Source organism: Ruegeria lacuscaerulensis, assembly GCF_013031245.1.
GTDB lineage: Bacteria > Pseudomonadota > Alphaproteobacteria > Rhodobacterales > Rhodobacteraceae > Ruegeria > Ruegeria lacuscaerulensis_C.
Map to the genome: position 1 here is coordinate 1 of NZ_WPZL01000019.1, position 53,854 is coordinate 53,854.

At 57.8% G+C, this 53,854-nt stretch carries 60 protein-coding genes (1 of these 60 cut by a window edge); 33 read left to right on the top strand and 27 right to left on the bottom strand.

Going from position 1 to position 53,854, the window contains the following annotated elements; genetic code table 11:
• Positions 1–151: 151 nt before the first annotated feature.
• A complete protein-coding gene (locus GOX66_RS17980; RefSeq protein WP_170764184.1) occupies positions 152–991 on the top strand; it encodes an EamA family transporter in 840 nt (279 codons plus the stop codon).
• Positions 992–1,070: 79 nt separating this feature from the next.
• On the top strand, positions 1,071–1,841 hold the full coding sequence (locus GOX66_RS17985; protein WP_170764186.1) for an alpha/beta hydrolase: 771 nt from the start codon (positions 1,071–1,073) through the stop codon (positions 1,839–1,841).
• Positions 1,842–1,859: 18 nt separating this feature from the next.
• Here GOX66_RS17985 and GOX66_RS17990 read toward each other — a convergent pair whose 3' ends face one another.
• The gene (locus GOX66_RS17990; RefSeq protein ID WP_170764188.1) at positions 1,860–2,141 is read right to left on the bottom strand and encodes a hypothetical protein; all 282 of its coding nucleotides are present in this window, start codon (positions 2,139–2,141) and stop codon (positions 1,860–1,862) included.
• A gap of 523 nt (positions 2,142–2,664) precedes the next feature.
• Here GOX66_RS17990 and GOX66_RS26325 point away from each other — a divergent pair.
• On the top strand, positions 2,665–2,940 hold the full coding sequence (locus GOX66_RS26325; protein WP_419555567.1) for a helix-turn-helix transcriptional regulator: 276 nt from the start codon (positions 2,665–2,667) through the stop codon (positions 2,938–2,940).
• A 272-nt stretch (positions 2,941–3,212) separates the two neighbouring features.
• Here GOX66_RS26325 and parE read toward each other — a convergent pair whose 3' ends face one another.
• Together parE and GOX66_RS18005 are read right to left on the bottom strand one after the other, a co-directional pair.
• Positions 3,213–5,171, bottom strand: a complete 1,959-nt coding sequence (parE, locus tag GOX66_RS18000; RefSeq protein ID WP_170764192.1) for a DNA topoisomerase IV subunit B — start codon at positions 5,169–5,171, stop codon at positions 3,213–3,215.
• Between the two features lie 160 nt (positions 5,172–5,331).
• Positions 5,332–6,171 (bottom strand): class I SAM-dependent methyltransferase, encoded by an 840-nt coding sequence (locus GOX66_RS18005; RefSeq protein ID WP_170764194.1) that lies wholly within the window; start codon positions 6,169–6,171, stop codon positions 5,332–5,334.
• Between the two features lie 126 nt (positions 6,172–6,297).
• On the opposite strand from GOX66_RS18005, the gene GOX66_RS18010 reads away from it, so the two are divergent.
• The 3 genes from GOX66_RS18010 (at position 6,298) to GOX66_RS18020 (ending at position 9,682) form a co-directional block, all read left to right on the top strand.
• Positions 6,298–6,906 carry a carboxymuconolactone decarboxylase family protein gene (locus GOX66_RS18010; protein ID WP_170764197.1) on the top strand — a complete coding sequence of 203 codons (609 nt, stop codon included), beginning with the start codon at positions 6,298–6,300 and terminating at the stop codon, positions 6,904–6,906.
• Positions 6,907–7,280: 374 nt separating this feature from the next.
• Entirely contained in the window at positions 7,281–8,204 is a 924-nt protein-coding gene (ppk2, locus tag GOX66_RS18015; protein WP_237212664.1) for a polyphosphate kinase 2, read from the top strand.
• A 113-nt stretch (positions 8,205–8,317) separates the two neighbouring features.
• Positions 8,318–9,682, top strand: a complete 1,365-nt coding sequence (locus GOX66_RS18020) for an MATE family efflux transporter (protein ID WP_237212665.1) — start codon at positions 8,318–8,320, stop codon at positions 9,680–9,682.
• A 9-nt stretch (positions 9,683–9,691) separates the two neighbouring features.
• Here the strand turns inward: GOX66_RS18020 and GOX66_RS18025 are convergent, their stop codons facing one another.
• Positions 9,692–10,093, bottom strand: coding sequence for a hypothetical protein (locus GOX66_RS18025; RefSeq protein WP_170764199.1), 402 nt, complete (start codon positions 10,091–10,093; stop codon positions 9,692–9,694).
• Between the two features lie 13 nt (positions 10,094–10,106).
• Positions 10,107–11,309 carry a pyridoxal phosphate-dependent aminotransferase gene (locus GOX66_RS18030; RefSeq protein ID WP_170764201.1) on the bottom strand — a complete coding sequence of 401 codons (1,203 nt, stop codon included), beginning with the start codon at positions 11,307–11,309 and terminating at the stop codon, positions 10,107–10,109.
• Positions 11,310–11,400: 91 nt separating this feature from the next.
• Between GOX66_RS18030 and GOX66_RS18035 the strand changes: the two genes are divergently transcribed.
• The 3 genes from GOX66_RS18035 (at position 11,401) to GOX66_RS18045 (ending at position 12,623) form a co-directional block, all read left to right on the top strand.
• The gene (locus GOX66_RS18035) at positions 11,401–11,793 is read left to right on the top strand and encodes a helix-turn-helix domain-containing protein (RefSeq protein WP_170764203.1); all 393 of its coding nucleotides are present in this window, start codon (positions 11,401–11,403) and stop codon (positions 11,791–11,793) included.
• Positions 11,790–12,047, top strand: a complete 258-nt coding sequence (locus tag GOX66_RS18040) for a succinate dehydrogenase assembly factor 2 (protein ID WP_336509501.1) — start codon at positions 11,790–11,792, stop codon at positions 12,045–12,047. Before GOX66_RS18035 ends, GOX66_RS18040 begins: the two co-directional genes overlap by 4 nt.
• Before the next feature lie 78 nt (positions 12,048–12,125).
• Entirely contained in the window at positions 12,126–12,623 is a 498-nt protein-coding gene (locus tag GOX66_RS18045; protein WP_419555565.1) for a MarR family winged helix-turn-helix transcriptional regulator, read from the top strand.
• Here the strand turns inward: GOX66_RS18045 and GOX66_RS18050 are convergent.
• The 3 genes from GOX66_RS18050 to GOX66_RS18060 are packed head-to-tail and all read right to left on the bottom strand — an operon-like array spanning position 12,570 to position 14,472.
• The gene (locus GOX66_RS18050; protein ID WP_170764205.1) at positions 12,570–13,346 is read right to left on the bottom strand and encodes a DUF1194 domain-containing protein; all 777 of its coding nucleotides are present in this window, start codon (positions 13,344–13,346) and stop codon (positions 12,570–12,572) included. The genes GOX66_RS18045 and GOX66_RS18050 overlap by 54 nt on opposite strands.
• Positions 13,343–14,014 (bottom strand): DUF1194 domain-containing protein, encoded by a 672-nt coding sequence (locus tag GOX66_RS18055; RefSeq protein WP_170764207.1) that lies wholly within the window; start codon positions 14,012–14,014, stop codon positions 13,343–13,345. The genes GOX66_RS18050 and GOX66_RS18055 overlap by 4 nt, the downstream gene beginning before the upstream one ends.
• Before the next feature lie 29 nt (positions 14,015–14,043).
• Positions 14,044–14,472 (bottom strand): VOC family protein, encoded by a 429-nt coding sequence (locus GOX66_RS18060; RefSeq protein WP_170764209.1) that lies wholly within the window; start codon positions 14,470–14,472, stop codon positions 14,044–14,046.
• Positions 14,473–14,647: 175 nt separating this feature from the next.
• Between GOX66_RS18060 and thyX the strand changes: the two genes are divergently transcribed.
• Entirely contained in the window at positions 14,648–15,559 is a 912-nt protein-coding gene (gene thyX, locus GOX66_RS18065; RefSeq protein WP_170764211.1) for an FAD-dependent thymidylate synthase, read from the top strand.
• A gap of 156 nt (positions 15,560–15,715) precedes the next feature.
• Here the strand turns inward: thyX and GOX66_RS18070 are convergent, their stop codons facing one another.
• Positions 15,716–15,922, bottom strand: coding sequence for a cold-shock protein (locus GOX66_RS18070; protein ID WP_010439113.1), 207 nt, complete (start codon positions 15,920–15,922; stop codon positions 15,716–15,718).
• A gap of 216 nt (positions 15,923–16,138) precedes the next feature.
• On the opposite strand from GOX66_RS18070, the gene GOX66_RS18075 reads away from it, so the two are divergent.
• Positions 16,139–16,456 (top strand): ArsC/Spx/MgsR family protein, encoded by a 318-nt coding sequence (locus GOX66_RS18075; protein WP_170764213.1) that lies wholly within the window; start codon positions 16,139–16,141, stop codon positions 16,454–16,456.
• Positions 16,457–16,497: 41 nt separating this feature from the next.
• A complete protein-coding gene (locus GOX66_RS18080; RefSeq protein WP_170764215.1) occupies positions 16,498–16,866 on the top strand; it encodes a hypothetical protein in 369 nt (122 codons plus the stop codon).
• A gap of 1 nt (position 16,867) precedes the next feature.
• On the opposite strand, the gene GOX66_RS18085 is transcribed toward GOX66_RS18080, so the two are convergent.
• The 5 genes from GOX66_RS18085 to thrS form a co-directional block, all read right to left on the bottom strand.
• Positions 16,868–17,395: a DoxX family protein gene (locus GOX66_RS18085; RefSeq protein ID WP_170764216.1), complete on the bottom strand. Its 528-nt coding sequence runs from the start codon at positions 17,393–17,395 to the stop codon at positions 16,868–16,870.
• On the bottom strand, positions 17,392–18,153 hold the full coding sequence (locus GOX66_RS18090; protein ID WP_170764218.1) for an HvfC/BufC N-terminal domain-containing protein: 762 nt from the start codon (positions 18,151–18,153) through the stop codon (positions 17,392–17,394). Before GOX66_RS18090 ends, GOX66_RS18085 begins: the two co-directional genes overlap by 4 nt.
• Positions 18,150–19,007: an MNIO family bufferin maturase gene (gene bufB, locus GOX66_RS18095; protein WP_170764220.1), complete on the bottom strand. Its 858-nt coding sequence runs from the start codon at positions 19,005–19,007 to the stop codon at positions 18,150–18,152. Before bufB ends, GOX66_RS18090 begins: the two co-directional genes overlap by 4 nt.
• 71 nt (positions 19,008–19,078) lie before the next feature.
• Positions 19,079–19,381 carry a BufA1 family periplasmic bufferin-type metallophore gene (locus GOX66_RS18100; protein ID WP_170764222.1) on the bottom strand — a complete coding sequence of 101 codons (303 nt, stop codon included), beginning with the start codon at positions 19,379–19,381 and terminating at the stop codon, positions 19,079–19,081.
• Between the two features lie 221 nt (positions 19,382–19,602).
• The gene (gene thrS, locus GOX66_RS18105) at positions 19,603–21,561 is read right to left on the bottom strand and encodes a threonine--tRNA ligase (protein ID WP_170764224.1); all 1,959 of its coding nucleotides are present in this window, start codon (positions 21,559–21,561) and stop codon (positions 19,603–19,605) included.
• A gap of 194 nt (positions 21,562–21,755) precedes the next feature.
• Between thrS and GOX66_RS18110 the strand changes: the two genes are divergently transcribed.
• The 5 genes from GOX66_RS18110 (at position 21,756) to GOX66_RS18130 (ending at position 25,358) form a co-directional block, all read left to right on the top strand.
• Complete coding sequence (locus GOX66_RS18110; RefSeq protein WP_170764226.1) at positions 21,756–22,505, top strand: alpha/beta hydrolase; 750 nt, start codon at positions 21,756–21,758, stop codon at positions 22,503–22,505.
• Complete coding sequence (locus tag GOX66_RS18115) at positions 22,505–23,497, top strand: alpha/beta hydrolase (protein ID WP_170764227.1); 993 nt, start codon at positions 22,505–22,507, stop codon at positions 23,495–23,497. The genes GOX66_RS18110 and GOX66_RS18115 overlap by 1 nt, the downstream gene beginning before the upstream one ends.
• Positions 23,497–23,925: a VOC family protein gene (locus tag GOX66_RS18120; protein ID WP_170764332.1), complete on the top strand. Its 429-nt coding sequence runs from the start codon at positions 23,497–23,499 to the stop codon at positions 23,923–23,925. Before GOX66_RS18115 ends, GOX66_RS18120 begins: the two co-directional genes overlap by 1 nt.
• A 17-nt stretch (positions 23,926–23,942) precedes the next feature.
• Positions 23,943–24,557: a hypothetical protein gene (locus GOX66_RS18125; RefSeq protein ID WP_170764334.1), complete on the top strand. Its 615-nt coding sequence runs from the start codon at positions 23,943–23,945 to the stop codon at positions 24,555–24,557.
• 84 nt (positions 24,558–24,641) lie between these two features.
• The gene (locus GOX66_RS18130) at positions 24,642–25,358 is read left to right on the top strand and encodes an alpha/beta fold hydrolase (RefSeq protein ID WP_170764229.1); all 717 of its coding nucleotides are present in this window, start codon (positions 24,642–24,644) and stop codon (positions 25,356–25,358) included.
• Here the strand turns inward: GOX66_RS18130 and GOX66_RS18135 are convergent.
• Together GOX66_RS18135 and phaZ are read right to left on the bottom strand one after the other, a co-directional pair.
• Positions 25,349–25,921 (bottom strand): DUF6151 family protein, encoded by a 573-nt coding sequence (locus GOX66_RS18135; protein ID WP_237212666.1) that lies wholly within the window; start codon positions 25,919–25,921, stop codon positions 25,349–25,351. The genes GOX66_RS18130 and GOX66_RS18135 overlap by 10 nt on opposite strands.
• 17 nt (positions 25,922–25,938) lie before the next feature.
• Positions 25,939–27,210: a polyhydroxyalkanoate depolymerase gene (gene phaZ, locus GOX66_RS18140; RefSeq protein ID WP_170764234.1), complete on the bottom strand. Its 1,272-nt coding sequence runs from the start codon at positions 27,208–27,210 to the stop codon at positions 25,939–25,941.
• A gap of 112 nt (positions 27,211–27,322) precedes the next feature.
• On the opposite strand from phaZ, the gene GOX66_RS18145 reads away from it, so the two are divergent.
• From GOX66_RS18145 to GOX66_RS18160, 4 genes are all read left to right on the top strand, one after another.
• Positions 27,323–29,125 (top strand): PHA/PHB synthase family protein, encoded by a 1,803-nt coding sequence (locus tag GOX66_RS18145; RefSeq protein WP_170764236.1) that lies wholly within the window; start codon positions 27,323–27,325, stop codon positions 29,123–29,125.
• Positions 29,126–29,255: 130 nt separating this feature from the next.
• Positions 29,256–29,702: a phasin family protein gene (locus GOX66_RS18150; protein WP_170764238.1), complete on the top strand. Its 447-nt coding sequence runs from the start codon at positions 29,256–29,258 to the stop codon at positions 29,700–29,702.
• Positions 29,703–29,837: 135 nt separating this feature from the next.
• On the top strand, positions 29,838–30,389 hold the full coding sequence (gene phaR / locus GOX66_RS18155; RefSeq protein ID WP_170764240.1) for a polyhydroxyalkanoate synthesis repressor PhaR: 552 nt from the start codon (positions 29,838–29,840) through the stop codon (positions 30,387–30,389).
• An 8-nt stretch (positions 30,390–30,397) separates the two neighbouring features.
• Positions 30,398–31,162 (top strand): trypsin-like serine peptidase, encoded by a 765-nt coding sequence (locus tag GOX66_RS18160; protein WP_237212667.1) that lies wholly within the window; start codon positions 30,398–30,400, stop codon positions 31,160–31,162.
• A gap of 3 nt (positions 31,163–31,165) precedes the next feature.
• On the opposite strand, the gene GOX66_RS18165 is transcribed toward GOX66_RS18160, so the two are convergent.
• From GOX66_RS18165 to GOX66_RS18195, 7 genes are all read right to left on the bottom strand, one after another.
• A complete protein-coding gene (locus GOX66_RS18165) occupies positions 31,166–32,380 on the bottom strand; it encodes a DegT/DnrJ/EryC1/StrS family aminotransferase (RefSeq protein ID WP_170764242.1) in 1,215 nt (404 codons plus the stop codon).
• A 113-nt stretch (positions 32,381–32,493) separates the two neighbouring features.
• Positions 32,494–33,798 carry an NAD(P)/FAD-dependent oxidoreductase gene (locus GOX66_RS18170; protein ID WP_170764244.1) on the bottom strand — a complete coding sequence of 435 codons (1,305 nt, stop codon included), beginning with the start codon at positions 33,796–33,798 and terminating at the stop codon, positions 32,494–32,496.
• A gap of 8 nt (positions 33,799–33,806) precedes the next feature.
• Positions 33,807–35,165, bottom strand: a complete 1,359-nt coding sequence (locus GOX66_RS18175; protein WP_170764246.1) for a glutamine synthetase family protein — start codon at positions 35,163–35,165, stop codon at positions 33,807–33,809.
• Positions 35,165–35,845 carry a type 1 glutamine amidotransferase gene (locus GOX66_RS18180; protein WP_170764248.1) on the bottom strand — a complete coding sequence of 227 codons (681 nt, stop codon included), beginning with the start codon at positions 35,843–35,845 and terminating at the stop codon, positions 35,165–35,167. The genes GOX66_RS18175 and GOX66_RS18180 overlap by 1 nt, the downstream gene beginning before the upstream one ends.
• A gap of 60 nt (positions 35,846–35,905) precedes the next feature.
• A complete protein-coding gene (locus GOX66_RS18185) occupies positions 35,906–37,225 on the bottom strand; it encodes a glutamine synthetase family protein (RefSeq protein ID WP_170764250.1) in 1,320 nt (439 codons plus the stop codon).
• On the bottom strand, positions 37,182–37,793 hold the full coding sequence (locus tag GOX66_RS18190; RefSeq protein WP_170764252.1) for a molybdopterin cofactor-binding domain-containing protein: 612 nt from the start codon (positions 37,791–37,793) through the stop codon (positions 37,182–37,184). The genes GOX66_RS18185 and GOX66_RS18190 overlap by 44 nt, the downstream gene beginning before the upstream one ends.
• 56 nt (positions 37,794–37,849) lie before the next feature.
• The gene (locus GOX66_RS18195) at positions 37,850–38,146 is read right to left on the bottom strand and encodes a pyocin activator PrtN family protein (protein WP_419555568.1); all 297 of its coding nucleotides are present in this window, start codon (positions 38,144–38,146) and stop codon (positions 37,850–37,852) included.
• A gap of 88 nt (positions 38,147–38,234) precedes the next feature.
• Between GOX66_RS18195 and dusA the strand changes: the two genes are divergently transcribed.
• Genes dusA through GOX66_RS18215 form a run of 4 tightly spaced genes read left to right on the top strand, consistent with a single transcriptional unit; the run spans position 38,235 to position 41,646 of the window.
• On the top strand, positions 38,235–39,239 hold the full coding sequence (gene dusA, locus GOX66_RS18200) for a tRNA dihydrouridine(20/20a) synthase DusA (RefSeq protein WP_170764254.1): 1,005 nt from the start codon (positions 38,235–38,237) through the stop codon (positions 39,237–39,239).
• Between the two features lie 39 nt (positions 39,240–39,278).
• Positions 39,279–40,103, top strand: coding sequence for a sulfite exporter TauE/SafE family protein (locus GOX66_RS18205; protein WP_170764256.1), 825 nt, complete (start codon positions 39,279–39,281; stop codon positions 40,101–40,103).
• Complete coding sequence (locus GOX66_RS18210; protein ID WP_170764258.1) at positions 40,100–40,882, top strand: hypothetical protein; 783 nt, start codon at positions 40,100–40,102, stop codon at positions 40,880–40,882. The genes GOX66_RS18205 and GOX66_RS18210 overlap by 4 nt, the downstream gene beginning before the upstream one ends.
• Before the next feature lie 35 nt (positions 40,883–40,917).
• Positions 40,918–41,646 carry a SpoIIAA family protein gene (locus GOX66_RS18215; protein ID WP_170764260.1) on the top strand — a complete coding sequence of 243 codons (729 nt, stop codon included), beginning with the start codon at positions 40,918–40,920 and terminating at the stop codon, positions 41,644–41,646.
• Positions 41,647–41,926: 280 nt separating this feature from the next.
• Here the strand turns inward: GOX66_RS18215 and GOX66_RS18220 are convergent, their stop codons facing one another.
• Genes GOX66_RS18220 through ccmI form a run of 3 tightly spaced genes read right to left on the bottom strand, consistent with a single transcriptional unit; the run spans position 41,927 to position 43,865 of the window.
• Entirely contained in the window at positions 41,927–42,160 is a 234-nt protein-coding gene (locus GOX66_RS18220) for a DUF1289 domain-containing protein (protein WP_170764262.1), read from the bottom strand.
• Positions 42,161–42,177: 17 nt separating this feature from the next.
• Positions 42,178–42,642, bottom strand: a complete 465-nt coding sequence (gene ruvX / locus GOX66_RS18225) for a Holliday junction resolvase RuvX (protein WP_170764264.1) — start codon at positions 42,640–42,642, stop codon at positions 42,178–42,180.
• Positions 42,639–43,865 carry a c-type cytochrome biogenesis protein CcmI gene (ccmI, locus tag GOX66_RS18230; protein ID WP_170764266.1) on the bottom strand — a complete coding sequence of 409 codons (1,227 nt, stop codon included), beginning with the start codon at positions 43,863–43,865 and terminating at the stop codon, positions 42,639–42,641. Before ccmI ends, ruvX begins: the two co-directional genes overlap by 4 nt.
• Before the next feature lie 196 nt (positions 43,866–44,061).
• Between ccmI and GOX66_RS18235 the strand changes: the two genes are divergently transcribed.
• The 5 genes from GOX66_RS18235 (at position 44,062) to GOX66_RS18255 (ending at position 50,295) form a co-directional block, all read left to right on the top strand.
• Positions 44,062–45,306 carry a sarcosine oxidase subunit beta family protein gene (locus GOX66_RS18235; protein WP_170764268.1) on the top strand — a complete coding sequence of 415 codons (1,245 nt, stop codon included), beginning with the start codon at positions 44,062–44,064 and terminating at the stop codon, positions 45,304–45,306.
• A gap of 76 nt (positions 45,307–45,382) precedes the next feature.
• Complete coding sequence (locus GOX66_RS18240; RefSeq protein WP_170764270.1) at positions 45,383–45,712, top strand: sarcosine oxidase subunit delta; 330 nt, start codon at positions 45,383–45,385, stop codon at positions 45,710–45,712.
• Positions 45,713–45,781: 69 nt separating this feature from the next.
• Complete coding sequence (locus GOX66_RS18245; protein WP_170764272.1) at positions 45,782–48,796, top strand: sarcosine oxidase subunit alpha family protein; 3,015 nt, start codon at positions 45,782–45,784, stop codon at positions 48,794–48,796.
• Entirely contained in the window at positions 48,789–49,355 is a 567-nt protein-coding gene (locus GOX66_RS18250; RefSeq protein ID WP_170764274.1) for a sarcosine oxidase subunit gamma, read from the top strand. Before GOX66_RS18245 ends, GOX66_RS18250 begins: the two co-directional genes overlap by 8 nt.
• A 742-nt stretch (positions 49,356–50,097) precedes the next feature.
• Positions 50,098–50,295, top strand: a complete 198-nt coding sequence (locus GOX66_RS18255; RefSeq protein ID WP_170764276.1) for a hypothetical protein — start codon at positions 50,098–50,100, stop codon at positions 50,293–50,295.
• An 805-nt stretch (positions 50,296–51,100) separates the two neighbouring features.
• Here the strand turns inward: GOX66_RS18255 and GOX66_RS18260 are convergent.
• Complete coding sequence (locus GOX66_RS18260) at positions 51,101–51,919, bottom strand: FkbM family methyltransferase (RefSeq protein ID WP_237212670.1); 819 nt, start codon at positions 51,917–51,919, stop codon at positions 51,101–51,103.
• 44 nt (positions 51,920–51,963) lie between these two features.
• Between GOX66_RS18260 and GOX66_RS18265 the strand changes: the two genes are divergently transcribed.
• The 3 genes from GOX66_RS18265 to GOX66_RS18275 all read left to right on the top strand — a co-directional run.
• Complete coding sequence (locus GOX66_RS18265; protein WP_170764278.1) at positions 51,964–52,563, top strand: superoxide dismutase; 600 nt, start codon at positions 51,964–51,966, stop codon at positions 52,561–52,563.
• A 4-nt stretch (positions 52,564–52,567) separates the two neighbouring features.
• A complete protein-coding gene (locus GOX66_RS18270; protein WP_170764280.1) occupies positions 52,568–53,446 on the top strand; it encodes a metallophosphoesterase in 879 nt (292 codons plus the stop codon).
• Positions 53,447–53,655: 209 nt separating this feature from the next.
• Positions 53,656–53,854 carry the beginning of a host attachment family protein gene (locus tag GOX66_RS18275; RefSeq protein WP_170764282.1) on the top strand. It continues 260 nt past the right edge of the window, so only the first 199 of its 459 coding nucleotides appear in the window; it begins with the start codon at positions 53,656–53,658; the stop codon falls past the right edge of the window.

Sequence of the window (53,854 nt, forward strand, 5' to 3'; positions counted from 1 at the left end):
ATCGACCCCTCCTGCGGCGGCAACCCCATCGAACTCAACCAAAACAACCTGACAACCCTGTTCAAATCCGCATTGTAATCAGCGGATTGCTGTGTAAACAGAGACACTGGCCCGCCACTCGGGCCGGTTTTTTTGCGCGAGAGGTTCAGCCGTGACTCTTTTTGTCATCGTCATCATTCTGGCGGCGGCTGTGCTGCACGCGGTGTGGAACGCAATCGTCAAAACGGCGGCGGACCGGACGACCACATTGGGTCTGGTGGCACTAGGCCACGTCATTCCTGCGGCTGTCATGGTGATGGTGCTGCCGCTGCCAAATACCGAAAGCTTCGTTTACATCCTGCTCTCGACCGTTGTGCATTTCGGGTACTACTTCATGCTGGGCAAAGCCTATCAGCATGGCGATCTGAGTGTCGTCTATCCGATTGCCCGTGGCATCGTGCCCGCGCTGGTGTCGCTTTGGGCGATGCTTCTGGTGGGAGAGGTGTTGCCCTTTCAGGCGTGGATCGGGATCGCGCTGATTGCACTTGGGATACAGTTAAGTAGCTGGAGCGCGTTGCGTTCAGGTGTGGGGCGCAGTGCTTTAGGGTTTGCCGTTGGTACTGGCTTTTGCATCTCGGTTTATTCAGTGGTCGACGGGATCGGGGTTCGGTTGTCGGGCAATACGCTCAGTTACTGGGCGTGGGGGGCGTTTCTGCATCTGTTCATTGCCGGCTTCGTTGGTGTTCGAAAGCGCAAAACCTTGACCGAATTGCCCGCCAAAGTATGGATGATTGGTATTCTGGGCGGGTTGGTATCGATGACCGCGTATGGGCTGGTTCTCTATGCCAAGAATTTTGCCCCGCTGGGCGCGGTTTCGGCGCTGCGGGAAACCTCGGTCATCTTCGCGGCGCTGATCGGGTTCATCTTCCTGAAAGAGGGTAACTGGATGCGGCGGCTGGGGGCCGCAGTTCTGATGGCGGTAGGTGTTGCCCTGATCGGGATGGCTGTTTAACGAAGCGCCTTGGAACATAGTCTTGCTGTTTGCGCTCTCAACCTCACATATTGAATTTGAGTGAGGAGGGAGCGTTTTCATGACGAAAGAGATTGTTCTGATTCACGGGGCCTTTGCGGGGCCGTGGTGTATGCAGGATTACGCTGGGTTTTTCCGCGACCGGGGCTGGATCGTGCACACCCCCGCGCTACGTTACCACGGTGGAGACCCAAAGGCCAAGCCCGATCCGGGCCTGACCGATACCAGCGTGGCGGACTATGCCGAAGACATCGCCGGGTTCGTGCAAGGACTGGACAGCAAACCGGTCATTCTGGGGCATGCCATAGCGGGTGTCGTGGCGCAGCAGGTGGCCTCACGCGGGTTGGCCAGTGCCATCGTTCTGATCAACCCGAACGCGCCGTGGGGCACGCTGCCTGAAACTGACGATGAACGCACCATCCCGCGCGCGCTGATGGAGGGCGGGGCGTTCTGGAAACAGCCGATGCGGGTCGAGTTCGATTTGATGGCTCCCTTCGCGCTCAACAAAATGCCCGAGGCGCAGCAGCATGAGGTGTTCGACCAGCTTGGTGCCGAAAGCGGGCGGGTGATGTTCGAGATGTTCTTCTGGATGTTCGACGATCACCAAGCGATGAAGGTGGATATCGACAAGGTCGACTGCCCGGTACTGGTCGTCTCAGGCACCGAGGATCGGGCGGTGAACCCCAACACCTGCCGGGCGCTGGCCAAGCTGTACGGAGACCGCGCGACCTTCATGCCCGTCGAAGACCACGCGCATTTCCTGTTCATGGAGCCCGGCTGGGAAAAACCCGCCGGACAGATCGCGGACTGGCTGGACAGACAGGTGGGCTAGGGTGCCCACCCTGACCGTTCAGTTGTTGGTCGAGAAGGTGCTCTGCGGTTTCCATTTGAGGGTGCCGTCGCTTTCGCGATGACAGCGCAGCAGGCGCTCTTGGATCGTACTGACCGTCTCGGTGACAGTGTTGTCGCCGGTCAACAAGACAAAGGCATCCTGCGAGTAAGCCATGCCCTTGTAATAGCAGAACCGACTTTCCGCGCCGTCCGGAATGGGTGATGCGAGGCTGAGCGTCTGCTGCGCCGCGCCTTGCGTGGCCAGCAGCGCGAAAGCTACTCCGAGTGTCAGTGTTTTCATGTCGTCCTCCCGTTCGAAATCTGTTGTTGGTCTCATTGGGTCTTGGACGCTCGGAACCTCAAATGTCGTTCTTGAATGACGGTTTGAGGGTAAGTGTGAACGAGATCAACGGGTTAGGCAAGGGGCGTGTTTGTGTGCCGCTGGTGGGGACGTTCTGCGCTGTCCACCCAATGCTTGATGCAAGGCATCGAGCACACGCCCGACAGACTTCCATGCGCGCGCTTGAGTATCGCGATCTGACAGACCAGAAGTTTGCGCCCGTGCAATACCGCGTTGCTTCTGAGCACCAATTTTTTTGGGGTGGGGTTGATTATTATATAATAGCTTATTATATAACAACCGGGCGCCCAAGAATGCGCTCTTTTAGAAACCAGTAGGAAAAACGAATGGAGAAAAACATGAATGAGATGAACTGCCCAATAGGAGTTCCAGCGAGGAGGCTATGATGTCCTCTCTGTTAATTGGAACATTTCAAGTCGACGTAATGAACGCAGTACAGGAGCTAGGAGATAAAGCTTACGGAATGCGTATCAGAGATCAAATATCAGAAAGACTGAAGCGAGATAATATCCACATGCCGCAGATTTATGCTGCGCTGTCTCGTCTAGTCAAACTGGGTTTGCTGACATCCGACTTGGACAAAAAACAATCTGTAGGCCAAAGAGGCCGAACCCGTCGCGTATATAAATTGAGCGCGGATGGCCTGCAGGTTTTAAGTGACGGTGTTCGGGACTCTCGCGGCGCGAGAAGTAAGGAGCTTTTCATTTATGAAAGGCAAGACGAGGCCCCGCCGGCCTAACAGGTGGACGATGCGGTTGGTCTCAGCCGTAACGTTTCTAAAAGACGACCGGATCGAGCGACTGTTGGACTTTCGACAGGAGTATCGTGAAAAGTTGAAGTATAGTCGAAAGATCGCGGACAGTTACGCACGGGCATACGCTCTAAGGACGCTGTTTTACGCATCATGGGAGGCAGTGATCGGATTGGCTATCGCAGGGAAGCAAATTATCTTCGGGTGACGAGCTTCATTTGCGCAAAACGGGGCAAGTTTAACAGCTTGCCCCGCTTTTCTCAAACATCCAACTCCTCCACAAACCGCGCATTCTCCTGAATGTACTGAAACCGCAGTTCGGGTTTTTTGCCCATCAGGCGCTCGACCAAATCGCCGGTCTCGCCGGGTTCGTCCTCGTCTATGGTGACGCGGATCAGTTTGCGGGAAGTCGGGTCCATCGTCGTCTCTTTCAGGTCCTTGGCGTCCATTTCGCCCAGACCCTTGAAGCGCGAGACGTCGATCTTGCCCTTGCCGCCCAGACCCTTCTCAAGCCATTCATCGCGTTCCGCCTCGTCCAGACAATAGACGCGCTTGGCGCCTTGGGTCAGGCGGTAGAGGGGCGGGCAGGCCAGGTACAGGTGGCCCGCGTCGATCATCGGGCGCATCTGGGTGAAGAAGAACGTCATTAGCAAGGACGCGATATGCGCCCCGTCCACGTCCGCGTCAGTCATGATGATGATCTTGTCATAACGCAGATCGTCGACGTTGAACTTGGTGCCAAGCCCCACGCCCAGCGCCTGCGTCAGGTCGTTGATCTCGGCATTGGTGCCCAGTTTCGAACTGGCCGCGCCCAGCACGTTCAGAATCTTACCACGCAGGGGCAGTAGGGCCTGCGTTTTACGGTCACGCCCCATTTTGGCCGAACCCCCCGCCGAGTCGCCCTCGACGATGAATAATTCCGTGCCATCGCGTGTTGAACTAGAGCAGTCCACCAACTTGCCGGGAAGACGAAGTTTCTTAGTGGCGGACTTGCGTTGTGTTTCCTTCTCGGCCCGTCGGCGCAGGCGTTCCTCAGCCCGCAGGATGAGGAAGTCCAGAATCGCGCCGGCGGATTTCGTGTCCGCGGCCAGCCAGTTGTCGAAATGGTCGCGGACCGAATTCTCGACCAGCCGCTGTGCCTCGACTGTGGCAAGGCGGTCCTTGGTCTGGCCGACGAATTCCGGTTCACTGATGAAACACGACACCAGCGCGCAGCCACCGGTGATCAGATCGTCGCGGGTGATCTGACCGGCCTTTTTGTTGTTGATCAGCTCCCCGTAGGCCTTGATACCTTTGAGGACCGCCGCCCAGAATCCAGCCACATGTGTGCCGCCTTCGGGGGTAGGGACGGTGTTACAGTAGGACTGGATGAACCCGTCACGCGAGGGTGTCCAGTTGATCGCCCATTCAACCTTGCCGGGGGTTCCGAATTTTTCCCTGAAGTCCACGGTTCCGGCAAAGGGCTGCTCGGCATAGGTCGAGGAGCCATTCATCGTTTCTTTCAGGTAATCCGACAGGCCGCCGGGGAAGTGAAAGCTGGCCTCGGTCGGGGTCTCGCCGTCGTCGATGGCGGATTTCCAGCGAATCTCGACGCCCGAGAACAGGTAAGCTTTGGATCGGATGGACTTGAACAGTCGCGCCGGTTTGAACCGGTGGTGGCCGAAGATTTCCTCATCCGCATGGAAGGTCACAGTGGTGCCGCGCCGGTTCGGCGCCGCGCCGACCTTTTCGACCGGACCCAGAGGGATGCCGCGCGAGAAGCGCTGCTCAAACAGAGTTTTATCGCGAGCCACCTGCACGACCATCGAATCCGACAGCGCATTGACCACAGACGCACCCACACCGTGCAGACCACCGGAAGTCTGGTACGCCTTGCCTGAGAACTTGCCGCCTGCGTGCAAGGTGCAGAGGATGACCTCCAGCGCCGATTTGTCGGGGAATTTTGGATGCGGATCGATCGGGATGCCGCGCCCGTTGTCGCGCACTGTCAGGGCGAAATCGGCGTGCAGTTCCACCTCGATCCGGTTGGCGTGGCCAGCGACGGCCTCGTCCATCGAGTTGTCGAGGATTTCGGCGACCATATGGTGCAAAGCGCGCTCATCCGTGCCGCCGATATACATGCCGGGGCGTTTTCGGACTGGTTCCAGACCTTCAAGCACCTCGATGGATGAGGCGTCGTAGGTGGTAGTGGCGCTAGGCGTCAACAGATCGTCGGGCATGGGTGCTGCTCTTGTTTTTGGGTTGGGTCCCATTATGGCAGGTGATGTGGTCCGGGGAAAGAGGGGCCCGAGGTGTTGTGGGCGATTGATGGGTTTGCAGGTCAGAATGAAGAGGCTCCGCCAAGCTTTCCAATGGGCGGAGCCGTCGTTTCAAATGAGGTTATTGTGGTTTTTCAGCCGTTAAGCGAACGCCACCGATCCGCCGCTGCTGAACATCGCTTACAAATTTCGCGTACATCTTCAGAAACTCGTCACCTTTGGAGGGATTACCGGCGCGTTCGGCCTCGGCGTCCAGGATTTCATACATTTTCAACCGCCGCGCCAGGATATCTCCCCAGGCCTCGGTTACGTCGTCTGTAATGACAACGTCAAACCCGGCTTTTCCGAGCTGGGTTTCGTATTCGGGGATGCTCAGCATGGACTGACACGCAAAGCGCTGCCGATACTGTTCCTGTTCGTCGTCGGGCAGAGGGGTGTGCATCACCCAGTCGGTGAAGGAAAAGCGGGTGCCGGGGCGGAGAACGCGCAGAACCTCATGCAGAGCCTTTGGTTTATCCGGGATATGCAAAAAGGACTCCTGGCTGACCGCCGCGTCAAACTGTGCGTCTTCGAACGGGAGGTTCATCGCACTGGCCAAAATCGGGCGCACCTGATCCTGCATTCCCACAAGGATATCCAGTTTCTTTGCCCCTTCAACGCGATTGGGGCTGATATCGATGCCGGTCACCTGAACGCCCCGTTCCGTTGCAAACCATCGCGCAGGTCCGCACAGGCCGGCACATACATCGATCACGCTATCGCCGGGCTTCATCCGGGTGTTGTCAGCCAGCCGGGCGTTTGCGTCCAAGCCGTCATAATGATCCTGGTCAAAAGGGTAGAGCTCTTGTGGTTCGACATCATCCAGAGATCCGCGGCTGTTTTTCAGTTTTGTCAGAATATGCGGTGCAGAAATCGGGTGGTTGGCGTACCACTCCGCGACGGTTTTTTCCGTCATTTCCATTGGATACCTCATTCTTTGTGTTTGAGAAGCTTACCCGGTCAGATTGGACCAATCCAGTTTCATCTCGAAGATCAGCGGGATCGATACTAGGGTTCGTACGACTCGCAATAAAACCACGGGGACAACATGAGCTGGATAAAAACTGTTCCGTTCGAGCAAGCCACCGGCAAACTGCGGAAGCTATATGAACGGGTCACGGGCCCCGGCAATAACGTGGACAACATCATGATGGCGCATTCGCTTCGGCCGCATTCGATGGAAGGCCACATGGTGCTGTACAAGAACGTCCTGCATCATTCGGCCAACACCGTTCCAAAGTGGTTTCTTGAAGTGCTTGGCGTTTGGGTCAGTTCGCTTAACCATTGCAACTATTGCGTTGAGCATCATTTCAGCGGATTGCAGCGCTTGTTGGGCGACCCGGATCGGGGCACTGCGATTCGCGCAGCGATCGAGGCTCGGGCGCCTGAAACCGCGCCGCTGGATGCAGCTCAGATCGCAGCGATGCTCTATGCGCGCAAACTGACCGAAGCCCCGGCGGATTTGGTTTCCGAAGATATCGGAGCCCTTCGTGAGGAGGGATGGGATGATGGCGAGATACTCGAGATCAATCAGGTCTGTGCGTATTTTTCCTATGCAAACAGAACGGTTCTTGGATTGGGATGTTCTACCGAAGGCGACGTTCTGGGCCTGTCCCCAAACAATTCGGACGATCCGGCGGATTGGGGCCACAAGTAGGCGTTAATCCCACCATCCAATTCAGAATGCCCTCTGCATAGGCCTTGGGTCGTGGGCGATATAACAGGTGATTGGCGCAGGGAAGTTCAGCGGGCGTCGGGGCGGGTGCGAACGCCCCTAATTCTGCCGTCGACCCCGGCGACAGTGCGTTGTCTTCGGGAGAAACAGCAATTCAGGCAGCCCCAATCCGCACGGAATGAAGAGCTGCCCGTTCAGGCCGATGAATGCTGTGTCCATGGTCCGGCCCGAGTACCAGATCGCTCACCTGCAGCCTTTTTTGCTGTTTCTTGTGGTCTCAAATTGACCCCAATCAAAGCGCAAAATCGGGTCTTCTGCTAGCCATTGCCCTGGACAGTGAAACAAGGAGCATGTGAATGGAAGCTGCGGCGCAAATCGAACAAAATCAAATACCTGTTAAAGTCGTCCCGACACCAATATCCGAACCATTACAGCCGAGCCCCGAGAAAATCCGTCAGGCCTTTGAGAGCGGTAAATACCCTTATGGTCGCAAGATGGCCCGCCGGGACTATGAAACGCAGAAGGCCAAGTTGCAGGCAGAGCTGCTAAAGGTCCAATTGTGGGCACAAGAGACCGGCCAGCGGTTCGTTCTGTTATTCGAAGGACGCGACGCGGCTGGCAAGGGCGGCACGATCAAGCGGTTCATGGAGCATCTCAACCCCCGGCAAGCGCGCGTCGTGGCGCTGAACAAACCGACTTGGGAAGAAAAAGGCCAGTGGTATTACCAGCGCTATGTTCAGGAGTTGCCGACCGTCGGTGAAATGGTTTTCTACGACCGCTCTTGGTACAATCGCGCGGGCGTTGAACGTGTCATGGGCTTTTGTTCGCCCAATGAATACCTTGAGTTCATGCGGCAGACACCTGATCTGGAGCGGATGTTGGTACGCTCTGGCATCCAGCTTTACAAATATTGGTTCTCTGTCACGCAATCTGAGCAGCAGCGCCGGTTTAAAAGCCGCGCAACCGATCCGCTGAAACAGTGGAAGCTGTCACCCATCGACAAGGCAAGCTTGGATAAATGGGACGACTACACTGAAGCGAAAGAGGCGATGTTCTTCTATACGGATACAGCAGACGCGCCTTGGACCATCGTCAAGTCCAACGACAAGAAGCGTGCGCGTCTGAATTGCATGCGCCATTTCCTGTCGACGCTGGACTATCCGGACAAGGATCTCGACATTGTCGGGGAACCTGATCCTCTGATCGTCGGGCAGGCGCATCACGTAATCCACAGGTCCGAGCATATTCTGGGCAACACACTGCATCCCGAGGCACGTTGATCTTCGCTGTTCTGGACCGGGGGCGGGTTTCCGGCTCCGGCAATTCAGTCTCAATCTGAAATTTCATCGATCTGCACTTGTCCCGGCCTTTGGCCGGGCATAAGGCTGATGCGATGAATAAAGTGATGACATATCGCGCCCATTTCCGGGCCATTGCTGTGCTAGGCCTGCCGCTGATCGGCGGTCATCTGGCGCAGTTTGCCATTGGTCTGACAGACACGATCATGCTGGGCTGGTACGGGGTGGAGGCGCTGGCCGCAGTGACACTGGCCAGCAGCTTTTACTTTGTGCTGTTCCTGTTCGGGGGCGGCTTTGGTCTGGCAGTCATGCCGATGGTTGCGACAGCCGCCGCCGAAGAAGACGAAACCAGCATCCGCCGCTCGACCCGTATGGGGCTGTGGCTGTCGCTGCTATATGCGATGCTAGTGATACCTTTGCTTTGGTGGTCTCTCCCGATCCTGATCGCGACAAAGCAGGACCCGCAAGTCGCCGAAACTGCGTCGGAATACCTTCGGATTGCAGGGTGGGGATTGTTCCCGGCGCTGGTGGTCATGGTGCTGAAATCCTATCTTGCGGCGTTGGAGCGAACGCAGATCGTTCTGTGGATCACTGTCGCCGCAGCGGTGGTCAATGGGCTGACCAACTATGCGCTGATCTTTGGCAATTGGGGCGCACCGGAACTGGGCGTGATGGGGGCGGCCATCGCGTCGGTGGTAACGCAGATGGTATCGCTGGTCGCTGTCGTGATCTATGCCGTGCGCGTTTTGCCAGAGCACAACCTGTTCCAACGGTTCTGGCGCCCGGATTGGGAGATGTTGTTCAGCGTCCTGCGATTGGGGATTCCCATAGGATTGACCTTGCTCGCCGAGGTTTCATTATTTGCCATGTCGGCTTTCATGATGGGGTGGATCGGACAGGTTTCGCTTGCCGCCCATGGTATTGCGCTGAACCTGGCCTCGGCCACCTTCATGGTTCATCTGGGGCTTTCAAACGCGGCCACAATCCGCGCCGGGAACGCCCTGGGCCGAAAAGACCGACCGCATCTTGAAAAAGGTGCAATCGCGGTGACGGGGATGTCTCTGATCGTATCTGTCATGACGGTCACCCTATTCCTGACCTGCGCCGAGCCGCTGATTTCCACATTTGTAGAGCCCGATGACCCTCAACGTCCTGAGATTCTGGCAATCGGTACCGGCCTGCTGGCCATGGCGGCCCTGTTCCAGCTGGTGGACGGTGCGCAGGTGATCGCGTTGGGCCTGCTACGTGGGTTGCAGGATGCCAAAGTTCCGATGGTGATGGCCGGGCTCAGCTATTGGGTCGTGGGGATTCCAGCCTCATATTTCTTTGGCTTCGTACAGAACATGGGCGGGATCGGTATCTGGCTGGGCCTTGTACTAGGCCTTGCCTGCGCGGCGGTCTTGTTGATGTCGCGGTTCTGGTTGCGCTCGGTCCGCGCCATAGGAGTGCCGGCTGAATAACGCAGCCTGTCAACCCTTGCTCAGCCGGTCCGCCTTTTTGCGCACCAGAACGGTGCGCAGATCATGCATCGCCATTAACAGGCGGTCGGTGACGTCCTCAAGCTGTTCCTCCGTCGCCTTGGACTGTGCCCATTGCGTGGTCAGGTTCAGGTTATCCACGGCGCGGTGAATGTCGTCGATGTCGCGTTGCGCCAACAGAGCTTTGCGCTCTTTCATCCAACGCGCGATTTCGGCCTGGTCCGCCTCGGACAAAGTGCGCTGCCCTTGCGGCTTCACCTCTCCGTTGCGGATGTTTATCACGGCAATCTGATCCATCTCGATCCGGCGCTGACGGTTTTCGGTGTCGATCCTGAAAACCGCGGCACCGTTCTCGCGGACACGGAAATAGTATTCTGGCAGCTCTGCGGTCATGGGAGGCCTCCGGTCAGGTCAACGACGCGCAAAAGCGCTGGATGCGGGTGCAGGCCTCGGTCAACGCCTCGTCTGAGGTTGCGTAGCTGACCCGGAAATTCGGCGACAGGCCAAAGGCTGCACCGAATACAACGGCCACGTCGGCCTCTTCCAGCAGAGCGGTGGCAAAAGCCTCATCCGTATCGATCACAGTTCCCGCGGGCGTGGTCTTTCCGATCAGCCCCGCGATGGACGGATAAACATAGAACGCACCCTCAGGCGTCGGGCAGGTGATACCGTCGATTTCATTCAGCATCCGGACAACCAGATCGCGGCGGCGTTTGAAGGTCTCGTTGTTCGGGGCCAGAAACGCCTGCGTGCCATTCAGTGCCTCGACCGCTGCCCATTGGCTGATCGAGCAGGGGTTCGAGGTTGATTGTGACTGGATCTTGCGCATCGCGGCAATAACCTCGACCGGACCGGCCGCGTATCCAATGCGCCAACCGGTCATGGCATAGGCCTTGGAGACACCATTGCAGGTGAGCGTCCGGTCATAGAGGCCGGACTCAACCTCAGCCGGTGTGCAGAACTCAAAACCGTCATAGGCCAGGTGTTCATACATATCGTCTGACATGATCCAGACATGAGGGTGGCGCATCAATACGTCTGTCAGCGCCTTCAGTTCAGCGCGGCTGTAACCGGCACCTGTTGGGTTGGACGGAGAGTTGAAGATGAACCACTTCGTCTTCGGGGTGATCGCGGCCTCAAGCTGCTCAGCGGACAGTTTGAAGTTGTTTTCCAGGCTGGTCTCGACAACGACGGGAGTGCCACCGGCCAACAGCACCATATCGGGATAGCTGACCCAGTAAGGCGCGGGGATGATGACCTCATCGCCTGCGTTCATCGTTGCCATCAGTGCGTTGTAAAGTGTTTGTTTGCCGCCGGTCCCGACCGAGATCTGCGCGGGTGCATAGTCCAGCCCGTGATCACGCTTCATTTTCGCGCAGGCGGCCTGTTTCAGTTCGGGGATGCCATCGGGCGCAGTGTACTTGGTCTTGCCAGCGGCAATAGCTGCGACAGCTGCATCCTTGATATTCTGCGGCGTGTCGAAGTCGGGCTCACCTGCGCTAAGGCCAATTACGTTCCGTCCGGCGGCTTTCAACTCGGCTGCTTTGGCCGTCATTGCGATCGTTGGCGAAGGTTTTACGCGTGACAGTGTCGCAGACAGGAAACTCATAGGCGGCCTCGGTTTGAATGTTCAACCTGTCTGTCATAGGGTGCGCCCGAATGACGATCAAGCGATATGAATTATGGAATTGGAGAGCCCGATGACTGACGAATACGACTGGTATGGACCGGACGCGGCAACATTCGGGGATCGGCTGGCAGGTGCGCGCGAAGCGGCGGGTATGACACAATCACAGATGGCACGGCGGCTTGGGGTCAAAAAGGCAACTATAGCGGCGTGGGAGAACGACCTGTCCGAGCCGCGTGCGAACCGCCTGTCGATGATGGCGGGCATGGTCAACGTGTCGATCATGTGGCTGCTGACCGGCGAAGGCGAGGGTATGGATGCCCCCCAGGAAATCGAAGAGGGCGCGCCCGAGTTGGCAGATGTCGTGGCCGAGTTGCGCTCGATCCGCGGTGAAATGCGGGCCAGCGCCGAACGCGCGGCGCGACTGGAAAAAAGGCTGCGTCTGATGCTGGAGGAGGCGCAGTGACCGAAGCCCGGGACATCAGGATCAAGCGACTGAAAATGCGGTCTATGCGGCGGGGGATCAAGGAAATGGACCTGATCCTTTCCGCCTATGCCGAGAGGAACCTGGCAGCCATGAATCCTGTCAGGCTGGATACTTACGAAGCACTGCTGCACGAGAATGACCAGGACCTCTACCAGTGGGTGACAGGGCAGGTTCCGGCACCCGAGAGTTTTGCGACCCTCATCTCTGATATCGCGCAGACCTTTCAAAAATAAAAGAAAGACCCGCTTAACTGATTTTTCGGGATTTCGATTCATGCTGCCTGAAACAGCGCGACTGAATCGGAGGATCGGATGAGTATGGAAATGCAGGTCTCCGCGCCGGAAACCAGGGGTTTCATGACCAGCTATCTTGAGGCGCTTGCTTTGGTGGAGCGGCTGCACCGCCTGCTGCTGGATGTCATCAAGGATGAGTTTGAACGCGTAGGCGTGCTGGAAATCAACGCCGTGCAGGCCTTGTTACTCTTTAATATCGGTGATCATGAGGTAACCGCTGGTGAGTTGAAAAGCCGTGGGTATTACCAGGGCAGCAATGTCAGCTACAACCTCAAGAAACTGGTCGAAATGGGCTATATGCATCACCAACGATGCGAGATTGACCGGCGCTCGGTCCGGGTGCGGCTGACGCCGCGCGGACGGGAAGTCCGCGATACTGTGGCCGAGCTGTTTTCGCGCCATGCAAAAGGGCTGCAGACTCGCGGCGTGTTGGGGCTGGAAGGTATCGAAGACATCACTACGTCACTGCGCCGGGTCGAACGGTACTGGACCGACCAGATCCGCTATATCTATTGACCTTGTACGCACAAATTCGCCGTTGTCGGACAACGCCAGCCCCTCCAGTTCACGGATCAGTTTCCGGGTCATGGCCTCTTCATAGGCTTCAAAGCCCAGAGCGACCTCGACAAAGGCATTGGGGCCTAGGATGACCCATGCGTTGAAATAGGCAGACAGTTCGCCGACCTGCACGTACTGCCTGTCGCCAAGATTGGAGCCGTCCGTTCCAATGACCAGCCCGTTGATGGTGATGCCCGATGACTGCAAGGTGCTTTTGACCTGACGCGGGTGCGGTCCCAGATTGTGCTTTCCGTCCCCAGAAAGATCCAGCGTACGTTTCCAGCACCTGGGTTGTTGCGACAGCAACTCCTCTCCAAACAACATCGCAGATCCGACTGCGGTACCCCGCGGGGCGCTGCTGCGCTCTGTCTGGTTCAGCAGCGAGCTTATGTCTTCGAGATCGCGCGCAGATCGTAATTCGGCCCAGTTCAGCAACAGGCGCTGATGGCCGGTCTCGCTCCATTCGTAGACAGCCAGACGGACTGGTGTTGTTGTGTCTGCCAGGATCAGCTCTGCCACCTCGGGCCGTCGCAATGCCGCCGCCAAACCATCAAGCTGCAATCGGTATTCTCTGCTGTCGACAGAACCAGACACATCCAGTCCCAAAGCCAGAGCCTGCCTGCATTCAGATGCGGCCGAACTGGCGACCAGGCATAAGATGGCTGCGAAAGCGCGTATCACTTCTGCCCGGCGTCCCCTAGCGCACCGATTTGCAGGCCCTTCAATTCGCGCTCCAGCTTGCGGCGCATGGCGCGTTCGAAATCCTCGAACCCCTGTGCTATTTCCAGAAAGGCACCGGGGCCGTGCAGGACGATGTTTTTGAAGAATGGGATCAGATACAATTCGCCTTCGAAATCGGCAGCGTTGATGACCAAACCGTTGACCACCGTGTTTTCAAAGGGAAAGTGCCGGTAGGCTGAATCCGGGCCATACCCATCGTTGTTTGACCCATCCCCCGAAAGGTCGATGGTCTGGAACAAACAACGTGGTGCCTGCTGCATCAATGTCGCTCCGAATGCCAGCGCGTAGCCCATCGCTGTGGCCGAACCACTGTCGGACCGGACGGATTGCTGTACTGTCGAGGCCGCCAGCAGCAGATCAGCCTCGGTATTGATCATCGTCCAGTTCAGAATAACGCGCTGAGTTGTGCGACCGCTCCATTCATACACGGCCAGAGCAACCGGCATGGGGGACGAGAAGAACGCCTCGGTCACCTCCGGCGACACCAGGGCCGCCGCCAGCCCCTGTCGCTGCAGGGCGTCTTCGGTCGCGTCTACTGAGGTCGAGATGTCCATAGCCAAAGCCAAGGCCAGGCGGCAGGTTTCCGCCCGAAGGGGGCTGGCCAGCATGGCTAGCCCCAACGCTATCAGCCAGCGGATCACCAGTGGCCGGTGCTTGCCATGCTGGCCCAGGGTTCGGCGGGCTCCAGCGCGTCCCCGTTCTGCAGCAACTCAACCGAGATATTGTCGGGCGAGCGAACAAACGCCATGCGTCCATCGCGGGGCGGGCGGTTGATCACCACGCCATTGTCCTGCAGGTGCCGGCACGTTTCGTAGATATCGTCGACGCCATAAGCGAGATGCCCAAAATGCCGGCTGTCGCCGGGCAATTCGTCGTCACCATCCCAGTTATAGGTCAGCTCGATTGGCCGATCCTCCTGTCCCGGGGGCGCCATGAAGATCAGGGAAAATCTGCCAGCCTCGCTGTCGTACCGGCGCGTTTCCTTCAGGCCCAACAACTTATAAAACGCCATCGACCTCTCCAGATCCTTCACGCGGACCATTGTGTGAAGATATGTCAGCCCCATTGCGGCTTCCTTTCTAATCAGGTGATGCGCTGCAGCTTAGCGCGCGGACAATGCGTGTCGAGGGGCAGGGCGGACACAATTTGGAATTTGCGATGCTGGGTGCACATGTCGCGGTTCCGGTCATGGAATTGGCGAGATATAGTGGTAGGCGACTCATTGCTGGAAAGGAACTTTCATGCCGCTGTCCTCTGACCAACTGGCCGAGATCGAAGAGCAAAGGGCGCAATCGCATCCAACACGCCGCGTTGTGGCTGCGGGAATGGAAGATCATCTGTACACGGCACATCAGGTGCTGGACCACGGCTTTGTGCGCGTGATCGACTATATGGGCGACGACGCGGCGATCTGTCAGGCGGCGCGGGTGTCGTACGGCAAAGGCACTAAGTCGGTGCAGAACGATGAGGGCCTGATCCGTTATCTGATGCGCCACTGGCATTCGACTCCGTTCGAGATGTGCGAGATCAAGTTGCACGTCAAACTTCCGGTTTTTGTGGCCCGACAGTGGATCAGGCACCGCACGGCGAACGTGAACGAGTATTCGGCGCGCTATTCCATTCTGGACCGCGAATTCTACATTCCTGCGCCTGACAACGTTGCCGCCCAGTCCGAGGTGAACAATCAGGGCAGAGGCGATGCCCTCCAAGGTGAAGAGGCTGCCCGCGTATTGGATATCCTCAAGGCGGACAGCGCCCGCTGCTACGACAATTATGAGTCGATGATCAGCCAGGACAACCAGCAGGGGCTGGCGCGTGAACTGGCGCGGATGAACCTGCCTGCGAATATCTATACGCAGTGGTACTGGAAGGTAGATCTGCACAACCTGTTCCACTTCCTCCGTCTGCGCGCCGACCCGCACGCCCAGTACGAAATCCGGGTTTATGCGGATACCATGTGCAAGATTGTCGCCGATTGGGTGCCCTTCGCCTATAGGGCGTTCGAAGATTACCGCCTTGGCGCGGTAAATCTGTCGGCTCAAATGGTCGACAGCTTGCGCAGAATGTTGGCGGGCGAGGCGGTCACGCAGGAAAACTCGGGCATGACTGCACGGGAGTGGCGCGAGTTCGAGGCCGTCATTCGCAATGGCTGATCACGCACGCCGTGCTTCATTGCGATGGGAAAAAACCAGTAGGCTCGCGCCAAAATTAATCCGGCGCGAGGGTAAGGTTTCCAACCTTTGAAAAATGGTCAACGGCCGGAAATTGGCCGTTGGCCTGTTTTGGTAACCCGCAGAATGCGGGGCGTTTTACAGTGGCTTCAAATCAGACGCCATTTGGCGGCCGTCACGTCCGTCTTCCAACTCATACGAGACTTTCTGATTGTCAGCGAGCCCGGTCAGACCGGACCGTTCAACGGCCGAGATGTGAACAAAAACGTCCTTGCCGCCCTCGTCAGGGGCAATAAACCCATAGCCTTTAGTGGTATTAAACCATTTCACGGTGCCAGTTGGCATTTCCCGTGTCTCCTTCTACTTGCGCGTTGTCCCACATAATTTGTGGGGGCAGTCGTTGACGACACCGCAAAACATCACTGCATCGCCCACACGATACGGCCCGAATTGCGTGTTTCGTCTTTTTCAACATTGCACGGTAAAGTAAAAAATCAAGAATTACCGGAAGAAGCGGGCAATTTTGCCGAAATTTGAAACAGATTCAGGAGCCACCCCAAAATGCGCCTTTATGGCTTGAAAACCTGTGATTCTTGCCGCAAGGCCTTGAAATCACTGCCAGATGCTGAGTTCGTCGATGTCCGATCCCAGGGCGTGCCAGAATCCGTGATGACAATGGCGTTGGAAACGTTCGGCGAGGCTTTGCTCAATACTCGCTCGACAACCTGGCGTGGATTGGGCGAAGAACAGCGCGCGCGACCCGCTCTGGAATTGCTCAAGGATCATCCGACTTTGATGAAACGGCCTCTGATCGATCAAGACGGCACGCTGTTTCTGGGCTGGAGCCCGAAAATGCAGGCGGGTCTTGGCGTTACCTGAACGGGTACTTATCTGGAATGGCGCAAGTAAGAGGTTTGTGAATGCGTAACGCAGCTATGATTCTGGGTGTTATCGCCGGTCTGATCGGAATGATTGTTGGCTTTTTTGGCTACGGCTATATCGAATTGATCGACCGCTACGGTGAGATTGAAGGTCTGGCAGAGCAGGTGGACAACGCGCAGATCATCCAGATTGCGTCCATCATTGCGCCCTTGCTGGCCATAGCCGGTGGAGCAATGGCCCATGCGCGCGCGTTGGTTGGTGGGGTACTGTTGCTGATTTCAGCGGCGGGGATGTACTACGCTTTCGGGTTCAACGTGTTCACCATGTTCCCGGTGGCCTTTGCCGGCGTAGCGGGTATCCTTGGGCTGGTCGCAGGTAAACCGGACGAGCCCAAGGCGCATTTTTAGATCATTTGATGCGCAAAACACGGTCCAGTGAAATCGGACCTGCGCCGTTGATTACGATCACCGCAAGCAGGAAGGACCAGAGTGTCCGGTCGTCCAGCAAGCTGACGGCGTTAGTAAAGTAGCTACCCAACTCAGTACCGTGCCCGTTAACGTCCACGATCGTCTGGACCCACACAAACGCGAACATGCCCAATGCGGCGAACCTGGACAGAAGGCCTATCACGATCAATGTTGGCAGAAGAAATTCAGCCCATGTCCCGGCGACGGCAATCGCCCAATGAAAGATCCCCAGTTGAGAACTGTCGTAGCTGACCGCTTCCATCGCTTTTGGGAAAATCTGCACGTAGGCCCCGTCTGACGGGAAAAGAAACCCGAAAAAACCGCTGCCGAGCTTGGTCGTTGCCGAATTCCAGTAATAGACCAGCAGAGTTGCAGCAAAAACCAGCCGGGCCAGAGTTGGTGTCAACCAGCCAGAGGCCAGTTCCAGCCTTCCCAGGGTATTGTTGTGCAATGAGATCAGGGCAGTCATGTTGCCAGCCTTTCGATAGTCACAGATGTAATTGCGCCGCCTTGCAAAAGAAGCGCCAGAGTGGCCCCAAGGTCGAATTCGGGGAATTGCGCGGCCGTTTCTTCAAACGCGCCGCCTATGGTTTGTCCGGTTTGAATGGCCGCAATCCAATCCGCGCCACCTACTGGCAGTAAGTGCGGTACAGGATCATAGTCCGGCCGGGTGATCAGGGTATCCTCGGGTCCGGGTTGGGGTTTGGCCGCATCTTCTTCGGTGTTAAATCGCCAAATGGAAAACACCGGCCAGCCCGAGCGTAGAATGTGCATTGACGGGGCAAACCCCAGTTTCGCCTGCATGATATCTTCGGGAGGCAGGGCCAGTGCATCGGCAGGGGCCGCTTCACTGTCCGCAGCGTGGTAAGAGCGGCGCAGTGCCAATTCCAGCCGCGCAACATCCGCGAGGTAGCCCAGATGCGAAAGCTGCTCCATTCCTCCCAGAAAGTCTGGGAACTTCTCGCCGTAAAACATCATCAGGGGCGAGGACGGCGGGTGTTTGCGCAGGAAGATCCCCGACAAGCCATCCATGTTCTTTTGCCCCAGCAGTTTGGTGATAACCGGAAAAGCCTGATGCATAGCTTCGGTCAAGGACACCGCCACATTGTTCCGGTACACGCTGAACCGGCGTCCGGCGGGTTGCGCCGCGGAATCCAGCAGGCCGTCCGGAATGGCTGCTGACGGGTCCAGCAATGCGGTGTGAAAGGTTGTTTGCGAGACGCTCATGCCGGAACGCGGTCCAAGGCCGCCTGTGCACGCTCAGCCTCGGCCCGCAATACGGGCCAGTCTGGCACGTCTGTGTCCCACTCGATCAGAACAGGTTTCGGACCCGAACGTTCCAGAACGTAGTCGAGTAGCGCCCAAACCGGATCGACCACTTCACGCCCATGGCTGTCGATCAGCAAGGCGTGGCCGTGGTCGTCTTCATCCTCATCATGCCCGCCAAGATGAATTTCGCCCACTTTGTCCAGAGGATAGGCATCAATGTAGCCCTGAGGCGAGAAATCCAAATTGGTGGCTGAAACGAATACATTGTTCACGTCCAGAAGCAGGCCACAGCCCGTACGGCGCGCAATTTCCCGCAGGAAATCGGGTTCGGACCAGGTGCTTTCCTCGAACGCCAGATAGCTGGAGGGGTTCTCGAGCAGCATTTGCCGCCCAACGGATTCCTGCACCAGATCGATATGATCGCAGATGCGCGAAAGGGTCGCGTCGGTATAGGGCAGGGGCAGCAGGTCGTTCAGGAAATGGCTGTCATGGGTCGACCAGGCCAGATGCTCGGAAAAGCTGGCGGGATTCAACCAGCCGACCAGATGTTTCAGGCGGGCCAGATGATCCGTATCCAAGGGGCCTTCGCCACCGATGGACAGACCTACACCATGAACCGAGATCGGAAACTGTTCGGACAGGTGGCGCAGTTGGGCAAGCGGTCGACCGCCATCGCCCATATAGTTTTCGGCGTGTATTTCGAGCCACGCAACGGGATGCGCGTGCTCCAGTATCTGCGCGAAATGCTGGGGCTTATAGCCAACGCCCGGCGCCGCAGGCAGTCTGTCCGATCTGGTTGTGTTATCCAACATGTGATTGCTTCCCATACACGACAAAGAGGCGAGCGTTATTGCCCGCCCCTTCGACATTCGAAAGCTCAGGCTTACGCCGGCAGGTCACGTTCCAACGGCTCCAGCGAACCGTGGCGCGGTGTACCGTCGGCGGATTTGGGAAGTTCAATATCGGCACAGGTGCCGGCATCAACCAGAGTCCAGGCATTGCCCTGATAATCAACGGTCGAGGTGCCCGCGCAAGTTGTGCCGGGACCTGCGGCGCAATCGTTCTGACCTGCCAGCGATACGCCATAGCACTTTTCTTTGGCTTGTGCGCTTGCGGTGGTGGCCATGCCCGACACTGCTGCTGCAACGGCGCTTGCGATAACCAGGGACTTTGCGGTGTTCGACATCTCGGTAATCCTTTTGATGACTGCGTATGTCTGCTTGTGACAATGACAAAGGTAACGACTAGTGAGCCACAGTTGAATTCACGAGCCCGTGTCTCACAAGGGCGTCAAAGAGCGTAATGCCCTCTTGAAGATTAACAAGCTGTTTTTGAAATGAAAAATGCTAATTGTTTCAATCCGGCCCCATATCGGGGGCCGGATTTTTGGCGATTTAGCGCCAATTGTTACAGCATGTCAGGCGGGGTAGCAGCCTTGCCCAGCTCATTTGTTACAGCCACAAGCGATTGAACCTGCGTCTGTTTTTCACCCAGCCGCCGAACGCTGACGGCGCGCTCGTCAACTTCGCGGTGACCGACGGCCAGAATGACCGGCACTTTGCCGACCGAGTGCTCACGGACCTTGTAGTTGATCTTCTCGTTGCGGATGTCAGCCTCGGCGCGGACGCCTGCAGCCTTCAGTGTTTCAACAACTTCCATGACGTAATCATCCGCCTCGGAGGTGATCGAAGCGACAACGACCTGACGCGGAGCCAGCCAGAAGGGCAGCTTGCCTGCGTGTTCTTCGATCAGAATGCCGATGAAGCGTTCGAACGATCCCAGACAGGCGCGGTGCAGCATAACGGGGCGGTGCTTTGCACCATCTGCGCCAATATAGGTCGCGTCCAACCGCTCGGGCAGAACAAAGTCCACCTGGAATGTGCCGCATTGCCAGTCACGTCCGATGGCGTCGGTCAGTACGAATTCCAACTTTGGCCCGTAGAACGCGCCTTCACCCGGATTCAGTTCGGGCTCGACACCCGCCGCGCGAGTTGCCGTCAGCAGGGCCTCTTCGGCCTTGTCCCAAACCTCATCCGATCCTGCGCGTTGTTCGGGGCGATCCGAGAACTTGACCTTGAAGCTTTCGAATCCGAGATCTTTGTAGACTTCGGTCAGGAACCCAATGAACCGCGCGCATTCGTCACCGATCTGATCCTCGGTCGAGAAGATATGCGCGTCGTCCTGCGCGAAACCGCGCACGCGCATAATGCCATGCAAAGCGCCCGAAGGTTCATAACGCGCGCACGAACCGAATTCGGCCATGCGCAGCGGCAGGTCGCGATAGGACTTCAAACCCTGCTTGAAAATTTCCACGTGGCACGGGCAGTTCATCGGCTTGAGCGCGTTGACCGATTTTTCGCGCGCGTGTTCCTCGTCCACTTCGACAATGAACATGTGCTCCTGGTATTTGTCCCAGTGACCGGACTTTTCCCACAGCTTTCGGTCCACGACCTGCGGTGTGTTCACTTCGACATAACCGCCACGATGCTGAGCGCGCCGCATATAGTCCTGAAGCTGGGTGTAGATGGTCCAACCGTTTGGATGCCAGAAGATCTGGCCCGGAGCCTCTTCCTGCATGTGGAACAGGTCCATTTCCTTGCCCAGCTTGCGGTGGTCGCGCTTGGCGGCCTCTTCCAGCATATGCAGGTGCGCCTTCAGCTTTTCCTTGCCGGTAAAAGCCACGCCGTAGATACGCTGCAGCATCGCGCGGCTGCTGTCGCCGCGCCAATAGGCGCCCGCGATGGACATCAGCTTGAAAGCGTCACCGGGCACCTGACCGGTGTGTTGCAGGTGTGGGCCGCGACATAAGTCCTGCCAGTCGCCGTGCCAGTACATGCGCAGCGGTTCGTCGCCGGGAATGGCTTCGATCAGTTCGACCTTATAAGGTTCGTCATTGGCGGTATAGAAATCAATCGCGCGCTGACGGTCCCAGACCTCGGTGGTCACGGGGTCGCGTTTGTTGATGATTTCCTTCATCTTTTTCTCGATCAGGCCGAGATCTTCGGGCGTGAACGGTTCGGCCCGGTCGAAGTCATAGTACCAGCCGTTTTCAATGACGGGGCCGATGGTGACCTTGGTATCGGGCCAGATTTCCTGCACCGCGCGCGCCATGATATGCGCCAGATCGTGGCGGATCAGTTCATTGGCCTGAACCTCATCCTTCATGGTGTGGATGGCGATGTCCGCATCCGCCTCAATGGGCCATTGCAGGTCCCAGTGCTGACCGTTCACCGTGGCCGAGATGGCCTTTTTTGCCAGCGAAGTAGAGATATCGGCAGCCACCTGCGCGGGCGTGACGCCTGCGTCAAATGATCGTGCATTGCCATCGGGAAAGGTGAGTGAGACGGATTTTGCATCCAGGGCCATATCGGCTCTCCTCGTCGGTTTGGCGCCCACTGAACGCCCGGTTGCGGGTTATGTGTGTCCGGCTCATGTGGCAGGTGCAGCATTACCTGTCAAGTGTCGAACGGTGCGGGGCTGACACTGCAGGACGGTGGAATTCAGGAATTGCGACCATCGGGCTGCCGTGCATGATGTCACGCAAAGAGAAAGAGGGTTTCATGGCAGCGACGGATTTTCTGGAAACACCGCAGGGGCGGCGGCTGGCGTATCACAAAAGCGAAGGCACCGGCCCGACGATCGTTTTTCTGGGCGGGCTGAAGTCGGATATGGAAGGTACCAAAGCCGTGCATCTTGAAGCCTGGGCGCAAGCCCGAGGGCAGGCGTTTCTACGGTTCGATTATTCCGGGCATGGCGAAAGCTCGGGCACGTTCGAAGAGGGCTGTATCGGTGATTGGCATCAGGACACCGTGGCTGCGGTTTCCGACCTGACCAAAGGGCCGCTGATCGTTGTCGGTTCGTCCATGGGCGGGTGGCAGGCGCTGCTGCTGGCCAAGGCGTTGCCAGATCGGATCGCGGGCATGGTTACCATCGCAGCAGCGCCGGATTTCACAGAGGATGGGTATTGGGTGTCATTCAGTGACGAACAGAAAGCTGCGCTGGATTCCGTGGGCCACGTGGAATTGCCCTCGGATTACATGGAGCCGTACATCATCACCAAGCGAATGATCGAAGATGGGCGGCAGCAGCTGGTTCTGCGGGATACGCTCGCGCTGCCATTTCCGGTTCGGTTCCTGCAAGGCACGGCGGATACTGCGGTCTCTACTGAAACGGCCGTTCGCTTGCTGGAACACGCCTCCGGGCCGAATATGCGCCTGTTGCTGGTCAAAGACGCGGATCATCGTTTTTCGGACGGCCCGTGCCTTGGCCTGATCGAAAATGCGGTCCTTGAAGTGATGGGCCAAAGCTGATGCAACGCTTTGGCTGGGTTCTCGGGCGCCTGCTGCTGGTGCTGGTTGTCGTTGGTGGCCTGATCTACTGGTTTGGACCACGTGAAGAGGTAAACCTGCATCCTCGTTTCGATCCCCGTAAATTCGGCGAAGGGGTTCAGGTCTATTTTGAAAGCACTGAATCCGCTTTTGACGACATTGTACCGGGCGTTGAAAAGCGGGTGATCTGGCAGGACGGGTTCAAGGAACAGCGGACACCGTTTTCGGTCCTCTACGTGCACGGCTTTTCCGCCTCGTCCGAGGAAATCCGCCCGGTTCCCGATATGGTGGCCGACGCGCTGGGTGCCAATCTGGTCTATACACGGTTGCAGGGTCATGGCCGGGATGGAAACGCGATGGCCGAAGGAACGGCCTCGGGCTGGATGCAGGACATGGCCGAAGGGCTGGCGGCGGCGCGCGCCGTCGGCGACAAAGTTGTGGTCATCTCGACGTCGACCGGCGGGACACTGGCCGCTGCAGCCACGCTGGACGAAGATCTGAGCCAGAATATTGCGGGAATTGTGTTCATTTCTCCCAATTTCGGCGTGAACAGTCCAGGTGCGTGGATCCCCGGCCTCCCATGGGCCCGCGATTGGTTGCCGCTGGTAATGGGGAGGGAGCGGGATGTTTCCAGCCCAGATCCGGAAAAGAACAAGTACTGGTCGGCGGTCTATCCGTGGGAGGCCGTCGTGCCGATGACCGTACTGGTCGAGACTGTCTATGCGCTGGATTTCTCGGGCGCGCAGGTTCCGGCGCTGTTCTGGTTCTCGGATGACGATCAGGTGGTGCGGCCCGACCTCACTCACAAGGTTGCTGAAGTTTGGGGAGGCCCCGCGACAGCCGAACTGGTTACGATGGGGCCTGGGGACGACCCGGCCTCCCACGTGATCGCGGGCCGATTGATGTCGCCCGGGCAGACGGACGCCACGGTTGCGGGTATTCTGGCATGGTTGCAAGAGCAGGGGATCGAATGATGGAACAACGCGTCAGCTTGATTACGGTTGGGGTAGATGACCCCGAGGCCGCGGCTGGGTTCCATGAGGCCATGGGCTGGAAACGGGTAGACAGCCCGGACGGCGTGATCGCCTTTGATCTGATCGGTCAGACCTTGGGCCTTTATGCGTTGTCGGCACTTGCCGAAGAGATTGGTGTCGATGTTGGCTCATTGGGGCGCGGGGCGCTGACTCTCAGCCATAATTGCCGGTCCAAGGATGAGGTTACGCACGTTTTGAGCAAGGCCAACGAAGCCGGGGCAGAGATTTTGAAACCGGCCTCTGACGTGTTCTGGGGCGGGCATCATGGCTATTTCCGCGCCCCTGAAGGCACGATCTGGGAAGTCGCCTTCAACCCGTTCTCGGCGCTTGGACCGGATGGCTCGTTTCGCTGGAACGGGCACGGCTGATGCGCAAGCCGGGCAGCATGTGGAGCCTTGAAACGCTTGGCCGCGTGCGCCTGTCCCGGCATTTCTTCATGCGCGATTTCCTGTATTCGGAAATCGGGAATTTTCATGAGAAACGGAATATCCCCGACAATCCCGACCTTGCAATCGAAACGGGGCGGGCATTTTGCCAGACCCTGCTGGACCCGCTGGAAGAAACCTTCGGGCGCGTGGCGGTTCGGTCAGGGTATCGTTCGCCCTCCCTCAACAGGTTCGGGAATGAAAGCCGCCTGAACTGCGCCCGCAACGATAACCCTCTGGAATGCCATATCTGGGATCGGGGAGACGGAGAGGAACGGATCGCCGGAGCGTCGGTTGTCATTCCATGGTTTGCCGACCGGTATGAAGAGGGGCGGGACTGGCGTGATCTGGCGTGGTGGATGCACGACCATCTGGACTATTCAGAAATCTGGTTCTTCCCCAAGCTCTGTGCCTTAAACGTTGTCTGGAGGCCCAGACCCCACCGCCGGATCGACAGCTATATTGAACCGCGCGGCTGTTTGTTGCGACCAGGGGCCGAACCCGAGGAAGATCGGAAAACCCGCCGCAAACGGTACGCGGATTTTCCGGCCTTTCGGGGCATCAATTATCCCTGAACTTTAGCTTGCCCGTACCCGAAAAACCTCTCATCCTGCAGGAATAGAAAACGGCCTGAAAGGCCGGTTGTGAGGAGGTCCCGTGTGATCGAGCCGCTGGTTCTGCTGCCCGGACTGATGTGTGATGCCCGGGTTTTTGAGCCCCAGATCGTCAGCCTGTCGCGGGGTCGTGCGGTAATGGTTGCCCCGATCACGCTTGGGGAACGTATCGAAGAAATTGCGTCAAACCTGTTGGACCAATTGCCCCATCGGTTTGCACTGGGTGGGTTGAGCATGGGCGGTGTAGTGGCGCTTGAGGTCATTCGCCGTGCACCAGACCGGGTGTCGCGCCTGTGTCTGATGTCAACGGACGCACAGGCCGATACACCGCAGCTTGCCGCGGCCCGAGAAGAGCTGCTGGTCGGTGCGAAAGCGGGGCGTCTTGAGGACGTCATGCGCAGGATAATCGGGTCTGACTTGTTGGCGCCGGGGCCAAAACGCATTCCGATTTTGAACGACGTCATCGCCATGGCATTGGAACTGGGACCGGAAGTGTTTGAGCGCCAAATACGCGCGTTGCAGCGGCGACCTGATCAGCAAGGGGAATTGCGCCGCATCAAAGTACCGACCCTCATCCTGTGCGGGGCGCATGACACGCTGACGCCGGTCAGGAAGCATTCCTTCATGGCTGATCTGATCCCGGAAGCCGAGCTGCGGGTTGTGGATGAGGCCGGGCATCTGCCAACCCTTGAGACACCGCAGATCGTGACAGACGCGCTGGAGAATTGGCTGAATATTCCCGCACGAGCGGCTTACACGTAAAGCGCCGCCCGTTCCGATTTGCTGAGGATTGTCGCCGTTGCCACGGGCTTTTGGGTTTCGGGGTCGAAGAAGGGAGTGTTTTTCCAACTGCCGGACACCCACGACTTTACGAGGCGCGTCGCCAATCCGGCTGCCGCATATCGAAGTTTCTCGTGGGATTGTTTTCCGCCCGGCTGCGGAACAAAGCCCTGCGTGGTGATCGGACCAAGCCCGGAGGGGTCCGATATCCGCTTTACGATAAATCCCGCGAATGGAAACTTTGGTGTGCGCGACGTTGTCGCAAGGGGCGCCTTGCAACAATCGGCATACCATCGCAACATCCCTTTGGGGCTGAGTTGCATAAGTGCGAGATGCTCTGCGCCATCATCGATTTGGATCTCTTCCGGGGACATTTGCAGAATATCGACAGGACCGGGAAGCGGATCGGGTTGCCCAAAATAAAGCTGGGCCGCGCGACAATCGTGACAAAAACAAACGACATGGGTGCCGGATTGTATCCCGGCAGCCGTAATGTGTCCGTGTAAAGCACCGCAGCTACAGGAGAAAGGCGTTTCCTTTGCCATCCTCCTGCCCATGCGCGTCAGGCCACTTTGTTGCTGTTGGCAGCGCGATGTTGCGGTTTACGCGCGTTTGCGTTCATGAAGTCGATCACCAGCGGACGGATGTTGTCGCGCCAGCTGCGACCCGCGAAAATACCATAGTGACCCGCGCCCGGTTCAACATGGCTGGCCTTCTTGCTGTCTGGCAGTCCAGTGCACAGGTCCAGCGCCGCGATACATTGGCCAGGCGCCGAGATATCGTCATTGGAACCTTCGACTGATTTGACCGCGACATTGGTTATTTTGCCGATATCCACTTTGTGGCCGGCGACTACGAATTCGTTCCGGGCGATCTCGCGATTTTTGAACACACGCTCGACCGTCGACAGGTAGAACTCAGCAGTCATATCCATAACCGCCAGGTATTCGTCATAGAAGCGGTTATGCGCATCGTGATCCGAGGCCTCACCCCGCATCACGCGCTGAATCTGGTCGGAAAACGCCTTGGAGTGGCGGTCCGCGTTCATCGACATGAATGACGACAGTTGCAGCAGGCCGGGGTAAACCATCCGCCCGACGCCTTTGTATTTAAAACCAACGCGCTGAATCATGGTTTCTTCCAGCTGCCCCATCGTCACGCGACGGCCGAAATCGGTCACGTCGGTGGGGGTGGCGTCCGGATCAACCGGCCCGCCGATCAGGGTGAGCGTGCTGGGCTGCGCTTTGGGTTCGAGCTCGGCCAGATAGGCGGTGGCGGCCAGCGTCAGCGGCGCAGGCTGGCAAACGGCTACAACATGCGTATCCGGTCCCAGTTCCTTCATAAAATCGACAAGGTAGAGGGTATAATCCTCAACATCGAATTTTCCTTCGGAAACAGGGATATCGCGCGCATTATGCCAGTCGGTTATATAAACTTCGCAGTTGACCAGCAGGCTTTTCACCGTCGAGCGCAGAAGCGTTGCATAGTGCCCCGACATCGGCGCGACCAGCAGCACTTTGCGCGACTGTTCCTCGCGGCCGTTCACCCGGAAATGGACCAGATCGCCAAAGGGGCGTTCTACAACCGTTGTGACGTCAACCAGATGATCTTTCCCGTCCTCGCAGGTAAAGGTGCGGATGCCCCAATCCGGTTTGACAATCATCCGCTGGAACGTGCGTTCCGTCACCTCGCCCCAGGCTGCCATCATGCTGAACGCAGGGTTTGGAACCATAGAAAAAACCGGGTAGGATGCGATCGAACTGGCTGTTGCGCCCATCCATTGGTTCGTGTTGCGCATCGTTTCCATGAGGTCGTAGGTGAGCATATAGCGCATGAAGTGGGGCCTCCTGAGTGTCAGCCTGAGAGTTCGGACCATTCGTCGCTTTGCCCCCCGACACCCACGACGTTATTCTGCATAGCAGAAAGGTTAGGGGGGAATTGTTAAAATGACAACAAGTGAAGATCAGGCTCCGGAGATGACTCAGGAAAGCATTGAAAAAATAAAAGAAAATATGGAGAAGGTCGAAAAGCTCTCGAAGCGCCTTGTTGAAATAATGGCGACGAAAAAGTCGCATACCCCGGCTTTGGACGGTCCGAATCAAGAGCTTTTTGCAAAAGCAGCAACTGCCTACTGGGCAGAAGCTTGGCAGAATCCCGCCAAACTTCTGGAACAGCAGATAGAATACTGGGGCAAGTCGGTACTGAACTTTGCCGAGGCGCAAAAGGCGCTGACCAAAAGTGAAGTCGAGGATGAGCCTTCCCGTCCCGTCGACCGGCGATTTTCCAATCCCCTGTGGGAAAACAACCCCTATTTCCGGCTCGTGCGGCAACAGTATCAGACCAACGCCGAAGCCATCGCTCAGGCGGTCGCCTCGGTCGAAGACCTGGATCAGAAGGACAAGCAGCGCCTTAGGTACTTTTCGCAACAGATCATCGACATGATGGCGCCGACGAATTTTCTGGCCACCAACCCGGACGCGCTGGAAAAAGCGGTCGAGACCGAGGGTCAGTCGCTGATTCAGGGGTTGGAGAACCTGGTTTCCGATCTTGAGGCGAATGACGGCGAACTGGTGGTCAAGCTAGCCGATGACAAAGCCTTTGACGTCGGCGGCAACATCGCGACCTCACCGGGCGATGTGGTTTACCGCAACCGGATGATGGAGATCATCCAGTACAAGGCCGCAACCGAGACAGTCTATGAAACCCCGATCGTGCTGTTCCCCCCGTGGATTAACAAGTTCTACATCCTCGACCTCAAAGCGCAGAACAGCCTGATCAAATGGGTGACTGAGCAGGGCTATACTCTGTTTGTCATCAGTTGGGTCAACCCGGATGAGACTTATGCCGATGTCAGTATGGACGATTATATTCAGGAGGGCTTCCTGACTGCGGTCGAAGAGGTCAAGAAGATCTGCAAGGTTAAGCAGGTCAACGCCGTCGGGTATTGCATCGCGGGAACCACGCTCGGCTTGACCTTGGCGCTGCTGAAACAACGCGGCGACAAATCAATCAAATCCGCCACCTTCTTCACGACGCTGACCGACTTTGCGGAACAGGGGGAGTTTACTCCATTCCTGCAAAACGACTTCATCGATGGGATCGAAGAAGAAGTGACCAAAGAAGGTTTGCTTCGGTCGTGGATCATCTCACGCACTATGTCCTTCTTGCGGTCGCGTGACCTGATCTATGGACCTGCAGTGCGCAGTTACATGATGGGTGAAACGCCCCCCGCATTCGATCTGCTGTATTGGAATGGCGATGGGACCAACCTGCCAGGCAAGATGTCTATTCAGTATCTGCGCGGTCTTTGCCAACGTAACGAATTCGCCACGGACGGGTATGAAATCCTGGGGCGTACTCTGAAAATTGAAGACGTGGATGTGCCTCTGATGGCCATCACCTGCGAGACGGATCACATCGCTGCGTGGAAAGACTGTTATCGCGGGGTCCAGAAGATGGGGTCGCGGTCCAAGACGTTTGTTGTCTCTGAATCCGGCCATATTGCAGGGATCATAAATCCGCCCAGCAAGAAGAAATACGGTCACTATACCAACCCTGATCTGAAAGGGGACGCCGACACCTGGCTGAAAGATGCGGACTTTCACGAAGGGTCATGGTGGCCCCTGTGGGATGCATGGCTAAAGAAACGTTCGGGCAAGCAAGTACCCGCCCGGGATGTGGGCGATTCGGATCACCCGTCGCTGGCACCGGCCCCAGGAACCTATGTGATCGCAAGGCCAAACGGCTGATTTCATTCTGAAAACTAAAAATTTCTGCATCGCAGCAAAAAATACTTGAATTGCTGCGATGCAGCATTCATATTGCCCTCAAGCTGATGAAAGCCGGGGTGGGCCCGGTTCGGCAAAAAGGATTAGGACAATGGCAAAGACTCAAGACTTTACCGCGACCCTGAAAGAACTGATGGGTGCGTTCCCCGTAGACACCACCGCTCTGGAAGGTGCCTTCAAATCGACCGCAACTCTGAACGAAAAGCTGACGGGCGTCGCTCTGGAAGCAGCAGAGAAGTCGGCTGAAGTTTCGAACAAATGGACCAAAGACACTCTGGCCAAACTGAACGAGATTTCGAAAGCAAAAGCCGAGCCTGCTGACTACGCAAAAGCCGCCACCGAGTTCGCAAGCGCTTCGGCTGAAGTTGCTGCCGAAAACATGGCTGCTTTCGCCGAAATCGCGAAAAAACTGCAGACCGAGACCGTTGAGCTGCTGATGGCTGCTGGCAAAGAAGCTGCTGAAGACGCTTCGACTGCAGTCAAGAAAGCCACCAACGACGTGACTGCTGCTGCCAAGAAAGCAACAGCTGCCAAGTAAGTGAAGGCCGCGAAGAGCACCATTTCCTCCCTAATGGTGCAATCGCGTAGGGCGGGTCTTTTGACCTGCCCTTTCTTTTTGTTCTGCACTCGCATAATCTCTGCTGCAACGCATCATCCTTGGGGAGGGCAAACGGTGTCAGAACAAGAAAAACCGCTGTTGATCAAACGCTATGCAAGCCGCCGGCTGTATAACACCGAGACCAGCGACTATGTCACGCTTGAAGATATCGCGGCCTTTATCCGCGACGGGCGCGAAGTGCAGATTATCGACCTGAAAACCGGTGACGATCTGACCCGGCAATATCTGCTGCAAATCATCGCCGAACATGAAAGCCGCGGCGAAAATGTACTGCCGGTGAACGTGCTGAACGATCTGGTGCGAAGCTATATGATTCCTGGCGGCGGTATGATGCCCCAATTCCTGCAAAGCTCGTTCGAGATGCTGCGCGAAAGCCAGAGCAAGATGATGGAAAACATGAACGCGATGAACCCGATGTCTCAGATGCCGGGATTCGAGGCGATGCAGGCCCAGCAAAAAGCGTTCCTGAAAGCTATGACAGGCGGGTTGTCCGGTGGATGGTCAGGCTCCGATGAGGATGAGGAAAAGCCTGAATCCAAAGAGGATCTGGACGACATCAAAAAGCAACTGGCCGAGTTGCAGCAGAAGCTCTCCAAATTGAACTAAAGCCATCAATGATGCGTTGGCTCGCCCTGAGTGTCATGTTGCTTTGGACGCAGCCTGCGCTGTCTCAGGGTGTGTTTTCCGAAACCTGGTCACCGATTTGCACGCTGGGAACCCAAACGAACGCCGGATGCGATGACATTCGCGGGCGCGAGATTCTGGATGCGGCAAATCCCCCATGGCGCGCTATCGGGCGGATCAATTTCGCCAGCAGAGACCAGCGATCCCATTGTACCGGCGTTTTGGTGTCCGAGCGGCTGGTTCTGACCGCCGCACACTGTTTGTACAACGCGGCGCGTCAACGATGGATTCCCGCGTCCAGCATCATCTTTGCCGCAGGGTACCAACGGGGGGCTGCTGCCGCGGTCTCGGCCGTCAATGGGTATCGGTTGCCTCCCGAACAGGGCGCGGACGGAGGTTTTGACAATCGGGTCGATCTGGATTGGGCCGTGCTGGAGCTGCGCGAACCCCTCGGTCGGGAACTTGGATTTTTGCCCTTGGCCGAATCCAGTTCGACGTCACACTTTGTTACCGGGTATCCCGGTCTTCGCCCCCATGTTCTGAGCCGAACCGATACCTGTGAACCGCGCCATCTTGAAGGGGGAGTCCTGATTGCGATCTGCCCGGTCATGATGGGGGATTCCGGCGCGCCCTTGTTGGTTCAAACCCCAACCGGCCCTCGGGTTGCCGCGATCCTCTCGCGCGTGGCTGCAACCCCCGAGGGGATCGCAGCACTGTTTTTATCCGCTGATAGGTTGGACATTGGTCAGGACTAAACCTTAGGTGCCATAAACTGGAATCGGGCCGGTCACTTCACCGACTGATGCCAGCAAGATGTCGGCAATCACATCCAGTTCTTCTTTTGTCAGCCGAACGGGCAGACGCACGTCGCAGGCTTTCATCAGCATGTCTCGCGTTTGCGGCAGCTCAAACTTTTCGGGCAGAAATTGCCAGTTCCAGAAGGCGCGCGCGTTGTCCTCGCTCAGACCGAAGACCTGAACCTTGACGCCACGCGCTTCGGAGGCGGCGGCGAAAGAGCGGATTTCGGACTCATCCAATCCGACGAGATTGAACTGGATCGAATCCGGCGCACGGTGTTCGGGCGTCAGCGGGGCTGGGACGCTGATGAATGGAGAGGTGTTCAGCCGTTCAGCAACATAGTCGTGGTTCGACAGGCCGTCGCGGACCCTGCGGGCCAGTTCCGGAATTTGCGGGCGGATCACGGCAGCGCTGAGGTTGCTCATCCGCAGATTGTAGAGCGGCAACTGGTTCTGCCAGCGGGCAAAGGCCTGTTCCAGCTCGGGAGAGTTGTCGCCGTGCGGGCCTTTGTGCTTTTTCCAGTTATGCTCATAAGCGCCGGACATGATCACCGTGCGGGCCACCAGGTCGGCGTCGTCGGTGACCAGGATGCCACCTTCACCCGCGTTGATCATCTTATAGGACTGAAACGAGAAGCAGCCTACCTTGCCGATTGTACCGATATTGCGCCCATGCCAGGTGGTACCCAGTGAATGGGCCGCGTCCTCGATCACTGGAATGTCGCGCGCGTCGCACAGCGCCATGATCGCGTCCATGTCCGAGGTATGGCCGCGCATGTGGCTGATGATCACCGCCTGCACGCTGTCCAGCTTGGCGGTGAAATCGGCCATGTCGATGCGATAATTCTCACCAACTTCGCACAGAACCGGGATGCAATCCGCATGCACGACCGACGAGGGCACGGCGGCAAAAGTAAATCCGGGGATCAGAACCCGCGCATCCCGAGGCAGGCCTAGCGCCTTGAGCGACAGGAACAGTGCGGCCGAGCAGGACGATACGGCCAGCGCATATTTACTGCCCAGCAACGCCGCAAATTCGGACTCAAGCAGAGAAACAGGTGCATCCTGCGGCGCCGTATAGCGGAACAGGTCGCCGGACCGCATCAGGGCGTCAATGGCCTCGCGTGCCGCCGCGGGGATGGGTTCGGCGTCATGAACGTTTGGTGGAAGCGTCATATTTGATTTTCCCAAATTCTATCTTTGGGAAAGATAAAGCTAAACATGGGACGTTCCAACCCCTCATTCGCCGTATGGGCGAAATTTCACCAATCGGTCGCAGTTCTTAGGGGTTAGAGCCCGAGGCGATCCCTCAGCGCAAACCACGTCATTGCCAGCACCAGAAGGGGGCTGCGCAAAGTGGGGCCGCCGGGAAAGGGCAGGGCGGGCACGCGTGCCATGGTGTCAAACCCCTCGGCTTGTCCCTGAATTGCCAACGCCATCAGTTGCCCGGCGTGGGTGGCAGTGCCGACCCCGTGACCCGAATAGCCCGAGGCCGACAGGATATTGGGCGCAACACGCGCCAGAAAGGGCATCCGGCGCATGGTGATGGCCAGAGTACCGCCCCAGGCGTAGTCGATCTGTACGTCCCGAAGATGGGGGAAGATTTCGGTCATGGGCTTACGGACTTTCGCAGCGATGTCACTGGGAAAGCGATAGCCATAGCTTTCACCTCCACCAAACAGCAGGCGGCCATCGGCGCTCAGCCGGAAATAATTCACCACAAATTTTGTGTCGGCGACGGCCACGTCTTGGGTCAGGACTTGTGTGGCCTCGGCCCCCAACGGCTCTGTCGCGGCGATGAAGTTGTTGATCGGCATGACCCTGGCCGCCACCTTGCGGTTAAGGTCACCGAGATAACCGTTACAGGCCAGAATGACGTGATCGGCGCTGATACGTCCCCGCGCAGTCCGAACCACAGCGGGACTTGCTTCTTCGACGCCCAAAACCTCGGTACCTTCAAAGATGCGCACGCCTGCTTTGACCGCCGCCTGTGCCAGTCCCAATGCGTAGTTCAACGGGTGCAGATGCGCGGCACTCATGTCCAGATAGCCGCCCTTGTAGGTGGGCGACGGGCAGAGCGCGTGCCCGGCGTCTGCGTCCAACAGTTCGATCTGGTCATACCCATATCGGTCCGACAAGTGACCTGCGTGCTCGTGCAGTTCCTTTTGCTCGCCAACAGAAAGACCCAACGTTGCTATGCCGGGTTTCAGGTCACAGTCGATCTGGTGCTTTGCGATCAGGGATTTGACCAGATCCTTTGCGTCCTCGGCCAGATCCCAAAGCTTGGCGGCGTCTTCGTCGCCGACAAGCCGTTCTAGATCTTCCTGGTCCATGCGCTGAGCGCTGCCCAGTTGCCCTCCATTGCGCCCCGAGGCGCCGAACCCCACGCGATGCGCCTCTAGCAGCACGACGTCGAACCCGGCCTCGGCCAGATGCAGCGCAGCGGACAGGCCGGTATAGCCCCCGCCGACAATACAGACATCGGCCTTTGCGTCCCCAGTCAGCGCGGGAAAGCGGTCTATCGGGTTGGCCGTCGCGGCGTACCAGCTGGCCGGATGCTCGGCCTTGCGGTCGTTGGAATACAGCAGATTCATGGCAGGCCTCAGACGTTCATCAACAGATGCTCACGCTCCCACGGAGAGATGACCTGCAGGAACTCTTCGTATTCGGCGCGTTTGACTATGCCAAAGACGCGGGCGAATTCGGGACCCAGAACCTCGTGCAGGGCGGTGGCCTCGTCAAACAGGTCCAGCGCGTTGCCCATGACCTGCGGAATATCGCCCTCGCCTTCATATGCGTCACCGTAGAACTGGCGGCGGGGGCGTTCCTGCTGAGTCAGGCCCAGATAGCCGCAGGCCAGTGACAACGCGATGCCCAGATACGGATTGCAGTCCATCCCGGCGATACGGTTCTCTACGCGGCGCGCTTCAGGACCGGACAGCGGTACGCGAATGCCGGTGGTGCGGTTGTCCCGCGCCCATTCCAGATTGATCGGCGCGGCGTGGTCTTTCACGTAGCGGCGATAAGAGTTCACGTAAGGCGCCATCACGGCCAACCCGGCGGGCAGGTGGTTCTGCAGGCCCGCAATGAAGTTGTAGAACGCGTCCGTCTCGCCGCCCTGAGGACCGGAAAAGATGTTCTGGCCCGTTTCCAAGTCGATGATCGAGTGGTGTATATGCATTGCCGAACCCGGCTCGTCCTCGATCGGCTTGGCCATGAAAGTGGCAAAGCAATTGTGCCGAAGCGCGGCCTCTCGGATCAGGCGCTTGAAGTAGAACACCTCATCCGCCAGCTTGACCGGGTCACCATGGCGCAGGTTGATTTCCAACTGACCCGCGCCGCCTTCCTGCGTTATGCCGTCGATCTCGAACCCCTGATGTTCGGCGAAATCATAGATGTCGTCGATCACGGGGCCGAACTCATCCACTGCTGTCATCGAATAAGCCTGACGCGCCGCTGCTGGGCGGCCCGAACGGCCCATCATAGGTTTGATCCCGTGTGCCGGGTCGACGTTCGGAGCAACCAGGAAAAACTCCATCTCGGGCGCAACTATCGGGTCCCAGCCCTTGTCGTGGTACATCTGCACCACGCGTTTCAGCACGTTGCGCGGGCTGAACGGGATCGGTTCTCCGTCCCGGTCATAGGCGTCATGAATCACCTGCAGCGTCCAGTCGCCAGTCCAGGGCGCGGCAGAAGCGGTCGAGAAATCGGGCTTCAGGATCATGTCCCGCTCGATGAACCCGTCTTCGCCTGCGGCCTCGCCCCAATCGCCAGTGATGGTTTGATAAAAGATGCTGTCGGGCAGGTGAAAATAGGATTGCCGCGCGAACTTGGTTGCAGGCACAGCCTTGCCTCGGGCGATACCGGGCAGGTCCGAGATGACACATTCGACCTCATCCAGTCGATGTCCGTCGATATAGGTTCGTGCTGCCTGAGGCAGCTGATCTTTCCAGTCGGCCATCAGGCCCTCACTTTCTTCAGAAATTCTGCCATGTGCCGCCCGATTTTCGGATTGTCATCGGGGCTGGGCAAGCGATTGGCGGCTGCCTTCAACAGCGTGTCGGGGACCAAGCCCTTGCCGCGCGTTTCCATCAGGCCCTGAATGAAGGCATCGCCGTATTCCGGATGCGCCTGAACCGTCCAGATATTGTCGCCATAGGTCACCATGGCATTGCGGCAAAACGCGTTGGTTCCCGTCACGCACGCACCTTCAGGCAGTTCAACCACCTGATCCTGATGCCAGGCATTCAGCGTCACGGTCTGACCGGCAAAGTCGTAGTCGGTACGGCCGACGGACCAACCGTCTTTGAATTTTTCCACCTTGCCGCCAAGGGCTTGCGCAATAATCTGGTGACCAAAGCACACGCCGATCAAGGGTCTGCCGCTTTTCTGAATGGCACGGATCAGGTCTTCGAGCGGGGGTATCCACGGATGATCCTCATATGCTCCATGGCGCGAGCCGGTGATGATCCAGCCGTCAGCTTGTTTGTCGTCTACCGGGAACTGATTGTCCACGACAGCGAAGGTTTCGTATTCAAAGCCGTTGCCATCCAGAAGCGTGCGAAACATCGCGTCGTATTCCCCGAATTGGTCATGCAATTCGTCAGGAGGGTGGCCGGTCAGGAGGATGCCGATTTTCATGGGTCACCAAATTTGATCAAATTTATAGTAGCGGACTGCAACTAGGCGGGCAAGGGAGACTCAAACAGCTTCGAGATAGCTGAGCCAATGGTCATCGGGTGGCCGTTCTGCAAAGCGCCGGATTTCCTGCCGCTTTGTCATGGCGAAATAGCGGATCAGATCGGCGGGGAAGATGCGCGCTACGAGCGGATCGGTTTCGAACGCTGAAATGGCCGCGGCCCAGCCACCCGCCAACTGCGGCAGCCCGTCGATCTCATATGCGTTGCCCGAGATCGGGGCGGGTGGTTCGACCTCGTCTTCGATCCCGTTCAGTGCAGCACCCAATACGGCGGCCAGCATCAGATAGGGATTGATATCCCCGCCCGCGACACGATGTTCGATCCGCCGTGCGGCAGGCGCGCCTCCGGGGATGCGCACGGCTGCTGTGCGGTTCTCATAAGCCCAGCTTGCTCCTGTCGGGGCGTGCGCGCCCGGAACGAGGCGGGTGTAAGAATTACCATGTGGTGCAAATACCAACGTACAGCCTGGCATGGCTGCAAGGCATCCGGCCACAGCCCAACGCAGCAGATCGGTGCCTTCGGGGCCGCCATTGTCGAACACATTCCGGCCCTGTTGATCCACAACCGAGAAATGCACGTGCATCCCGTTGCCCGCGTCTTCCGCGTAAGGCTTGGCCATGAAACTGGCCGTAAATCCGTGTTTTCGTGCAAGTCCGCGCACCAACGCCTTGAAAAGCCATGTATCGTCTGCACAGCGCAAGGCGCCCTGATGGTTCAGGTTGATCTCGAACTGACCGACACCGCTTTCGGAAATAGCGGTTTGGGCAGGAATGCCCATCGCCGTGCAACCGTCATAAAGGTCTGTGAAAAAGGCGTCGAAGGCGTCCATCTCGGCCATGGACAAGACCGCCTCGTCACTCAGCCTCCGTCCCGTGACCGGGTTGATCGGAGGCTTCGGTTGCGAACCCGATGCGTCGAGCAGGGTGAACTCCAGCTCAGTGGCTGCGATGACAGACCAGCCGCGCTGAGCGTACCGTTCCAGCACGGTCGCGAGGGCATGCCGAGGGTCACCGGCAAACGGAGCGCCTTCATCGTCATGCAGGCACATCGGGACCAGCGCCGTATCCGTTTGCAACCACGGCACAGGCACTGGCCCGCGATCTGTCGGCAAGAGCATTCCATCGGCGTCACCGGTCTCGAAAACCAGCGGGCTGCCATCTATATCCGCGCCCCAAAGATCCACGTTCAGCGCAGAGAACGGCATCCGCACCGTGCCTTTGCTCAGCTTGTCGGCATAAGAGGGAGGCACACGTTTGCCGCGCATCTGGCCATTGAGGTCACAGGCGGCGACACGAAAACTGTGCAGGGCGCTCAGGTCCATTGGGGTCTCCTTCACTCTCGTTTTCAGAGATGTAATCGAGACAGCGCCTCTTGTCACGAAATTTGATCAAATTATACGTGGTGGGATAAAAAACAAGATGCCTGCGCCGGAAAAGCCGGCGCAGGCTGGGTCGTAATACGAAGCTGACTCCGTTTTCCGCCATAGATAGCTCGGCCACAAGGAATCCGGATAGCGCATTGATCGCATTCGTCAGAGCGGGGAAGGACGGCGGCGCGCCCGGCTCACCGACACCGGTGGGCGCTTCGGCGGACTGCACGAAATGAACGTCAATCTCGGTGAAGTCACCATTCCGAAGCGGCTCATAAACCGGGAAATTGAACTGATCCACGGCACCGCTAGCCAATGTGATCTGGTCGCGCATCTCGTGTCCAACGCCGTATCCAATGCCGCCTTCCATCTGGGCGCGTACAATATCGGGGTTCACGGCGATGCCGCAATCCACGGCACGGGTGACCTTTTCAATCTTGGTGCCGTTTTCCGGATCGCCTGAACCTTCGACGACTTCAGCCGCATATGAACCAAATGACTTGCGAATCGCGATACCCATTGATCGACCTGCCGCGCTGAGCTGCTCCCCAATGTTTGGACAGTTTTTTGCGTAGATTAAGCTACACTCTGCTCCTGTTGATCGGTTTGGGTTTCGTTAGGAACATTCCACTGCGCCTTACCGCGCTTGTCGTCAAGGAATTTTGCCAAGTATTCCAAATGTACCCCCTTATGACTTTTTTGTCTCAACTCAGTGCGCACTACCGGTAACGCAAATTGTTGGCTGTTAACTTTTCTTGGAAACTTGGCGAGCGACAAGTGTAGAAAAAAGTCATCGCGAACCCGGTCAAGTGGACAAAGTGCAGTCCGTCGTAACGTGCGAGCAGTAGAAATCTCGTGTCCATGGGGTACTATTCCGGCTTATTCCTGCCTATTGCTGTCGGTCCAATTTTGCACTAACTCGACAAGTCTGATGCCGTGGCGGTTTAAAAGGTGTTAAGTTATGGAAAATAAAAGAAAAAATATTTGGAAAAATGCGACTTTAAGTTGTGCGCCTATGATGGACTGGACCGACAGGCATTGCCGGTATCTGCACCGTTTGCTGAGCGGGCAGGCGTTGCTCTATACCGAAATGGTCACGGCACCAGCCCTTGTTCGCGGTGGGGCATTGCACCTGTTGGACTACAGCCCTGCGGAACACCCGGTCGCGCTGCAACTTGGCGGGTCTGACCCCCAGGAATTGGCGCAGGCGGCGCGTCTTGGTGCTGATGCCGGGTATGACGAGATCAATCTGAACTGTGGTTGCCCGTCGGACCGCGTACAATCCGGTACGTTCGGTGCGGTGCTGATGAAAGATCCGGTCCGGGTTGCTGAATGTGTCGCTGCCATGCGCAAAGCGGTTGATGTCGAAGTGACCGTGAAATGCCGCATCGGCGTTGACGAGCAAAACCCGGAAGAGGTTTTACCGAAATTCCTCAACGATATTCAGGCCGCGGGGTGTCGGCGGGTGACGATCCATGCGCGCAAAGCCTGGCTGCAGGGGCTGAGCCCCAAGGAAAACCGGGACATTCCGCCGTTGGACTATGATCTGGTCCATCGGATGAAATTCGCCTTTCCGGACATGCACATTTCGATAAACGGCGGTGTTAATTCGCTTGAGCAGGCCCGCACGCATCTGGATGCTGGGTTGGATGGCGTCATGATCGGACGCGCGGCCTATCACCAACCGACCGACATACTGGCCGAAGCCGACTCTCTGATTTTCGGGACAGGACAGGTGGCGGATCCGGTTGAGGTGGTTCAAAAAATGGTGCCTTATGTGGAACGACACCTTGCCGACGGTGGTCGTCTGCATCAGATCACCCGTCATATGCTGGGTCTCTTTGCCGGTCGTCCCGGTGCGCGAGCGTGGCGACGGGCATTGTCCGAAGGAGCGGTGCATGACGGCGCGGGACCTGAGGTGATGCTGCAGGCTTTGGAATGTGTGGCACCTATGGCCGAGGTTTGAACGGGATGTGAATCGGCCGCTGGCCGGTATGGGGGAACGATGCCCGAGACGATGTTGCTGGCCCAGATGCTGGGCCTTTTGCTTGTGATCGGGGCGCTGGCCGGAGTGCTGGCCGGATTGCTGGGGGTAGGTGGAGGTATCGTGCTGGTGCCCGCCTTTTTCTATGCTTTTCAAACGCTTGGGTACGGTGGTCCGCAGCTGATGCAATTGTGTCTGGCGACGTCTCTGGCGACGATCATTGTAACCTCGATGCGCTCTGTGCTTGCCCACAACAAGAAAGGCGCGGTGGACTGGGATATCCTGCGCGGCTGGGGACCTGGGATTGCCATCGGTGCGGTTTTAGGTGTTCTGGCCGCTTCGGCGCTGCGAACCGAAGCACTGCAGGCTTTGTTTGGACTGCTGGGGATGGTCATAGGGGCGTATCTCGGGTTGGGGAAATCCGAATGGCGACTGGGCGATGCCATGCCCAAAGGGGTGCGCCGCGCCGCGCTGTCGCCATCGGTCGGCTTTCTCTCGGTTTTGATGGGTATTGGTGGAGGCAGCTTCGGTGTGCCGTTGATGAGCCTGTTCAACACACCCATTCACCGGGCGGTAGCAACCGCTGCCGGGTTCGGCGTGATTATTGCGGTACCCTCGGTTCTGGGATTTCTGTTTCTGGAAATCCCTGCGGAGCACCGCCCGCCGCTGACAATCGGCGCCGTCAATCTTGTTGCCTTTGCAATCGTTGTTGCCATGACGATGATCACAGCTCCATGGGGTGTTAAACTGGCGCATGCGATGGACCCCAAACCGCTGAAACGCGTTTTTGCGGTGTTCCTGACATTGGTCGCTTTGAATATGCTGCGAAAGGCGCTGGGCCTTTGACCGACTTCTGGGAGAAAGGCTGGATCTGGTTCCCTTACGATCCGGCGATTGCTGACTGGGTTGCGCATGCGCTGCCTGTGGCCCAGGCCTCGGTCAACGATCCGGCGCACGCGCAGTGGCTGGATTGCGAAGGCACCTGGTTCATAGGTGTTGACGCATTGGATAACGACGCTGAGGGCAGGGTGGGGTGTTCAGGCGCTTTGTCGGGAAAAGCCATGGCGTTCATTTCCGAACATTTCGGGCGTTTGCCGCTGCACAAGGGGCAAGTATCAATCATCTATCCCGGCTACCCTCGTCCGAGGCGGGGCGAGAGTGAGAGCGCAGGGCGGTATCGCCTGAACCGGGACGCGGCGCATGTGGATGGATTGCGGCCCATGGGTCCGGATCGCCGTCGCCGGGTGGATGAACCGCATGCCTGGATCTTGGGGGTTCCCTTGACCGAAGCCAGCGAAGATGCCGCGCCGATGGTGTTGTGGGAAGGCAGTCATAAGATCATGCGCGCTGCGTTTGAACGCGCGCTGGATGGACATCCCCGTGACAGGCTGCATGAGGTGGACATCACGGATATCTATCAGGCCGCCCGCCGCGAAGTGTTCGAGACCTGCCCGCGCATCGAATTGCCTGCAAAGCCGGGTGAGGCCTACCTGCTGCATCGCCACTGCCTGCATGGAGTCGCGCCTTGGGGGGCGGAGGCCTCGGCCGGGCCGGATGGACGAATGATCGCCTATTTCCGTCCGGAATGCGCCGGGGGTGTGGCCGAATGGATCGAATCCCTCTAACCTCCTGTCATTATTCAGGTTTGGAGGTTTGTTCGATGATTACGGTCCACACAAATTCTGACGGTGCGTTGATCGAAGTCGAGTTGTCCGGCGAAGTGACCAGTGCTGATTACAGTCAAACTCTGGTCCCCGCAATCGAGGCAGCGCTGGAGGAACATGACTCGGTGCGCCTGCTGGCCGTCGTACAGCCGGAATTCAAAGGCTACGATCTGGGCGCGGCCTGGGCAGACACGAAACTGGGCCTCAGCCATTGGCGTGGGTTTGATCGTATCGCGGTGGCCGCCGATCAGAGGTGGGTTCAGACCAGCATCCGACTGGCCGCCCCGATACTGCCATGCCCCGTTCAGGTGTTCGAACTGTCAGAGCTGGAATCGGCTCGGCGCTGGATGCGCGAGTCCCTGGGTGCCATCCACGTGACTGATCTGGGTGGTCCTTGCGTTCAGATCAGTCTGATGGGGAAACTGGACCCCGAGGAATACAAGCAGGCCGAACTTGATCTGGACACTTTGCTACAGGGCAAAACCGGGTTCCGCCTGTTGATCGACCTGAGGGAATTTGACGGCTGGCAAGGCCTGACTGCGTTGGCTGCGCATTTCCGCCTGGCCCGGGGGCATATTGGAATGCTGGACCGAGCGGCCATCGTAGGGGACAAAGCCTGGCAACACATGGCACAGCGGGTCGCAAGCCATGTTCTGGGTGCACGTACACAGTTTTTCCCGCCGGAAGAAATTGAGAATGCCAAAAGCTGGCTTGCGGCGGGGTAAATCGCGTTCGGCATGCCGCGTTAACGGGGTGAGCGCAACTTACGTTTACGCCAAGTCAGGTGAGTGCGGGGTTTGTTTTTCTTGATCGGCTGGTCAAAAAAGAAGTAAACATGTCCCGTTCGCCCGGCCAACCACTTCGGATGAACACAAAAACTGAAGCGCGCCGCTGTGGGTTGCCACTCACTCATCGAATGTCTTCGAACTCGACCCCCCCCCCTCGGAGTTCAGACCAACCTGCAGCGGCGTGGAATCAGCGCCTATAGCGGCGTTCGAAAACTGGTTATGAGTTCGTCATGCGCGCAGCACGGCCACCGCGTCGTTTGGCGAGCCGGGGTTTGCGGTCAGGCAAATCTTCCATGATCTCGGCGCGTTCGGTGCTGTCCATTTTGGACCAGCGCGAGATTTCATCGATGGTGCGGTAGCAGCCAGTGCAGATACGCTCGGACGGGTGCACGACGCAGATCTGGACACAAGGGCTTTCGACCTCGTTCCTTTTCCAAACCATGTTCGTCATCGGCGTACCCCGTTCCGTTACAGATAGCGCAGCCTGTCCAGCGCTCCTTGCAGAATATAGCCAGCGGCAACGTGATCGATAACCTGTCCGCGACGTTTTCGTGTCGTATCCGCCTCAAGCAGTGCCTTTTCCGCCGCAACCGTGCTGAGGCGTTCGTCCCAAAATCCAATTGGGATTTCCGTGAGCCGGGACAGATTTCGGGCAAAGGCGCGGGTCGATTGGCAGCGGGGACCTTCGGTACCGTCCATGTTTCTCGGCAGCCCCAGAAGGATGCCGCCAATCTCACGGTCCGCGATGATTTCCAGCAGTCGGGCGGAATCCAGTGTGAATTTCTTGCGTCGCACAGTTTCCAGCGGGCTGGCGACCGTGCGCATCCGGTCTGACACCGCGACCCCAATAGTCTTCTCGCCCAGATCCAAACCCATCAGGGCAGTCATTGAGGCGAGCGAAGCCGCGAAGTCTTCGAATTCATCGTGGATCATTGAGCAATCCCAGCCTGCAATGCGGCAGCGTCTATTATTTCAAGCGCCTCGGTATTTCCGGCAAAGACTTCCATGGCCTCGTTTTTGATATCAATGGCGCGTTGCCCTTCGCCCACCACACCCAATGCGGAGATCAGGCGGGCCCATTCCTCGGGGCTGCCGCCTTCGGTGGCCAGTCGGTCCGACAGTTGGTTGATCATGCCGAGGATCATTTCCTGACGTTCTTCCGGGGTCAGCGCGGCGGCCGCCTCGACTTCATCCTGGCTGGGGCCGGAGGTCGCAGGGGCGGGGATTTCCGGAGCATTGAACACCCCGGCGCGGAAGGCCAGTTCGTCCAGCTGCGCATAGATGGCCTCGGCCCACGGGGCACCAGCCGGAGCGTCGCGCAGGGCATCGACCCAGATGCGATACCCAATATCGGGGCGTCCGACCTGTACCATCATCTGCCCCAGGTAATACTGTGCCGGGCCATGGCGCGGATCGCGTTGCAGCGATTGTTTCAACGCTTCTTCCGCCTCGGGCGAGACATAACCATTGGCGGCCAGGATCATCATCTCAGCCAGATGCGAAAAAGCGTCAGCCGGCACGGAATCGCCGGACAGCTCAATGACGCGTTTCTGCGCTTTGTAAGCGGCCGGGAAGTTGCCCGCATTCGCTTCGTGCTGAGCCAGCAGAATGTGCCCTTGCAGATCGTCGGGGCGCTCTGCGACCGTCTCTCGCAGCTGAGTCAGAAGATTGGCATAGCTTTCGTCCAACTGTGGCAAAGGTGCCTTTGGTGCTGCGGCTTCGGCTTCGGCCTGACTGGGGCGTTCTGTGCGCAAGGCTTCGGCCATCTCAAGCCGCTGCGACAAGGGCTGATCCGGCAGTCCGGCAGCGCCCATCTGGCGGTACATCCAGGCACCACCGCCCACCAGCACAATCAACAGGGACGCGATTGCCGTGATGTTGACCCACTGTGGCGGCCCGGGCCGATCGGTCCGGGATTGAATCTGCGCGTCTGCCGCCAGAATACGGCGCGAGATTTCGGTCCGCACGCGCTCGGCATCGGCCTCGCCAATCACGCCGCGGGCCAGATCCCGGTCTACACTGGCCAACTGTTCGCGGTACACGCGCAGTTCATAGGCGGCAGCGGGCTCACGTGATTTTCGACCGCGTAGCATGGCAAAGCCAAGGAACACTGCAATCAGCAGTGCGGTTAGGATGATCAGGGCCCAGAACGACATGGTTTCTCCGATTTGGCTGCCCTGACTTAGACCTCTCGGCGGGGCGAAAAAAGGGACAAATAGCCGCGAGAGGACTTCATGTCGCAATAATGGGGGCTATGTCGCAATAGTGCGATATTACGGCGTTGCACGGCAGGGGCATACTGTCGTTACACGGCATATCTTCGCCCAATCACCGAACCGGATGGATTCGCCTATGAAACACTATTCAGCCTTTGCTGTAGCGCGCGAAGCGCTGCGCTATCACACCGGGTGGGAGCGCGCATGGCGTTCGCCCGAACCGAAGAAACGTTACGACGTGATTATCGTCGGTGCAGGTGGCCATGGTCTGGCGACCGCGTATTATCTGGGTAAGAACTACGGGATCCAGAATGTCGCCGTGATCGAAAAAGGCTGGCTGGGTGGTGGTAACACAGGCCGGAACACGACCATCATCCGCTCGAACTATCTCCAGGACCCTTCGGCGGCGATCTACGAAAAGGCGCGCAGCCTCTACGAAGATCTGAGCCAGGACCTGAACTACAACGTCATGTTCAGCCCGCGCGGCGTGATGATGCTGGCGCAGACCCAGCACGAGATCCGTGGCTATCAGCGCACGGCCCACGCCAACGCGCTGCAAGGCGTTAAGACCGAGTGGATCACGCCCGAGCGCGTCAAAGAGCTGGTTCCGATCATCAATATCGATGGTCCCCGCTATCCGGTTCTTGGGGCGCTGTGGCAGGAACGCGGCGGCACCGCGCGTCACGATGCTGTGGCCTGGGGTTATGCGCGCGCCTGTTCGGCGATGGGCATGGACATCATTCAACAGTGCGAAGTCAACGGCGTCCGGTCCGAGAACGGTCGCGTGGTTGGAGTAGACACTACCAAAGGCTCGATAGATTGTGACAAGCTGGGCATCGTGGTTGCGGGCCATTCCGGTCAGTTGGCCGAGATGGCGGGCTTCCGTCTGCCGCTTGAGGCGATCGCCCTTCAGGCGCTCGTGTCTGAGCCGGTCAAACCCTGCATGGATGTGGTTGTAATGGCCAACACCGTGCACGGCTACATGTCGCAATCGGACAAGGGCGAGATGGTGATCGGCGGCGGCACCGACGGGTTCAATAACTACACCCAACGCGGCAGCTTCCATCATATCGAGGAAACCGTCCGCGCGCTGGTCGAAACCTTCCCGATGATCTCGCGTCTTAAAATGCTGCGCCAATGGGGCGGCATCGTGGATATGACCGGTGACCGTTCACCGATCTTGTCCAAAACACCGCTGGGCGGCTGCTTCATCAACTGCGGCTGGGGCACCGGCGGCTTTAAGTCGATCCCCGGGTCGGGCTGGGGAATGGCGCAGCTGATGGCCACAGGCCATTCACCGCTGACCGAAGCGTTCTCGCTGGACCGCTTCAAAGAGGGTCGCTTCATCGACGAAAGCGTCGCCGCCGGGGTGGCACACTAAGGGTTCTGCCCGAAGTTGCCAGATAACAGAATTCTGGTCGGCCACTGCGCCGACCGACCGCCAAAAGGATGACCACATGCTGATCCTGAATTGCCCCTATTGCGGCGTTGATGCCGAAGAAACCGAACTGGCCGCTGGTGGCGAGGCGCATCTGAAGCGTTTCGGTCCGGGTTCATCGGATGATGATTTCCACGACTACCTGTTCATGCGCGAAAACCCCAAAGGCGTTCATCTTGAACGTTGGCGCCACAGCAATGGCTGCGGCAAGTGGTTCCACGCCGCGCGCTGCACCCAGACGCTCGAGGTTTTCGGGACATATCCCGCCCAGACCACCGAGCCGCCGCAGGAGATCAAGGACAACATCGCCGCCAAACGCCCTGGCTGGGCATGGAGAGAGTTCTCCTGATGCTTCATCTTTTCAAAAATACTCCCGCCGGAGGCTCCGCCGCCTCCACCTGCGAAAGGTCCGCGTAAAATGAGCACCCGCCTCGCAAAACACGGCCGGCTGATTGACCGGTCAAAACAGGTTACATTCACCTTCAACGGTACCTCGATGCAGGGCTATGAGGGCGACACGCTTGCCTCGGCCCTGCTGGCCAACGATCAGGTGATGATGGGCCGGTCGTTCAAATACCACCGCCCGCGCGGCGTTGTCGCCAGCGGCGCGGAAGAGCCGAATGCCCTGGTCGGTCTTGGGCAGGGCAACCGGTTCGAACCGAACCAGCGCGCCACCACGACTGAGCTGTTCAACGGACTGACTTCGGTTTCCCAGAACCACTGGCCAAATCTTGAATTCGACATCGGTGCCGTGAACACGGCCTTTGCCCGGTTTCTGCCTGCCGGTTTCTATTACAAGACGTTCATCCATCCCAAACCGTTCTGGAAACACGTCTACGAACCGATCATCCGTCAGTCCGCCGGTCTGGGCAAAGCGCCCGACAAGGACTCGCGCGACGCGGACACTTACGAGCACTTTTATGCCTTCACTGATGTTCTCGTAATCGGTGGCGGTGTGGGAGGCCTTCAGGCAGCCAAAGCGGCGGCGCAGTCCGGCGCCAAGGTCATGCTGATTGAACAGACCGCGCATTGGGGCGGACGAGCGCCTGTGGATGGTGGAACCATCAACGGTGAGCCTGTGGATAAGTTCGTGGAACAATTAGTTTCCGAACTCGAAACAATGGATAACGTTACCATGCGGTCTCGCTGCATGGGCGCGGGCGTTTACGACCACGGTTATGTGCTGGGATATGAGCGTCTGACAGACCATAATCCGGGCACGCGAGGACCCCGCCATCGCTTGTGGCGTATCCGGGCCAAACAGGTCGTAACCGCAACCGGTGCCATCGAACGTCCGCTTTCTTTCGCGGGCAACGATGTACCGGGCGTGATGCTCGCCTCGGCGATGCGCGACTATGTCGTGAACTGGGGTGTGACGCCGGGCGATAAGGTGATTGTCGCCACCAATAATGACGATGCGTATCGCACAGCGATCATCCTGAAGCAGGCGGGTGTGGATATCTTGCGCATAGTTGACGCTAGGGCAGCCGCCGGTCCATTGGCCGAAGAGGCACGCCAGTTGGGTATCCGTGTCGATCCTGGAAAGGCGATCGCCAAGGTCAAGGGTGGCAAACGCGTCAAAAAGGTTGCGATTTGCAATCAGGAAGGCGTCGGAGGCGCTCGCGAAGAGGTTGATTGCGACGCGGTTGCCATGTCAGGCGGCTGGTCTCCGGTTGTTCACATGTGGTCGCATTGCGGCGGCAAGCTGATCTGGGATGAGGCGAATGCCCATTTCCGCCCTGATCCCTCGCGCCCGCCTCTGGGTGCTGACGGTGAAGGATTTGTGTTGGCCGCTGGGTCCTCGAACGGGCCGCTGGCGCTGGGCGATGTCCTGACCGATGCGCAGTCAGCAGGCAAGGCAGCGGCAAAGGCCGCAGGCTTCAAGCCAAAGAACACAAAGGCACCGGTTGGCGAAACCACGGCAGAGGCGCCCATGGAGGCGGTCTGGCTGATGCCCGCCAATGCCGAAGTTCAGTTGCGTATGAAATCCTGGCTCGACTTCCAGAACGACGTCAAAGTCTCTGACGTCCAACTGGCGGCGCGTGAAGGTTATGAGAGCGTTGAACACACCAAGCGGTACACCACGCTGGGTATGGCGACAGATCAGGGTAAGTTGAGCAACATCAACGGTTTGGCGATCCTCGCTGATGCGCTGGAATCGGAAATCCCGAAGGTCGGCACCACCACTTTCCGTCCGCCTTATACTCCGATCTCGCTGGCGGCCATTGGCGGCGAAGCGCGCGGTGAGGTGTTCCAGCCGATCCGCCAGACGCCAATGCACAACTGGCACGACAAGAACGGCGCCGATTGGGAGCCTGTCGGCCACTGGCGCCGGACCTATGCCTACGTCCGCCCCGGCGAATCCGTGCATGACGCGGTAAATCGCGAGGTCAAGAACACCCGCGAAAACCTCGGCCTGCTGGACGCCTCGACGTTGGGCAAGCTGATCGTCAAAGGCCCGGATGCCGGCAAGTTCCTGGACATGATGTACACCAACATGATGTCCACGCTGAAGGTCGGCAAATGCCGCTATGGCCTGATGTGTTCGGAAAACGGCTTCCTGATCGACGACGGTGTTGTTGCCCGCATCGACGAGGATACCTGGCTGTGTCACACAACCACCGGCGGTGCGGAGCGTATCCACGGCCATATGGAAGAGTGGCTGCAGACCGAGTGGTGGGATTGGAAAGTCTACGTCGCCAACGTGACCGAACAATACGCTCAGGTCGCAGTCGTCGGCCCCAACGCCCGCAAGGTGCTGGAAAAGCTGGGCGGCATGGATGTTGGTAAAGAGACGCTGCCATTCATGGAATGGCGCGATGGCAAGATCGGCGAGTTCGATTGCCGTGCTTACCGCATCTCGTTCTCGGGCGAGCTGTCTTACGAAATCGCCGTTCCTGCCAGCCAGGGTCAGGCATTCTGGGATGCTCTAATGGAGGCAGGCAAAGAGTTCGGCGTGATGCCATACGGCACCGAATGTCTGCACATCCTGCGCGCCGAGAAGGGCTTTATCATGATCGGGGACGAGACCGACGGCACTGTGATCCCGCAGGATCTGGGGCTGCACTGGGCGCTTTCGAAAAAGAAAGAGGACTACCTTGGCAAGCGCGCCCATTCGCGTAGCCACATGGCCGATCCAGAGCGTTGGAAACTGGTTGGTCTCGAGACTGTGGATGGTTCTGTCATCCCCGACGGCGCTTACGCAGTGGGCGAGGGCGTCAACGCCAACGGTCAGCGCAACATGATCGGACGTGTGACCTCGACCTACTACTCGGCTAACCTGGACAAGGGTATCGCCATGGGCCTGATCAAGCACGGTCCGGACCGGATGGGTGAGATTGTCGAGTTCCCGGGCACCGACGGTAAAACCTACAAAGCAAAGATCGTGGACCCGATCTTCTTCGACAAGGACGGGGAGAAGCAGAATGTCTGAATCCATCAGCGCACTGAACCACGCCAGCTATGACGGCATCGCCAAGATCGAGGAAATCGGTCTGCAGGGCATGATCACCCTGCGCGGCGACCTGTCGGACAAGGTGTTGGCCAAGGCTGTCAAGGACGCCACCGGGCAGAAAATGCCCGCTCAGCGCGAGGCTCTGGTCAATGGCGATACCGGCGCTTGCTGGATGTCGACCGACGAATTGCTGGTGCTTGTCCCTTACGCCGAGGTTGAGGCCAAGCTGGCCGCGATGACCAGCGCGCTCAGCGGCACGCATGCCTTGGCGGTCAACGTCTCTGACGCGCGCGCGGTTTTCCGTATCTCGGGCGGTAACGCGCGCGTGGTTTTGGGCAAACTGTCTCCGGTCGATCTTGCGCCCGAAGCGTTCCAGCCTGGCCAGATCCGCCGCTCGCGACTGGCGCAGGTCGCGGGTGCGTTCTGGATGGACGATGCCGAAACCTTCCGTGTTGTCTGTTTCCGGTCGGCTGCGGATTACGTGTTCAAGCTGCTCAAGGTCGCGGCGCAGCCGGGCAGTGAGGTCGGGATTTACTGACCTCCGCCTCAGCGCTGAACAAACAGACCGTCCGTTCCAGCGGGCGGTCTTTTTTGCGTGTTCAGGAATCCGCAAGACGGACGGGCTGTTTTGTCGCTTTTCTTGATGTCAACTTTAGGTGGTGAACCTGCACACTAATTAGTACGAACGAAATTACGGAAACTCTCGCATTGCGGGAATATTTAAATGATCTAAGCGCCTTGAAGCTTGGACAAAAATAGTAGGGGCACAATCACTTAAATGAGGATTTCGAAGACGTTAGCGATTTGTCTCGCGGCGCTGTCCGCTGCGCCCGGAGTAGCCATCGCCGAGTCCTATTCGGAGACGTTAGAGTGCGCCTTCAAAAGAGGTCTTGCGAATAGACCTACCCCGAGCCGCATTCTACTTTCGTTGGACGAATTTGGGCGATTTGCATTGCTTCATGAAGTTGATATTCCGGAAATCGAAACCTCGACCGGGTCTGCAAGTGTTCTCAGAAAAAGTTACCGTGTCCTGTCGATTGCTTGGCAAGGGAAGGAATACTCATATCGTCACAACGACAAGACGGCGCGTACTTATGTAAACGCGCCCGAAGGCGCTGATTTGCATAGGCTGGAGTTTCGCGTTTTTTTTGGACCGCACCACGATGAAGGCAATTGCGCGTTCAAGATCAACCGGCCAACGCATGCGACCGGGCGAAGCTGTCGGGCGCTGTAAGGCGCATGCTTTTCCTACCAAATAAAAAGTCAATGAAAGTACGGAAATGAAGAATTTTTTCGCCTCTGTAATTTTCGCTTTGTCTGCGTCCGCTGCTGTGGCTGAGGTTGTAACTTACGACTGTTCGCTTCACAGGCTGGAGCAAGGTTGGGTTCCTGATCGCGTTGTCCTGAGCGTTGACGCAGAAGAAAAGCGCGCGCGCGCTTATGATGCGTATATTCACAACATCGACGAAGAGCCGTAGGATGTTAAATTCAAGAAAACCCGCAAGGGTGAGTACAGAATGCTCTGGAAGATGAAGGTTCCGGCAAGCAACGGTCAGCGGATATATGTAAGCTATACGGCGACGTTGAACCCGGAAACACGACAGTTGAACATGATCACCAGATTCCCGCAGATGAATGTAACCAATCGCCCGAAGGGGGTTGGACCCTGCAAGATTCTGAACGGAGAATCCCTTTACGCCTCATAAAACGAAGAAAATTGACGGACCTTATTTGGGTCAATGGCGATATATCCCCGGGCAAGCCGGGGATATACATTACTCTACCTTACAGCTCCCGGTACCATACGGTTTGTTCGCGGCATTTACATTAACGAAAGCCATCCGAACTTTGACGCTGTTGTCCTGGGGGTCAAGATTCGCCTGATATCTGACACGCACGTTTGGTCCCTGCGACGTCTTGGATGTCAGGTTCCAGGACATACGATACCCTTTGGAACCGCGGTTTTTAAAGCGCGTATCTATCCATTCAGGTTTGTCGACAACCTGCGCTGTGCCCTGTTCGCTATCAACCTGAAACAGGTAAGCCGGGGCGATCCACCCCCGGCCGTCGACCTTTGTCATCTTGCAAGCATAAGTTATCGGGCTTGCCGAGGCGGCTAGTGCAGCCAACGTCCATGCAAAGAGGGCTGCAAGCATAAATCTCATAATTGGTTCCTTCGTAAACTTTCTGTCCGGCAATCCATCTCAACCCCAAATGGAGCTCAAGCTGGAATCAGGAACCAAAGCTGAAAACGCGTAAAGCCCGAGGTAATTTTGCCGCACTTTATCCTTGCAATAGGATCGTTTGAAATTGCGACAGGTTGTGCGGATCAAGTGCTGCCTTTTCGTCCAGAGGTCGCCCTTTCTCGTCACGAATATCAGAATAGAAAGAAAGGGATTTTAGAAGGTCAGCCGTTTTCGAAACCTGTTCCTCGGCAGGCAGCAGCGGCGCATGAAGGGAAAGATAAAGCGTCGGGCGATACTCTTTCAAAAACGGAATGAGTGTGGGCAAAACCGCGTATTCAGCCCCCTCTATATCCATCTTGACCAGAGATACCCGTGACAGGTCCTTCACGGCCTCAAACTGATCCCAGCCAATTGTCAGCGCGTCGCTGCCATGCGCGCCGTCATGCAGCAGGGAACTGGTGGAATCGCCTGGTTCACCGCGCAATGAGGCCATGCGGGCCACCCCGAACCGGTCCGACAGTGCCACACCAAAGGCCGAGACGTTGCGGATATTGTTCAGGTCCAGATTCCACGCCAGATGGCGGAATGCAGTCGGGTCGGGCTCAAAACACCAGACATGGCGCGATCTTCGGGCACCGTACAGGACCGTAGGGCCAATCCAGGCGCCGATATCCAAGTAGTCGCTGTCTGATGTCAGAAATTTGTCGAGAACGGCGAAGGTTTCCGGCTCCCATGCGCCAGCCGAGACCTTGCGCCAGAACTTGGAATGATAGGGGTCCAGGCGGAACGGCTCGCCGTTCAGGTGCCCCGCATAGTACCCGCGGGCGCGGTAAAACATCTTGCGCGCCTGTATCAGCATCGCGGACCTTTCGGTTTTGTGATCTCTGCCCTTGACCTGCGGCACTTGCCACAGCATTTAACCTGTGGAACCGCAACAATCATTTTCAACAGGGGGCCGAGATGGCTTTTGAACTTCCTGATCTTCCTTATGCACATGACGCGCTGGCAGCCAAGGGTATGTCCGCGGAAACACTGGAATATCACCACGACCTGCACCACAAGGCCTATGTCGACAACGGCAACAAGCTGATCGCAGGCACCGAGTGGGACGGCAAATCGCTGGAAGAGATCATCGTTGGCACCTACGATGCAAACGCCGTTGCGCAGAACGGCATCTTCAACAACATCAGCCAGCTTTGGAATCACAACCAGTTCTGGGAAATGATGGGCCCCGGCGCGAGCGCCATGCCCGGTGAACTGGAAAAGGCTCTGGTCGAAAGCTTTGGCTCGGTTGACGAGTTCAAGTCGCAGTTCAGCGCCGCCGGTGCCGGTCAGTTCGGTTCGGGCTGGGCGTGGCTGGTCAAGAACGCCGACGGTTCGCTGGCCGTGACAAAGACCGAGAACGGCGTGAACCCGCTGTGCTTTGGTCAGACCGCGCTGCTGGGTTGCGACGTTTGGGAGCACTCGTACTACATCGATTTCCGCAACAAGCGTCCGGCGTACCTGTCGAATTTCCTCGACAATCTGGTGAACTGGGAAAACGTCTCGTCGCGGATGTGATACATTGACCCGACGTGGGTTCATAAAGGGCCTGCTGGCGTCAACGCTGGCAGGCCTATTTGTCGCCGCCTGGGCGTTCTTTTTCGAACCCTCGGTGCGATTGCGTGTGCGCAAGTGGCGGCTGCGGCGCAAAGATTGGACCGCTCCGCCGCTGCGCATCGCGGTACTTTCCGACCTGCATGTAGGTGAGCCCTATGTTGGTTTGGATCGGATCGAACAGGTGGTGCGCCGTACCAATGCACTGGCGCCCGACCTTGTACTGCTGCTCGGAGATTATGCCGGGCATCACAGAGTTATCACAGGTCAGATCGAAGCCCGAGAGCTGGCACCGGTACTTGCAAAGTTGGAGGCACGGAACGGCGTTTACGCTGTTCTGGGCAACCACGACTGGTGGGATGACCGGGACGCTCAAAGACGGGGTGCAGGACCAAACAAATTTGCCGAAGCGTTTCAACAGCAGGGTATCAAGGTTCTGTCCAATGAAGCGGTGCGGCTGGATGATTTGGGTATCTGGCTTGCAGGGCTTGAGGATCAGCTTGCATTCAGGCGCGGTGGACGGCTTGTGGGGCTGGATGATTTACCCGGAACGCTGGAACAGGTCACAGATGACGCACCCATTGTAATGATGGCGCACGAACCGGATATTTTCCCCAAGGTGCCCGACAACGTTGCGCTGACTCTCTCTGGGCATACCCATGGCGGTCAGGTTCGGCTGTTTGGGTGGTCGCCTGTAGTGCCTTCGAAATATGGCAACCGTTATGCTTATGGGCACGTGCGCGAAGGCAAGCGCGATCTGGTGGTCTCGGGGGGGATTGGGTGTTCGATCCTGCCCGTGCGCTTTGGCGTTACACCCGAGATAACCGTGATCGAAATGTCCGCCTGAAGGGTGGAAACCTGCCGATGAAGAAAGTTTCATCTTGAGACGGGATTGCACGCCGCTCCGTAGTGCTTAGTTTAAGTGAGGCGGAGGGAGAGAACCGCTAACCAGATGAAAAACAAGCAGGCAACGCGCCGAAAACCACTGGGCGCGTGAGTGTTGAACTGTGCCTGCTGGATGAGGGATGGCCGCAATAGCCATTACAGGAGAGCACGATGGTCGCACTTGAACAGGGAACCTGGGTTGTCATTGCCGACGGGGAAAAGGCGCTGTTTGTCGAAAATATCACCGACGCCGAAGATCCCAATCTGGTCGTCGTTTCGGTTGAGGAACAGGATGCGTCCAACCGACCGACCGACCGGGCGGGGCGGCGGTATGATACCGGGCCGAACCAGAAATCAGCCGTCGAGGAAC

What these genes read in the sequence shown, in the direction of transcription:
- ppk2 (WP_237212664.1), top strand. Translation starts at nt 7,281, where the DNA reads ATGGAAGCTGCGGCGCAAATCGAACAAAATCAAATACCTGTTAAAGTC.
- GOX66_RS18115 (WP_170764227.1), top strand. Translation starts at nt 22,505, where the DNA reads ATGCAACGCTTTGGCTGGGTTCTCGGGCGCCTGCTGCTGGTGCTGGTT.
- GOX66_RS18170 (WP_170764244.1), bottom strand. Translation starts at nt 33,798, where the DNA reads ATGAATCTGCTGTATTCCAACGACCGCAAGGCCGAGCATCCGGCCAGC.
- GOX66_RS18090 (WP_170764218.1), bottom strand. Translation starts at nt 18,153, where the DNA reads ATGAGCGTCTCGCAAACAACCTTTCACACCGCATTGCTGGACCCGTCA.
- GOX66_RS18220 (WP_170764262.1), bottom strand. Translation starts at nt 42,160, where the DNA reads ATGACGAACATGGTTTGGAAAAGGAACGAGGTCGAAAGCCCTTGTGTC.
- thyX (WP_170764211.1), top strand. Translation starts at nt 14,648, where the DNA reads ATGCCGCTGTCCTCTGACCAACTGGCCGAGATCGAAGAGCAAAGGGCG.
- GOX66_RS18235 (WP_170764268.1), top strand. Translation starts at nt 44,062, where the DNA reads ATGAAACACTATTCAGCCTTTGCTGTAGCGCGCGAAGCGCTGCGCTAT.
- GOX66_RS18145 (WP_170764236.1), top strand. Translation starts at nt 27,323, where the DNA reads ATGACAACAAGTGAAGATCAGGCTCCGGAGATGACTCAGGAAAGCATT.
- GOX66_RS17985 (WP_170764186.1), top strand. Translation starts at nt 1,071, where the DNA reads ATGACGAAAGAGATTGTTCTGATTCACGGGGCCTTTGCGGGGCCGTGG.
- parE (WP_170764192.1), bottom strand. Translation starts at nt 5,171, where the DNA reads ATGCCCGACGATCTGTTGACGCCTAGCGCCACTACCACCTACGACGCC.
- GOX66_RS18055 (WP_170764207.1), bottom strand. Translation starts at nt 14,014, where the DNA reads ATGCTGGCCAGCCCCCTTCGGGCGGAAACCTGCCGCCTGGCCTTGGCT.
- bufB (WP_170764220.1), bottom strand. Translation starts at nt 19,007, where the DNA reads ATGTTGGATAACACAACCAGATCGGACAGACTGCCTGCGGCGCCGGGC.
- GOX66_RS17990 (WP_170764188.1), bottom strand. Translation starts at nt 2,141, where the DNA reads ATGAAAACACTGACACTCGGAGTAGCTTTCGCGCTGCTGGCCACGCAA.
- GOX66_RS18020 (WP_237212665.1), top strand. Translation starts at nt 8,318, where the DNA reads ATGAATAAAGTGATGACATATCGCGCCCATTTCCGGGCCATTGCTGTG.
- GOX66_RS18175 (WP_170764246.1), bottom strand. Translation starts at nt 35,165, where the DNA reads ATGGCCGACTGGAAAGATCAGCTGCCTCAGGCAGCACGAACCTATATC.
- GOX66_RS18100 (WP_170764222.1), bottom strand. Translation starts at nt 19,381, where the DNA reads ATGTCGAACACCGCAAAGTCCCTGGTTATCGCAAGCGCCGTTGCAGCA.
- GOX66_RS18250 (WP_170764274.1), top strand. Translation starts at nt 48,789, where the DNA reads ATGTCTGAATCCATCAGCGCACTGAACCACGCCAGCTATGACGGCATC.
- GOX66_RS18245 (WP_170764272.1), top strand. Translation starts at nt 45,782, where the DNA reads ATGAGCACCCGCCTCGCAAAACACGGCCGGCTGATTGACCGGTCAAAA.
- GOX66_RS18255 (WP_170764276.1), top strand. Translation starts at nt 50,098, where the DNA reads ATGAAGAATTTTTTCGCCTCTGTAATTTTCGCTTTGTCTGCGTCCGCT.
- GOX66_RS18025 (WP_170764199.1), bottom strand. Translation starts at nt 10,093, where the DNA reads ATGACCGCAGAGCTGCCAGAATACTATTTCCGTGTCCGCGAGAACGGT.
- GOX66_RS18190 (WP_170764252.1), bottom strand. Translation starts at nt 37,793, where the DNA reads ATGGGTATCGCGATTCGCAAGTCATTTGGTTCATATGCGGCTGAAGTC.
- GOX66_RS18070 (WP_010439113.1), bottom strand. Translation starts at nt 15,922, where the DNA reads ATGCCAACTGGCACCGTGAAATGGTTTAATACCACTAAAGGCTATGGG.
- GOX66_RS18185 (WP_170764250.1), bottom strand. Translation starts at nt 37,225, where the DNA reads ATGGACCTGAGCGCCCTGCACAGTTTTCGTGTCGCCGCCTGTGACCTC.
- GOX66_RS18205 (WP_170764256.1), top strand. Translation starts at nt 39,279, where the DNA reads ATGCCCGAGACGATGTTGCTGGCCCAGATGCTGGGCCTTTTGCTTGTG.
- GOX66_RS18030 (WP_170764201.1), bottom strand. Translation starts at nt 11,309, where the DNA reads ATGAGTTTCCTGTCTGCGACACTGTCACGCGTAAAACCTTCGCCAACG.
- GOX66_RS18215 (WP_170764260.1), top strand. Translation starts at nt 40,918, where the DNA reads ATGATTACGGTCCACACAAATTCTGACGGTGCGTTGATCGAAGTCGAG.
- GOX66_RS18085 (WP_170764216.1), bottom strand. Translation starts at nt 17,395, where the DNA reads ATGACTGCCCTGATCTCATTGCACAACAATACCCTGGGAAGGCTGGAA.
- ccmI (WP_170764266.1), bottom strand. Translation starts at nt 43,865, where the DNA reads ATGTCGTTCTGGGCCCTGATCATCCTAACCGCACTGCTGATTGCAGTG.
- phaZ (WP_170764234.1), bottom strand. Translation starts at nt 27,210, where the DNA reads ATGCGCTATATGCTCACCTACGACCTCATGGAAACGATGCGCAACACG.
- GOX66_RS18010 (WP_170764197.1), top strand. Translation starts at nt 6,298, where the DNA reads ATGAGCTGGATAAAAACTGTTCCGTTCGAGCAAGCCACCGGCAAACTG.
- GOX66_RS18260 (WP_237212670.1), bottom strand. Translation starts at nt 51,919, where the DNA reads ATGCTGTGGCAAGTGCCGCAGGTCAAGGGCAGAGATCACAAAACCGAA.
- GOX66_RS18180 (WP_170764248.1), bottom strand. Translation starts at nt 35,845, where the DNA reads ATGAAAATCGGCATCCTCCTGACCGGCCACCCTCCTGACGAATTGCAT.
- thrS (WP_170764224.1), bottom strand. Translation starts at nt 21,561, where the DNA reads ATGGCCCTGGATGCAAAATCCGTCTCACTCACCTTTCCCGATGGCAAT.
- ruvX (WP_170764264.1), bottom strand. Translation starts at nt 42,642, where the DNA reads ATGATCCACGATGAATTCGAAGACTTCGCGGCTTCGCTCGCCTCAATG.
- GOX66_RS18165 (WP_170764242.1), bottom strand. Translation starts at nt 32,380, where the DNA reads ATGACGCTTCCACCAAACGTTCATGACGCCGAACCCATCCCCGCGGCG.
- GOX66_RS18125 (WP_170764334.1), top strand. Translation starts at nt 23,943, where the DNA reads ATGTGGAGCCTTGAAACGCTTGGCCGCGTGCGCCTGTCCCGGCATTTC.
- GOX66_RS18150 (WP_170764238.1), top strand. Translation starts at nt 29,256, where the DNA reads ATGGCAAAGACTCAAGACTTTACCGCGACCCTGAAAGAACTGATGGGT.
- GOX66_RS18160 (WP_237212667.1), top strand. Translation starts at nt 30,398, where the DNA reads ATGATGCGTTGGCTCGCCCTGAGTGTCATGTTGCTTTGGACGCAGCCT.
- GOX66_RS18240 (WP_170764270.1), top strand. Translation starts at nt 45,383, where the DNA reads ATGCTGATCCTGAATTGCCCCTATTGCGGCGTTGATGCCGAAGAAACC.
- GOX66_RS18045 (WP_419555565.1), top strand. Translation starts at nt 12,126, where the DNA reads ATGAGTATGGAAATGCAGGTCTCCGCGCCGGAAACCAGGGGTTTCATG.
- GOX66_RS18265 (WP_170764278.1), top strand. Translation starts at nt 51,964, where the DNA reads ATGGCTTTTGAACTTCCTGATCTTCCTTATGCACATGACGCGCTGGCA.
- GOX66_RS18110 (WP_170764226.1), top strand. Translation starts at nt 21,756, where the DNA reads ATGGCAGCGACGGATTTTCTGGAAACACCGCAGGGGCGGCGGCTGGCG.
- GOX66_RS18120 (WP_170764332.1), top strand. Translation starts at nt 23,497, where the DNA reads ATGGAACAACGCGTCAGCTTGATTACGGTTGGGGTAGATGACCCCGAG.
- GOX66_RS26325 (WP_419555567.1), top strand. Translation starts at nt 2,665, where the DNA reads ATGCGTATCAGAGATCAAATATCAGAAAGACTGAAGCGAGATAATATC.
- GOX66_RS18075 (WP_170764213.1), top strand. Translation starts at nt 16,139, where the DNA reads ATGCGCCTTTATGGCTTGAAAACCTGTGATTCTTGCCGCAAGGCCTTG.
- GOX66_RS18135 (WP_237212666.1), bottom strand. Translation starts at nt 25,921, where the DNA reads ATGGCAAAGGAAACGCCTTTCTCCTGTAGCTGCGGTGCTTTACACGGA.
- GOX66_RS18005 (WP_170764194.1), bottom strand. Translation starts at nt 6,171, where the DNA reads ATGGAAATGACGGAAAAAACCGTCGCGGAGTGGTACGCCAACCACCCG.
- GOX66_RS18060 (WP_170764209.1), bottom strand. Translation starts at nt 14,472, where the DNA reads ATGGGGCTGACATATCTTCACACAATGGTCCGCGTGAAGGATCTGGAG.
- dusA (WP_170764254.1), top strand. Translation starts at nt 38,235, where the DNA reads ATGGAAAATAAAAGAAAAAATATTTGGAAAAATGCGACTTTAAGTTGT.
- GOX66_RS18035 (WP_170764203.1), top strand. Translation starts at nt 11,401, where the DNA reads ATGACTGACGAATACGACTGGTATGGACCGGACGCGGCAACATTCGGG.
- GOX66_RS18080 (WP_170764215.1), top strand. Translation starts at nt 16,498, where the DNA reads ATGCGTAACGCAGCTATGATTCTGGGTGTTATCGCCGGTCTGATCGGA.